57 protein-coding genes (1 of these 57 running past the window's edge) are annotated in these 57671 nt (G+C 48.3%); 40 read left to right on the plus strand and 17 right to left on the minus strand.

The genetic code is table 11. The annotated features are described in order from the left end of the window. Nucleotides 1-100: 100 nt before the first annotated feature. The 8 genes from dnaG (at nt 101) to NEV57_RS15105 (ending at nt 10935) form a co-directional block, all read left to right on the plus strand. Nucleotides 101-2041: a DNA primase gene (gene dnaG, locus NEV57_RS15070; protein WP_257659177.1), complete on the plus strand. Its 1941-nt coding sequence runs from the start codon at nt 101-103 to the stop codon at nt 2039-2041. Continuing rightward, the gene (locus NEV57_RS15075) at nt 2041-2406 is read left to right on the plus strand and encodes a YraN family protein (RefSeq protein WP_257659178.1); all 366 of its coding nucleotides are present in this window, start codon (nt 2041-2043) and stop codon (nt 2404-2406) included. The genes dnaG and NEV57_RS15075 overlap by 1 nt, the downstream gene beginning before the upstream one ends. A gap of 29 nt (nt 2407-2435) precedes the next feature. Next, entirely contained in the window at nt 2436-3476 is a 1041-nt protein-coding gene (locus tag NEV57_RS15080; RefSeq protein ID WP_257659179.1) for a glutaminyl-peptide cyclotransferase, read from the plus strand. Between the two features lie 64 nt (nt 3477-3540). Continuing rightward, complete coding sequence (locus tag NEV57_RS15085; protein WP_257659180.1) at nt 3541-5262, plus strand: TrkH family potassium uptake protein; 1722 nt, start codon at nt 3541-3543, stop codon at nt 5260-5262. A 12-nt stretch (nt 5263-5274) separates the two neighbouring features. Beyond that, a complete protein-coding gene (locus tag NEV57_RS15090; protein WP_257659181.1) occupies nt 5275-5961 on the plus strand; it encodes a potassium channel family protein in 687 nt (228 codons plus the stop codon). A gap of 65 nt (nt 5962-6026) precedes the next feature. Continuing rightward, nucleotides 6027-8480 carry a YfhO family protein gene (locus NEV57_RS15095; protein WP_257659182.1) on the plus strand — a complete coding sequence of 818 codons (2454 nt, stop codon included), beginning with the start codon at nt 6027-6029 and terminating at the stop codon, nt 8478-8480. A gap of 19 nt (nt 8481-8499) precedes the next feature. Next, nucleotides 8500-9675: a n-acyl-d-glucosamine 2-epimerase gene (locus tag NEV57_RS15100; protein ID WP_257659183.1), complete on the plus strand. Its 1176-nt coding sequence runs from the start codon at nt 8500-8502 to the stop codon at nt 9673-9675. Between the two features lie 12 nt (nt 9676-9687). Continuing rightward, nucleotides 9688-10935, plus strand: coding sequence for a sugar MFS transporter (locus NEV57_RS15105; protein ID WP_257659184.1), 1248 nt, complete (start codon nt 9688-9690; stop codon nt 10933-10935). On the opposite strand, the gene rnhB is transcribed toward NEV57_RS15105, so the two are convergent. After that, nucleotides 10927-11523, minus strand: coding sequence for a ribonuclease HII (gene rnhB / locus NEV57_RS15110; protein ID WP_257659185.1), 597 nt, complete (start codon nt 11521-11523; stop codon nt 10927-10929). The genes NEV57_RS15105 and rnhB overlap by 9 nt on opposite strands. A 160-nt stretch (nt 11524-11683) precedes the next feature. Between rnhB and NEV57_RS15115 the strand changes: the two genes are divergently transcribed. Genes NEV57_RS15115 through fabD form a run of 4 tightly spaced genes read left to right on the plus strand, consistent with a single transcriptional unit; the run spans nt 11684 to nt 17552 of the window. Continuing rightward, entirely contained in the window at nt 11684-12475 is a 792-nt protein-coding gene (locus tag NEV57_RS15115) for a sulfur globule family protein (RefSeq protein WP_257659186.1), read from the plus strand. Between the two features lie 16 nt (nt 12476-12491). Beyond that, nucleotides 12492-15368, plus strand: coding sequence for a TonB-dependent receptor (locus NEV57_RS15120; RefSeq protein ID WP_257659187.1), 2877 nt, complete (start codon nt 12492-12494; stop codon nt 15366-15368). A 26-nt stretch (nt 15369-15394) separates the two neighbouring features. Then, nucleotides 15395-16621, plus strand: a complete 1227-nt coding sequence (locus NEV57_RS15125; protein ID WP_257659188.1) for a M16 family metallopeptidase — start codon at nt 15395-15397, stop codon at nt 16619-16621. 46 nt (nt 16622-16667) lie between these two features. Further along, a complete protein-coding gene (gene fabD / locus NEV57_RS15130; protein ID WP_257659189.1) occupies nt 16668-17552 on the plus strand; it encodes an ACP S-malonyltransferase in 885 nt (294 codons plus the stop codon). On the opposite strand, the gene metK is transcribed toward fabD, so the two are convergent. Continuing rightward, complete coding sequence (metK, locus tag NEV57_RS15135; RefSeq protein WP_257659190.1) at nt 17547-18800, minus strand: methionine adenosyltransferase; 1254 nt, start codon at nt 18798-18800, stop codon at nt 17547-17549. The two genes, fabD and metK, sit on opposite strands and share 6 nt — an antisense overlap. A 294-nt stretch (nt 18801-19094) precedes the next feature. Here metK and NEV57_RS15140 point away from each other — a divergent pair, with 294 nt between their 5' ends. The 22 genes from NEV57_RS15140 to NEV57_RS15245 all read left to right on the plus strand — a co-directional run bounded on the left by NEV57_RS15140 (nt 19095) and on the right by NEV57_RS15245 (nt 40242). Continuing rightward, nucleotides 19095-19973 carry a diacylglycerol/lipid kinase family protein gene (locus NEV57_RS15140; protein ID WP_257659191.1) on the plus strand — a complete coding sequence of 293 codons (879 nt, stop codon included), beginning with the start codon at nt 19095-19097 and terminating at the stop codon, nt 19971-19973. Between the two features lie 58 nt (nt 19974-20031). Beyond that, a complete protein-coding gene (locus NEV57_RS15145) occupies nt 20032-20379 on the plus strand; it encodes a translation initiation factor (protein WP_257659192.1) in 348 nt (115 codons plus the stop codon). A 441-nt stretch (nt 20380-20820) separates the two neighbouring features. Continuing rightward, nucleotides 20821-21651, plus strand: a complete 831-nt coding sequence (locus NEV57_RS15150) for a MotA/TolQ/ExbB proton channel family protein (RefSeq protein ID WP_257659193.1) — start codon at nt 20821-20823, stop codon at nt 21649-21651. A gap of 84 nt (nt 21652-21735) precedes the next feature. Continuing rightward, the gene (locus NEV57_RS15155) at nt 21736-22362 is read left to right on the plus strand and encodes an ExbD/TolR family protein (protein WP_257659194.1); all 627 of its coding nucleotides are present in this window, start codon (nt 21736-21738) and stop codon (nt 22360-22362) included. 34 nt (nt 22363-22396) lie between these two features. After that, entirely contained in the window at nt 22397-22945 is a 549-nt protein-coding gene (locus NEV57_RS15160) for an ExbD/TolR family protein (protein WP_257659195.1), read from the plus strand. Nucleotides 22946-22973: 28 nt separating this feature from the next. Next, a complete protein-coding gene (locus tag NEV57_RS15165; protein ID WP_257659196.1) occupies nt 22974-23804 on the plus strand; it encodes an energy transducer TonB in 831 nt (276 codons plus the stop codon). A 285-nt stretch (nt 23805-24089) separates the two neighbouring features. Beyond that, nucleotides 24090-24998: a substrate-binding domain-containing protein gene (locus tag NEV57_RS15170; RefSeq protein ID WP_257659197.1), complete on the plus strand. Its 909-nt coding sequence runs from the start codon at nt 24090-24092 to the stop codon at nt 24996-24998. A gap of 44 nt (nt 24999-25042) precedes the next feature. Next, nucleotides 25043-26770 (plus strand): tetratricopeptide repeat protein, encoded by a 1728-nt coding sequence (locus NEV57_RS15175; protein ID WP_257659198.1) that lies wholly within the window; start codon nt 25043-25045, stop codon nt 26768-26770. Nucleotides 26771-26911: 141 nt separating this feature from the next. Further along, nucleotides 26912-27289, plus strand: coding sequence for an NADH-quinone oxidoreductase subunit A (locus NEV57_RS15180; RefSeq protein ID WP_257659199.1), 378 nt, complete (start codon nt 26912-26914; stop codon nt 27287-27289). Between the two features lie 127 nt (nt 27290-27416). Continuing rightward, complete coding sequence (locus NEV57_RS15185) at nt 27417-27968, plus strand: NADH-quinone oxidoreductase subunit B (protein ID WP_257659200.1); 552 nt, start codon at nt 27417-27419, stop codon at nt 27966-27968. Next, nucleotides 27961-28464 (plus strand): NADH-quinone oxidoreductase subunit C, encoded by a 504-nt coding sequence (locus NEV57_RS15190; RefSeq protein WP_257659201.1) that lies wholly within the window; start codon nt 27961-27963, stop codon nt 28462-28464. The genes NEV57_RS15185 and NEV57_RS15190 overlap by 8 nt, the downstream gene beginning before the upstream one ends. An 8-nt stretch (nt 28465-28472) precedes the next feature. Beyond that, nucleotides 28473-29708, plus strand: coding sequence for an NADH-quinone oxidoreductase subunit D (locus tag NEV57_RS15195; RefSeq protein WP_257659202.1), 1236 nt, complete (start codon nt 28473-28475; stop codon nt 29706-29708). Beyond that, a complete protein-coding gene (locus NEV57_RS15200) occupies nt 29701-30243 on the plus strand; it encodes an NADH-quinone oxidoreductase subunit NuoE family protein (protein WP_257659203.1) in 543 nt (180 codons plus the stop codon). The genes NEV57_RS15195 and NEV57_RS15200 overlap by 8 nt, the downstream gene beginning before the upstream one ends. A gap of 5 nt (nt 30244-30248) precedes the next feature. Then, nucleotides 30249-31601, plus strand: coding sequence for an NADH-quinone oxidoreductase subunit NuoF (nuoF, locus tag NEV57_RS15205; protein ID WP_257659204.1), 1353 nt, complete (start codon nt 30249-30251; stop codon nt 31599-31601). A gap of 71 nt (nt 31602-31672) precedes the next feature. Further along, nucleotides 31673-32689: an NADH-quinone oxidoreductase subunit G gene (locus NEV57_RS15210; RefSeq protein WP_257659205.1), complete on the plus strand. Its 1017-nt coding sequence runs from the start codon at nt 31673-31675 to the stop codon at nt 32687-32689. A 91-nt stretch (nt 32690-32780) separates the two neighbouring features. Next, on the plus strand, nt 32781-33818 hold the full coding sequence (nuoH, locus tag NEV57_RS15215; RefSeq protein WP_257659206.1) for an NADH-quinone oxidoreductase subunit NuoH: 1038 nt from the start codon (nt 32781-32783) through the stop codon (nt 33816-33818). Between the two features lie 66 nt (nt 33819-33884). Further along, nucleotides 33885-34406 (plus strand): NuoI/complex I 23 kDa subunit family protein, encoded by a 522-nt coding sequence (locus NEV57_RS15220; protein WP_257659207.1) that lies wholly within the window; start codon nt 33885-33887, stop codon nt 34404-34406. A 21-nt stretch (nt 34407-34427) separates the two neighbouring features. Next, on the plus strand, nt 34428-34925 hold the full coding sequence (locus NEV57_RS15225; protein ID WP_257659208.1) for an NADH-quinone oxidoreductase subunit J family protein: 498 nt from the start codon (nt 34428-34430) through the stop codon (nt 34923-34925). Next, nucleotides 34926-35255 (plus strand): NADH-quinone oxidoreductase subunit NuoK, encoded by a 330-nt coding sequence (gene nuoK / locus NEV57_RS15230; RefSeq protein WP_257659209.1) that lies wholly within the window; start codon nt 34926-34928, stop codon nt 35253-35255. Between the two features lie 94 nt (nt 35256-35349). Continuing rightward, entirely contained in the window at nt 35350-37269 is a 1920-nt protein-coding gene (gene nuoL, locus NEV57_RS15235; protein WP_257659210.1) for an NADH-quinone oxidoreductase subunit L, read from the plus strand. A gap of 24 nt (nt 37270-37293) precedes the next feature. Then, a complete protein-coding gene (locus NEV57_RS15240) occupies nt 37294-38751 on the plus strand; it encodes a complex I subunit 4 family protein (protein ID WP_257659211.1) in 1458 nt (485 codons plus the stop codon). 111 nt (nt 38752-38862) lie between these two features. Next, nucleotides 38863-40242 carry an NADH-quinone oxidoreductase subunit N gene (locus NEV57_RS15245; RefSeq protein WP_257659212.1) on the plus strand — a complete coding sequence of 460 codons (1380 nt, stop codon included), beginning with the start codon at nt 38863-38865 and terminating at the stop codon, nt 40240-40242. A 420-nt stretch (nt 40243-40662) separates the two neighbouring features. Here the strand turns inward: NEV57_RS15245 and coaBC are convergent, their stop codons facing one another. Genes coaBC through NEV57_RS15260 form a run of 3 tightly spaced genes read right to left on the minus strand, consistent with a single transcriptional unit; the run spans nt 40663 to nt 43165 of the window. Further along, nucleotides 40663-41865, minus strand: coding sequence for a bifunctional phosphopantothenoylcysteine decarboxylase/phosphopantothenate--cysteine ligase CoaBC (gene coaBC / locus NEV57_RS15250; protein WP_257659213.1), 1203 nt, complete (start codon nt 41863-41865; stop codon nt 40663-40665). Nucleotides 41866-41885: 20 nt separating this feature from the next. Continuing rightward, the gene (locus NEV57_RS15255; protein WP_257659214.1) at nt 41886-42224 is read right to left on the minus strand and encodes a DNA-directed RNA polymerase subunit omega; all 339 of its coding nucleotides are present in this window, start codon (nt 42222-42224) and stop codon (nt 41886-41888) included. Nucleotides 42225-42250: 26 nt separating this feature from the next. Further along, nucleotides 42251-43165: an outer membrane protein assembly factor BamD gene (locus tag NEV57_RS15260; RefSeq protein ID WP_257659215.1), complete on the minus strand. Its 915-nt coding sequence runs from the start codon at nt 43163-43165 to the stop codon at nt 42251-42253. Nucleotides 43166-43367: 202 nt separating this feature from the next. On the opposite strand from NEV57_RS15260, the gene NEV57_RS15265 reads away from it, so the two are divergent. Together NEV57_RS15265 and NEV57_RS15270 are read left to right on the plus strand one after the other, a co-directional pair. Beyond that, nucleotides 43368-43652, plus strand: coding sequence for a NifU family protein (locus NEV57_RS15265; RefSeq protein ID WP_257659216.1), 285 nt, complete (start codon nt 43368-43370; stop codon nt 43650-43652). Between the two features lie 38 nt (nt 43653-43690). Next, entirely contained in the window at nt 43691-44362 is a 672-nt protein-coding gene (locus NEV57_RS15270) for a carboxypeptidase-like regulatory domain-containing protein (RefSeq protein ID WP_257659217.1), read from the plus strand. Between the two features lie 4 nt (nt 44363-44366). Here NEV57_RS15270 and NEV57_RS15275 read toward each other — a convergent pair whose 3' ends face one another. The 6 genes from NEV57_RS15275 to NEV57_RS15300 form a co-directional block, all read right to left on the minus strand. Beyond that, on the minus strand, nt 44367-45587 hold the full coding sequence (locus tag NEV57_RS15275; protein ID WP_257659218.1) for an FtsX-like permease family protein: 1221 nt from the start codon (nt 45585-45587) through the stop codon (nt 44367-44369). A gap of 3 nt (nt 45588-45590) precedes the next feature. Then, nucleotides 45591-46232 carry an MBL fold metallo-hydrolase gene (locus NEV57_RS15280; protein ID WP_257659219.1) on the minus strand — a complete coding sequence of 214 codons (642 nt, stop codon included), beginning with the start codon at nt 46230-46232 and terminating at the stop codon, nt 45591-45593. A gap of 17 nt (nt 46233-46249) precedes the next feature. Next, complete coding sequence (gene gldD, locus NEV57_RS15285) at nt 46250-46837, minus strand: gliding motility lipoprotein GldD (protein ID WP_443686088.1); 588 nt, start codon at nt 46835-46837, stop codon at nt 46250-46252. A 25-nt stretch (nt 46838-46862) separates the two neighbouring features. Continuing rightward, nucleotides 46863-47606: a shikimate dehydrogenase family protein gene (locus tag NEV57_RS15290; protein ID WP_257659221.1), complete on the minus strand. Its 744-nt coding sequence runs from the start codon at nt 47604-47606 to the stop codon at nt 46863-46865. A gap of 28 nt (nt 47607-47634) precedes the next feature. Beyond that, nucleotides 47635-48390 carry a phosphosulfolactate synthase gene (locus NEV57_RS15295; protein WP_257659222.1) on the minus strand — a complete coding sequence of 252 codons (756 nt, stop codon included), beginning with the start codon at nt 48388-48390 and terminating at the stop codon, nt 47635-47637. A 72-nt stretch (nt 48391-48462) separates the two neighbouring features. Then, nucleotides 48463-49866 (minus strand): tetratricopeptide repeat protein, encoded by a 1404-nt coding sequence (locus NEV57_RS15300; RefSeq protein WP_257659223.1) that lies wholly within the window; start codon nt 49864-49866, stop codon nt 48463-48465. Nucleotides 49867-50256: 390 nt separating this feature from the next. Between NEV57_RS15300 and amaB the strand changes: the two genes are divergently transcribed. Then, complete coding sequence (gene amaB / locus NEV57_RS15305) at nt 50257-51801, plus strand: L-piperidine-6-carboxylate dehydrogenase (RefSeq protein ID WP_257659224.1); 1545 nt, start codon at nt 50257-50259, stop codon at nt 51799-51801. A gap of 14 nt (nt 51802-51815) precedes the next feature. Here amaB and nadD read toward each other — a convergent pair whose 3' ends face one another. The 6 genes from nadD to dnaN all read right to left on the minus strand — a co-directional run bounded on the left by nadD (nt 51816) and on the right by dnaN (nt 56404). After that, complete coding sequence (gene nadD / locus NEV57_RS15310) at nt 51816-52391, minus strand: nicotinate (nicotinamide) nucleotide adenylyltransferase (RefSeq protein WP_257659225.1); 576 nt, start codon at nt 52389-52391, stop codon at nt 51816-51818. A gap of 1 nt (nt 52392) precedes the next feature. After that, nucleotides 52393-52968 carry a guanylate kinase gene (gmk, locus tag NEV57_RS15315; RefSeq protein WP_257659226.1) on the minus strand — a complete coding sequence of 192 codons (576 nt, stop codon included), beginning with the start codon at nt 52966-52968 and terminating at the stop codon, nt 52393-52395. A 3-nt stretch (nt 52969-52971) separates the two neighbouring features. Further along, the gene (locus NEV57_RS15320) at nt 52972-53847 is read right to left on the minus strand and encodes a YicC/YloC family endoribonuclease (RefSeq protein ID WP_257659227.1); all 876 of its coding nucleotides are present in this window, start codon (nt 53845-53847) and stop codon (nt 52972-52974) included. A 103-nt stretch (nt 53848-53950) separates the two neighbouring features. Next, the gene (locus NEV57_RS15325; RefSeq protein WP_257659228.1) at nt 53951-54532 is read right to left on the minus strand and encodes a CAP domain-containing protein; all 582 of its coding nucleotides are present in this window, start codon (nt 54530-54532) and stop codon (nt 53951-53953) included. Between the two features lie 43 nt (nt 54533-54575). After that, a complete protein-coding gene (locus tag NEV57_RS15330) occupies nt 54576-55241 on the minus strand; it encodes a DedA family protein (protein WP_257659229.1) in 666 nt (221 codons plus the stop codon). Between the two features lie 38 nt (nt 55242-55279). Continuing rightward, a complete protein-coding gene (gene dnaN, locus NEV57_RS15335) occupies nt 55280-56404 on the minus strand; it encodes a DNA polymerase III subunit beta (RefSeq protein WP_257659230.1) in 1125 nt (374 codons plus the stop codon). Nucleotides 56405-56572: 168 nt separating this feature from the next. Here dnaN and NEV57_RS15340 point away from each other — a divergent pair, with 168 nt between their 5' ends. From NEV57_RS15340 to porV, 3 genes are all read left to right on the plus strand, one after another. Beyond that, nucleotides 56573-56770, plus strand: coding sequence for a hypothetical protein (locus tag NEV57_RS15340; RefSeq protein WP_257659231.1), 198 nt, complete (start codon nt 56573-56575; stop codon nt 56768-56770). 344 nt (nt 56771-57114) lie between these two features. Further along, nucleotides 57115-57609 carry a T9SS type A sorting domain-containing protein gene (locus NEV57_RS15345; protein ID WP_257659232.1) on the plus strand — a complete coding sequence of 165 codons (495 nt, stop codon included), beginning with the start codon at nt 57115-57117 and terminating at the stop codon, nt 57607-57609. A 17-nt stretch (nt 57610-57626) separates the two neighbouring features. Then, nucleotides 57627-57671: the beginning of a type IX secretion system outer membrane channel protein PorV gene (gene porV, locus NEV57_RS15350; RefSeq protein WP_257659233.1), read on the plus strand. The gene runs 1125 nt beyond the window's last position; 45 of the gene's 1170 nt are visible here — the first part of the coding sequence; it begins with the start codon at nt 57627-57629; its stop codon lies beyond the right edge, outside the window.

A 57671-nucleotide genomic window follows, 5' to 3' on the forward strand; every position in this document is an offset into this window, starting at 1 on the left:
CCCGACATAGCCCGCCCCGATGCAGCAGATGTTTGTGATGTTCATGCCAGCAAAAATAAAAAAATCCTTAATTTTACCTTGCCAAACAGGAAGAATAGCTTTGATCAAACAGGAAACAGTCGATAAAATACTGGACGCTGCCCGCATCGAGGAGGTGGTAGGTGATTTTGTAGACCTTAAAAAGAGGGGGACATCACTGATTGGCTTATGTCCGTTCCATAACGAGAAAACGCCATCCTTTAATGTGTCGGTAAGCAAGGGCATATACAAATGTTTCGGTTGCGGCGCCGGGGGGGATTCGGTGCGTTTCGTTATGGAGCACGAAAAGTATTCCTATCCGGAGGCCCTCCGTTACCTCGCGGGGAAGTACCACATTGCTGTCGAGGAAACGGAAAGAACACCCGAGCAGCTCGCTGCCCAGGACCGGCGGGAGAGCCTGTTTATTGTCACGGGCTGGGCAGGCCGGTTTTTTTCCGGATCGATGTGGGACACGGGGGAAGGCCAGACTGTTGGGCTCAATTATTTCCGGGAGCGCGGCTACCGGGATGACATCATCCGTAAGTTTGAACTGGGTTATTCGCCGGAAGCCTGGACGGCATTGTACGACCAGGCAAAGACGGCGGGTTATAAAGACGAATTTCTGGAGGCGACCGGCCTGGTGATCCGAAAGGATGACGGCGGTGTATATGACCGTTTTCGCGGGCGTGTTATCTTTCCGATCCATAACCTCACCGGCCGGGTCCTCGGTTTTGGCGGCCGTATACTGAAGACCGATAAAAAGGCGGCGAAATACGTCAATTCACCCGAAAGCGAAATCTACCATAAATCGGACGTGCTGTATGGGTTGTACTTTGCGAAAAAGGCCATTGTTGAAGCCGATCACTGCTATTTGGTGGAAGGGTATGCCGATGTTATTTCCATGCACCAGGCAGGTGTTGAAAACGTGGTCGCTTCGTCCGGCACGTCATTGACGACGGGCCAGATCCGGTTGATTTCCCGCTATACAAGCAATGTGACCATTCTTTATGACGGGGATGCGGCAGGAATTAAGGCCTCGCTGCGTGGTACCGACATGCTGCTGGAAGAGGGGATGAATGTCAAGGTGCTGCTGTTTCCGGACGGCAATGACCCGGACTCTTATGTGCAGCAATTCGGATCGGCAGCCTTTACCCAATACATCGCCACACACCGGCAGGACTTCATTGCATATAAAACCCAGGTGTTGCTACGGGATGCCGGGAACGACCCGGTGAGGCGCGCAGAAGTGATTCATGATGTGGTAGCCAGCATTGCACTGATTCCCGATGCCATTAAGGCCTCGGTGTTCATCCGGGAGTGCAGCACGCTGCTTGATATGGAGGAACGCATTCTCATTGCGGAACTCAATAAAATACGTATTGGACATGCGAAGAAACGGCCCCGTGAGCCGGCCGCGGAGGAACGCCCCCCTTCGGCTGTATATCCGGAAGCCTTTCCAGCCACGGAGCCGATACCGGATTCCGGAGTGAATTCCATCCTGCTGCAGGAACGTGAAATTATCCGGATCCTGTTGAATTACGGAAGCCAGCCAGCTGCCTGGGAGGCCGACGGTGACATCCCGGTTGCCCCGTTGCTGCTGAGCGGGCTGCATGACGTGGTATTTGAAGATCCGGCATGCATGACCATCATCGACACCTATAAAGCGCATATCACGCGGAATGAGCTTCCGGGCGAGCGGGTGTTTGTCGGCCACGCCGACCGTGCCGTTGCCGACCTGGCTGTCGAGCTGCTGTCCATGAAATACAGCCTCAGCCCCAACTGGAATGATGAGAAGCGCAAAATATACGTTTCGCACGAGTCAGAACGGCTGGAAGACCTGGTTTATCATGCCATATTCCGCATCAAAAAGAAAAAGGTCGAACAACAGCTCGGCCAACTCCGTGAAGCCATGAAAGAAGAAACCGACCCGACGCAGCTTGCGGCACTCATGGGCAACTATCAAAAAATAAAGGAAGTCTCCAAATTGATTGCTGAAAAACTGGGGACGATCGTGATAAAATAATGCATGGTAACCAGCAAAAGGGCCGTAACGGAGAGGCTATCGCCGTACAGCTGCTCAAGCAGCGGGGATACGAGGTAATCTGCCTGAACTGGCGGCATAAGCACCTGGAGATTGACATCATTGCCCGTGATGGCGACCACTTGGTATTTGTCGAAGTAAAAACGCGCCTGAGCAGCAACTTTGGGATGCCGTATGAGGCGGTGGACTGGGTAAAACAGGGCCGGTTAACGCGTGCAGCCGAACGGTACATCCAGGCACACCGCCACGAAGGAGAGATTCGTTTTGATGTGGTTTCTGTCCTGTATTCAGCGGACCGCAAATCGTATCGAACCGAGCTGATAAAAGATGCCTTTTGGCCCGACTAAGTGTAAAATATATAGCTAAGTTTGCGAACATGAATAAATTGATTTATCTCGGGGCGGTACTTGTTGCGCTGGTTGCTTCATGCAATACACAGAAGAAAACAGCGAAATTCCGCTTCTCGTCGCCCACTGCGGGTACCATGGTGAACGTCGGTGATGTCCTGTCACTTAAACTTGAATTTCCGGACAATCTTTCGGCCATCGATTCGGTGGTGTATGCGATAGACGACGAAGTGCTTGCCCGCAGGACGGATAGCAGTGTGGTTAGCCTGGAAACGCGGGAAGCCGCCTTCGGGAACCGGACGCTCAGTGCCCGGCTTTATCACGATGGCAAGGAACAGGTGGCCTACAGCAATATCGTGGTTGTGCCCCACCCGCCCAAGCGGTATGGCTTCAATGTAATCCATGAATACCCACATGATCCCGAGGCATTTACCCAGGGCCTTGAATACGAAAACGGCTATCTTTACGAAAGCACGGGGCTACGCGGAAAATCGTCGCTGCGTAAGGTGGCTTATCAGACGGGAGAAGTCGTGCAGCGGATTAACCTGGATGATCGGTTTTTCGGTGAGGGGATGACGATCATGGGCGACCGGATCGTCCAACTTACATACCTCGAAAAAGTGGGCTTTGTTTATAACAAGCAGACTTTTGCCAAGACCGGCGAATTTGCCTACGGCCAAAGCCCGGAAGGCTGGGGGCTTTGTTACGATGGCAGCCGGCTTATTAAGTCGGATGGCAGCAGCCGGCTGTACTTTCTGAATGCTGCATCTTTTGCCGAAGAGGGATTCATAGAAGTATATAACAGCAAAGGCCCTGTAAACAGTATCAATGAACTGGAGTGGATAGACGGAAAGATATACGCCAATATTTACCAGCAGGACATTATTGTAATCATTGACCCTGCAAGCGGAGCAGTAGAAGGAGAGATAAACCTGATCGGCATTTATCCGAACAAAGAGGAAATTGACAATGAATTGAATGGCATTGCCTATGACCGGAAGGGCGACCGTCTTTTTGTGACCGGCAAAAATTGGAATAAGCTTTACGAAATCGCACTGGTGGAGCGGTAGCAGATGCATGCTAAACACACTAAAATATATTTTTAAATATCGGGGGAAAATAATCGACCGGGCTATGTTGTACAGCAGCCTGGGGTGTGTGTTGGTGGTGTTGTTTCACCTGGGGTACAATACGGACCAGGTAACCGCCCAGCAGGTGACCACGGTCATCGTCTGGCTGTTTTACGGTCTTTTCGCCCTTGGGTTATTCCGGCTGGTGTTTTCCATGGTGGTGGCACGGAAAGTCGGCGTGGCCCATTACGGTGGGTTACTGCTGGCTGTTTATTTTCTCGTCGTTGCTTTGGGGCGATCAAATGAACACCCGCTGCTTTCGTTTCTGCAGCAGGACGAATGGATTTACCTGGGCATTTTTGCGGTATTCCTGACCGAACTGTCAAAAAGCAGCCTGTTTTTCGATAATTTTTACTTTAACCCCACGATCCTTTTTGTCATCAGTTTTCTGGTGCTCATTTTAGTGGGAACCTTGCTGCTCATGCTACCCAAAACCACCTGGCAGCAGCCATTGTCTTTTGTTGATGCCCTTTTCATGTCGACGAGTGCGGTATGCATCACCGGGTTGTCCACCGTTGACATCGCCACACGGTTTACGGGATTCGGGCATACGGTTATCCTGGTGCTGATGCAGCTTGGCGCGCTGGGTATCATGACCTTTACCGGTTTTTTCGGCTATTTTTTTGCGGGCGGGTTTTCGTATAAAAACCAGCTCATGTACAGCGAGTTCTTAGGGCACAATAAGGTAGGTTCGGTGATCAGTACCTTATTGAAGATCATATTTGTTACGCTTATTTTTGAGGCAATCGGCGCAGTTTTTATTTTCTTTTCCATTGATCCGGCCACGTTTTCGTCGACTGGAGAGCGCATTTTTTTCGCCGTATTCCATGCCGTTTCCGCATTCTGCAACGCCGGGTTTTCCCTCGCTTCAGGTGGACTTCATCATCCACTGTTCCGTTATAACTACGAGCTGCAGGTGGCCGTGGCCGCGTTGTTTATCGTGGGGGGACTGGGTTTTGGTATCGTATTCAACATCTATACCTTCGTCAAGCGCTGGATTGTTAATGTTTTTAAACGGGTCATTCACGGGCAGCCTTTTACCTATCGGGCATGGGTGATCAGTTTTAATACCCGGCTGGTGGTCTGGACCACCCTGGCGTTATTCATTTTCTCGACAATAATGACCTTTATATTGGAGTATGACCATGCACTGGCCGAGCATCCCTCCCTTTGGGGTAAATGGGTCGCGGCCTTTTTTACGGGTAACAGCGCCCGGACAGCGGGCTTCAATGTAACCGATACCGGCGGACTGTCTTTTCCGATGCTGCTGATCATGATGTTTCTGATGTGGATCGGGGCCTCACCCGGTTCCACGGGAGGTGGCATCAAGACCACGACATTTTCCGTAGCGGTGCTCAATGTGCTCAACTTGGCCAGGGGGAAGGATAACCTCGAAATATTCGGCCGCAAGGTGTCCGGTGATTCAGTAAACAAGGCCTTTGCCATTATTTTTCTTTCGTTTTTTGCTATTGGTCTCACGATTCTTGCCCTGTCGATCACCGACGGGAACCAGGGGCTATGGGCAATAGCCTTTGAAAGTTTTTCGGCCTACGCCACCTGCGGCCTGAGTGTGGGGATCACTCCACAGCTCAGCGATGCCGGTAAGGTAGTACTGACCTGCTGTATGTTTACGGGTAGGGTGGGCATGCTTACCCTACTGGTTGCCCTGATCAAAAATACCAAGAACAGAAGTTATGAATATCCGCAGGAGAAAGTCCTGTTTTAATCGGTCAATCGTATGAAATACATCGTATTGGGTTTAGGAAATTTCGGCAAGGCACTCGCCATACGTCTTACTGAACTGGGCCATGAAGTCATTGGCGCAGACAATAAAATGGCGAAGGTTGAACAGCTTAAGGAAAAAATTACCCACACAGTATGCATGGACAGTACCGATGTTGACGCTGTAAGTGCCTTGCCGCTTAAGGACGCCCACGCAGTGGTGGTGGCCATCGGCGAGGATGAAGGCGCTTCGTTGCTGACCACAGCACTGCTGAAACAACTGGGGGTCAAGCGGATTGTAGGGCGGGTTGTGTCCGATCTGCAAAAGACGGTGCTGGAGGCCATGGACATCGGTGAGTACCTTATGCCGGAGGAGGACGCTGCGGGGCGCTTGGCCATGCGGCTGGACAATATTGACATCGTCGACTCCTTTAAGGTCTCGGAAAAGTACAGTATTATTGAAACCAAGGTACCCGACAAGTACATCGGGATGAGCCTGCGCGAAGCCAACCTGACCAATAAATACCGGGTTATTGTGCTGACCACGCTTAAAATCACGGCAGAAGAGGGCGAAAGCAAGGTGAACGGAGCCAAGGAGGCGACCGGCATTGCCCAGTCCGACACCGTTTTGGCGGCGGGCGATATTCTGGTGCTTTTCGGCGAATTGAAGGACATCAATCGACTGATTCAAAAGGGGGAGTGATTGCGTGTATCTCAAATCAAATCGCTACTTTTGGCACTTCGTTAATCACAACCAATTGAGGATACATGAAAACCTGGTTTAACAACAATGCTACCCATCTGGCCGTTATCGGGCTGTTCATCGCGATGAGCTTTCTTTATTTTACGCCTGCCTGGCAGGGGAAAGTACTCTTCCAGCATGACGTATTGCAGGCCCAGGCAGGGCAACAGGAAATCCTCACGATCCAGGAGCGGGATGGCGACATGCCTTTATGGACGAACTCGATGTTCAGCGGCATGCCCTCTTATCAGGTGCTGATCGATCTGCCCAGCAACATCACCACGTATATATTGCGGGGCTTCAAGTGGGCGTTCCCTCATCCGATTGACGTATTACTATTGTATCTGCTGGGGTCATACCTGTTATTTGGCGTGCTGCGGGTAAAACCCTGGTTGGCGGCGCTTGGAGCTGTCGCTTTTGCGTTTTCGTCTTATAATTTCATTTATATTGAAGCAGGCCACGCCAATAAAACCTACGCTATCGCATTTATGGCCCCTATTCTCGCCGGCATCATCCTGGCCTTTCGCGGGCGATACCTGCTGGGCGCAGTAATCCTGGCTTTTGCCATGGCACTTGAGATCCGGGTCAATCACATACAGGTAACCTACTACCTGTTTCTGGCCGCACTTGTTCTGGTAGGGATGGAACTTTACCGCGCTGTCCGGGAAAAGCGGCTACTGGATTTTGGCCGTGCCCTTGGATACCAGGCAGCTGCCGTGGTGCTGGCGCTGGCCGTTAATGCATCGTTGTTATGGCCAACTTACGAGTATAGTAAAGAGTCGATACGCGGGCGGGCAAACCTGGCCACGCAAAGCATGGAGCGGTCGGATAATGGGGTCAGCCGCGATTATGCCTATCAGTGGAGCCAGGGCGTGGGAGAAAGCCTGACGTTTTTGGTGCCTAACGCTTATGGAGGCGGAATGACAACGCACCTGGATGCAGACTCCGAGGTCGGCCGCATACTGATGAACAACGGTATTTCACCGGACGCTGCGGCCAGCATTCCGGCTTATTGGGGAGAAAAACCCTTTACTTCCGGTCCTTGGTATTTCGGCGCGGGCATCGTCTTCCTTTTTGTACTCGGCGCTGTGATCGTGCGTGGCCGGTTGAAATGGTGGCTGCTGGGTACTACGCTGCTCGTATTGCTGCTTTCCTTCGGCCGGCATTTCTCCCTGGTTTCGGATATCTTTTTTAACTATTTCCCACTGTATAATAAATTCCGTGCGGTGGAATCCATTCTAGTGATCGCGGCACTGCTGGTGCCGGTATTGGCTGTCCTGGCCATCAATGAACTTATAACGAACGGAAACCAGCAAAAGAACCTGGAGAAGAAGCTACTGTATGTGTTGGGCGGTGTTGGGGGAGTTACGCTGCTGATTGCTGTACTGCCTGGCTTGTTTTTGAGCTTTAAGGCCACCAATCATCAGGAGGTTATCCAATCGTATGCACAACAACTACAGGACAATACACTTGCCAACGAGCTGGTGGCCGCGCTGGTAAAAGACCGCGCAGGCCTGGCACAGGCAGATGGGTTCCGCTCACTGCTTGTGATTCTGATCACCTTTGGGCTGGTGTGGCTGCTGGTTAAGCAAAAGCTGAAAAGTACGACAGCGGTGATTCTGCTTGGTGTGGTCACATTGATCGACTTATGGGGGGTAGACCGGCGGTACCTGAACGCGGCTAACTTTACTGATCGGCTGCAGCTAAACCGACAGTTCAACGTGGAGCGGGAAGTGGATAGGCTCATCCGGATGGATAAGGATCCGAACTACCGGGTACTCGACCTGACCACCAATCCATTCGCCGATGCACGGGCGTCTTATTTCCACAAATCCATCGGTGGGTATCACGCGGCCAAACTGATGCGTTATCAGGAACTGATTGAACGGCAATTTTCATCGGCAATCAATGAGGATGTGCTGGATATGCTCAACACACGCTACCTGATTACGAGGGACAACCAGGGCAACGAACGGATACAGCGGCGAAGCACGGCTGCGGGAAATGCCTGGTTTGTCGGGCAGGCTGCCTTTGTGAAAGACAATGAAGCGGAGATGCAGGCAATCAACGGGTTTAACCCGCTTAAGGAGGCATTTATCCATGCGGAATTTAAGCCGTTGCTCGATGAAAAGAAACTCACCGCTCCCGCGGAAGCGAACATCAGACTGACGGCTTACCGCCCGGACCACCTCGTTTATGAGTACACGGCGTCCGATGACGCACTTGCTGTGTTTTCGGAGGTATGGTATGATAAGGGCTGGAAAGCCTATGTAGACGGTAAGGAGCTGCCGATTGTCCGCGCGAATTACCTGTTACGGGCAGTACAATTACCCGGAGGCAACCATCAGGTTGAATTTAAATTTGAACCGCAGTCTTATTACGCCGGGGAAAGTATTTCACTAGCCGCATCGTTATTGCTGGTACTGGGTGCGGGAGGAGCGGTCTGGCTGGAAAGGCGGCGGCGGACAGAACAGGCTTAACCAACGGAACTAATAAGACATGAACAGTAGCGATTACAGCAAAATTTATAAAGCGAGCTTACTCACTGATGTAATGCCTTTCTGGCTGGCCCATTCCAGGGATGAAAAGGGCGGCTATTTTACCTGTTTGGACCGGCAGGGAAAGGTGTTTGATACGGATAAGTTTATCTGGTTGCAGGGAAGGCAGGTCTGGATGCTGTCTACCTTATACAATCAGGTGGAACGGCGCCCGGAATGGCTGGAATTTGCCCAGCATGGCGCGGATTTCCTGTTGAAGAACGGTAGAGATGAAACGGGAAATTTTTACTTCGCGCTGAACCGGGAAGGACGGCCGCTGGTGCAGCCCTATAATATTTTCTCTGATTGTTTTGCGGCAATGGGGCTTGGCGCTCTGTATTCCGCGACAAATGAGGACCAGTATGGGGAAATTGCACGGCAGACATTCTTGAATATCATCGCCCGCAGGGATAATACCAAGGGTAAATACAACAAACAATATCCAGGGACACGCGATCTGAAGGGCTTTTCGCTGCCGATGATATTGAGTAATCTGTCGGTGGAGCTGGAACATATTCTTGATCGCCAGCTGGTGGAAACCCTCATTGATGAGGTGATCCACGAGGTAATGAATGTGTTTTATCAGCCGGACAGCGGACTGATTCTTGAAAATGTATATGCCGACGGCAGTTTTAGTGATTCGTTCGATGGCCGCCTGGTGAATCCGGGCCATGTGCTGGAGGCCATGTGGTTTATGATGGATCTGGCTGTGCGAAGGAATGATCCGGAATTGATCGCCAAAGCAGTTGCCATTGCCCTGCGCGCACTGGACTTCGGATGGGATACGGAGCACGGCGGCATTTTATATTTTAAGGATATCAAGGGGCATCCGACACAGCAGCTCGAATGGGATCAGAAGCTGTGGTGGGTACATATCGAGGCCATGATCTGTATGGCTAAGGCTTGGTTGCTGACGGATAACACCCAGTGCCGCGACTGGTTTAACACACTGCATGAATATACCTACCGGCATTTTTCCGATCCGGAATACGGAGAGTGGTTTGGCTACCTGAACAGGCGCGGCGAGGTACTTTTACCCCTGAAAGGCGGTAAATGGAAAGGGTGTTTTCACGTGCCCCGCGGCCTGCTGCAGCTTGGGGATACCATGGATGCCATTTCAGCAAAGCGATCACGCTAATCCGACCCCAGCATGGCATTGCTCCCCCATCAAAACATACCGACAGGCCAGACCGTATCGGACAGGCATTATACCCCGGCGTTAATCGCCCTGGCGGTATTGTATTTCATGATGGGCTTTATTACCTGCCTGAACGACACGCTGGTGCCTTTTTTTAAAGCTGGTTTTACCTTAAGCTATGCCGAATCCGCATTGGTGCAGTTTTATTTTTTCCTGACCTACGCCCTCTTTTCCATACCTGCGGGAAGGATGGTGGAAAAAGTAGGCTATAAGCGGGGTATGGTGTTCGGTTTTGCTGTCGCGGGGGTTGGTGCATTTCTGTTTTATCCGGCTTCCATTTGGCACGAATACAGCCTTTTCCTCGCTGCACTTTTCGTACTCGCCATCGGTATTGTATTGTTGCAGGTCGCAGCGAATCCGTATATCACCGTACTTGGTCCGCCGGAAACGGCATCCTCCAGGTTGACGCTTATTCAGGGTGTGGGTTCGCTGGGCACCACGACGGCACCTTTGTTCGGTGCGCATTTTATTTTATCACGTCTGGGCGATTCCGGAGGGGCCAGCGATGCAGTGAGTACACCCTACCTGGGCATTGGGCTGACACTTCTTGTGATCGCACTGGTACTGGCTCGCCTGGCATTACCTAAGGTGACCGCGGCTGACGACGCACAACAGGACAGGGACCAGCCTTCCAGGCGTATTTTTTCCTTCCGTAACCTGAACCTGGGCACGATCGGCATTTTTGTCTATGTGGGTGCTGAGGTGGCTATTGGGACTTTTCTGACGAACTACATTGCAGATACGCTGCTGATTGACGAACATCAGGCAAATAATTATGTTGCGCTCTATTGGGGAGGCATGCTGGTCGGTCGGTTGATTGGTGCAGTATTACTGCGGTGGATTAAACCGCAGCGGGTATTGGCCGGAACGGCAACGATGGCACTGCTGCTGATTTTGACCGCTATCCAGTCGACCGGACAGGTGGCCGTATGGACAATGGTATCGGTGGGGCTCTTCAATTCAGTCATGTTTGCCATTATTTTTTCATTGGCAGTGAAAGGGCTTGGAAAATACACCACACAGGCTTCGGGATTGCTATCTTCGGCTATTGTTGGTGGGGCTGTAATCCCGTATTTGCAGGGGTTACTGAAAGATGAATTTACGTGGACAATTGCCTTTATGCTCCCGTTGTGCTGTTACGTATACCTTGTTTTTTACGGACTGCACGGATACCGGACAACAACATCACCGTTAAAATAGCTTCAGTTGGGGGTCACTTACGCGGAATGTCCGACGATGGTGAGGCGTATAACCGTGCTCCAGGATCGCACTCCGGTGCTGTACCGTAGGATATCCCTTGTTATGTATCCACCCGTATTGGGGAAACTCGCCAGCCAGCCCGTCCATATAATCGTCGCGGTAGGTCTTGGCGAGGATAGACGCAGCGGCAATGGAAAGGTATTTGCCATCACCCTTAACGATGCAGCAGTGCGGTGTTTGCCGATAAGGAATAAACCGATTGCCATCCACTAAAATATACTCCGCCTTGATCTTCAGCGCATCCAGTGCCTTGTGCATGGCCAGGTATGACGCATTGTGGATGTTAATCCGGTCTATTTCAGCCGCACTTACGCTGGCTACGGCACAGGCGAGCGCCTGCTCTTCGATGATGTTGCGCAAAGTGTACCGTTGGGAAGCGGCCAGCTGCTTGGAATCCGTCAGTATGTCGTGTTGAAAATCCTTGGCAAATACAACGGCCGCCGCGTAGACCGGTCCTGCCAGGCAGCCACGTCCCGCTTCATCGCAGCCCGCCTCTATTAATATGTCCTGGTGTGTGGAGCGTAGCATTTATCGGAGGTGTTTCGTTACTTGCGAGACAAAATTATATTTTTATTGTGAGCAATCAAGCAAAGAAGGTTCCGCATGACCGGAAGTCTTGCTGCACTGTGTAATAATTCTTATACAATTAAACTTAAGAAATGCCATGTCGTCAAAAACACACTTTACCATGAACAAGATGAACTTAACCGGCTGCCTTATATTGCTGTTGATGGTCAGTGGAATCACCGCTGGTCATGCACAACGGAATAAGGGCAATACCCAGCAGACCCTGGATTGGGCGACCGATCTGGTTATTGACGGGCGGCTGGACGACTGGGGGGATACCCTGCTTTATGAGCATGGCTCGCAGGGGCTGCAATACCAGCTTAAAAATGACCGCGACCGGCTTATCGTGGCCATGCGTGTGCCGGACAAAGAACAACAGGTACGGGCGCTGTCACAGGGGCTCAGCCTAATGGTTAACCCACAGGGAAAGAAGCGCGAAGGACCTACGGTGGTTTTTCCGGTTGCTGACAGGATTGCATTCCGTTCGATCATGTCGGCCGATAATAACGACCGGCCGGAAGATATGCGGCGCGGGGCACTTCAGGCTATCCGTGCAATTTATGTCCTGCGGTTCGAGGGCCTGCTTGACGGACAGATCTCACTGGACAACACGTATGGTATTGAGGCCCGGGCGGCCATAGATTCGGCAGATGCCCTCTGCGTGGAAATTGCGGTGCCTTTACACCAGCTGAGTGTTTCAGCGGAAACCAACAGCGAATTGGCGTTTAACGTGAAAATAAATGGACTGATTATGTCCAAAAATACGGGAATGAGCAACGGTATGCGCGGTCGTTATCCCGGATATGGATATCCCTACGGGTACGGATATCCTTATGGCTATGGGCAGCAAACACCATCCAAACCGCGTGAGGAACCCGGTGTATGGATTGTTTCGCCACTGGCTAAGGAATAGTTTATGCTGAATCTAAATGATAAAAAAAGATCAATCAACCGTAAAGCGCGCCTTAACAGCTGTCCTGCTGGCGGCTTCGCTTTTGCTGCTCGGTTTTCCGGGCTTTTCACAAACCTATAAACGGGTACAGGGAACATTAAGTGACCAGAACGGCGACGCAGTTGTCGGTGCTTCGGTGAGACTGGTATCGCCTATAGACTCGGTTCAGACGAGCACGGGGGCGGGTGGCCTGTTTTCGTTTAATAACATCAAAGGCACCCAGTTTACACTTACGGTGACGAGCCTGGGATATGATACGCTCCGACAGGTCCATGCCTTTAAGCCTGGCGACAATGAACTGGCGCTTCCATTGATGCTGAGTGAGTCGAGCCTGCTGCTCGCTGAAGTAGCTGTCACTGGAGTAGCCCCCATTACAGTGAAAGAAGATACGCTGGAATACGCGACGAAGGACCTTCGCCTGCGTGAAGGTGCGCTGGTGGAAGATGCCCTTAAAAAACTGGACGGGGTGGAAGTGGATAAGGACGGCAACGTTACCGCCCAGGGCGAAACAGTAACCCGGGCACGGATCAACGGAAAGGATTTTTTCGGGGGTGATATCAAAGCGGCCATTCAGAATCTGCCTGCCGAGATCGTGGAGAAAATCCAGATTGTGGATGATTACGGGGACATGGCAAATGTGACCGGGAACCGTACCGGCGATCCCGAGCGGGTACTGAACCTGGAGATAGCCCCCGAACGCAATACGGGCGACTTTGGCAATTTCCGGGTGGGGGGCGGCACCCAGGACCGGTATCAAATGACCGGCTCCTACGGAAAATTTAAGGATGGCATACAGCTTTCCGTACTTGCCAATCTGAATAATGTAAACGCCAACCTGTTTGACTTTAATACCCGCAGCGGGGGTGCGCGGCGCATGCGGGGCGGCGGAAGTTTCGGCCGTGGCTTTGGAGGAGGCGGCTGGAACCGCAACGGGCTGACCAATACCGGATCGATCGGTGTCAATTACCGGCAGGACTTCAGTGAAAAACTGACGATGTACGGTGAGTACAGTTTCGGGCATACCGACAATACAATGCAGCGTAACGAATTTGAGGAAACAACACTTGCTGAGGGAACCACTTACAAAACCAGCAATAGCAATAACGGCAGCATTGGAAACGATCACCGCCTCAGCTGGAATGTTGAATACAAACCGGATGACCGGAATTACATCAAACTCTCCCCGAACTTCTCTTTCAGACAGAATCAGGCCAACAACTTTTCGCTGAGCAGTAACAGCCGGGATGTGCAGCTTATTAACGACATGACCAATAGAGAAATCAGCCACTCCTATGCGCCGACCTACGGTGTTAGCGGGCTGTATAACCGGCGGTTGAACGACAATGGCCGGAACGTCTTTGTTAATTTTGCGCTGAACACTGCCAGTACTGAACAGGACCAGGAACGTATTATAAACAGCCTGCCGTACGTGTCCGACGCGGCGGCCCTGGACAGTGTATACCAGCAGCATTTGGTCGACCTGCAAAACAAAAACCTGAATGGAGGGGCCACCGTATCCTATATTGAACCAATGGGACAATATGGTCGGCTCGAAGTAAACTACGACTTTAATTTTGCGTCCTACGATAATGACCGCAATGCCCGTGCATATGACCGTGATGGAGCGGTCATCGATAACCCCGAGTATAACAATAACCGGGTGTATGATTATACTTTCTATACGCATAGGGGTACACTTACTTATCGGCATGAGAAAGATAAATGGAATTATTCCCTGGGTATCGCCGCACAGCCCAACCTCCTGCGTGGCAGCGGGGATATCGACGGAAATGCCGTTGCGATCAACCGAAGTGGGTTTAATTGGATGCCCGTGGCACGTCTGGAATACGAAGTGTCGCGGACGAAGCGGTTCAACGTCAACTATTCGGGTAGGGCATCGGAGCCTGGTTTTACCCAGCTGCAGCCATTTACCGACTATTCCAATGCGAACGCCCCGGTAACGGGGAACCCAAATCTGGCTGCCGAATTTACACATGAACTGCGGCTGAATTACCGGAACTTCAATATCGGGGAGGGCACCTCCTTTTTTGTCGGCCTGATGGGCTCGCTGGCTGAAGACAAAATTGTAACCAACCGTACTACATCAATTGATGATTCCATCGGGTTGGTGCAGGCGATTGAATACCTGAATACCAATGGGTTCTACAATACACGTGGGTTTTATAACTTTGCCAAGCCGTTTGCAGACCGCGCGTATACGCTGTCGTTTAACGGCATGATTGCGTATAACAATAACGTATCTTATACTACCGCCGGGATGCCCGGAGGCGAGGCAGGCACTTTTGCAACAGAAAGGAATATTGCGCGAAACTGGGTGCTTTCGCAGGGCGTTAGCTTCCGGTATAATCCAAAGGAAACCATTGAGATTTCTCCGGGTGTACGATATACATACAATACAACCCGCAACACGGTTTCATCAGGGAACAACCGCGACGTTTCGACCTGGGCCGTTACCCTGAATGGCTCGGTTAACTTTACTCCCACCTGGATACTGGGGGCGGATTTCGAAAAAACCAGCAACAATGGATATAGCAGCTCCGTAGGGGCAAATCCCATGATTATTAACACCTATGTCGAAAAGCAATTTCTGCGGGGGAGGAATGGTGCCATCCGGTTTCAGGCATTTGACCTGCTTAATGAACAGATCGACATATCCCGCAACGTAATAGACAACACCATTACCGATAGCCGGAGCAACCGGCTGGCGCGGTATTTTATGTTGACACTTTCTTACCGCTTCTCTAATTTTGCCGGTGGTCGTATGGGTACTGACGGATCTGGAAGGGGGGGTGGACCCTATGGTGGCGGCGACGGAATGCGCGTCCGGTTCTAATCGTTTTTTTGCTATCTTGCGCCGCTATGGACTACGCGCTTATTCACTTAGCTAACGGCATCCGGGTTGTGCTGCACCAGAATCAATCCCCTGTATCGCATGCCTGCCTGATTGTTAACGCTGGAGCCAGGGATGAGCCGGAAGGGAAATACGGACTGGCTCATTTTATTGAGCATTTGCTGTTTAAGCAGACAGAAAGGCGCAATACCAATCAGCTGTTAAACCGGCTGGAGGCCGTGGGGGGTGATCTGAATGCCTACACGACCAAGGAATACACCTGCATTCACGCTTCTTTTCTTTTTCCGCATCTGGCGCGGACCCTCGATCTGTTTGAGGACCTGCTGTTCCATTCGGTTTTTCCGGAGCAGGAGATGGAAAAGGAGAAAGGCGTGATTCTGGATGAAATAGCCTCTTACCAGGACAGCCCCGAAGAGTCAGTAATGGACGACTTTGAGGACCAGGTATTCCAGGGACATGCATTGGGACACAATATTCTTGGCACAGCGTCCGACCTGCGCACGTTCTCCAAAACAGACATCCTGCGTTTCGTCCAGCAGCACTACAGTACGCATGAACTGATTATTGGTATTAGTGGGAATTATCCGCTCAAGCGCGTGGAAAGGCTGGCCGAACGGATTTTCGGAAGTATACCGGAGCGTGAAAGCGTCAACCGGCGGATCGCGCCCCCTGCCATCCTACCCCAGCAGCTGACGCTGACTAAGCCCATTAACCAGGTACATCAGATGATTGGCGGGCGTGCATATGCTACACATAATGAAAATAAGACCGGGCTGTTGCTGCTCAATAACCTGCTTGGCGGGATGGGGATGAGTTCACGGCTAAACCTCATTATAAGGGAGAAATACGGCATTGCATACACCATCGAATCCAACTATACACCTTATTCAGATGCCGGCTTTTTTTACATTTATTTCGGCACGGATGAGGAGAAGGTGACTAAGGCGCGCAAATTGGTGGCAAACGAGCTGCGGAAACTGCGTGAGAAACCACTCGGTGTAATGCAGCTGCACCAGGCCAAGCACAAATTTAAAGGGCAGATTGCACTGGGAGAGGAAAACCGGTTGAATCTTATCATCGCCCTTGCAAAAAATGTGCTTGATGATAACCGGGTACAGACATTGGATGAGGTGTTTTCCAGAATAGATATGGTGACAGCACCACAGCTGATGCACATCGCGAACGAAATTTTTGACGATGCGAACCTTGCTTCGTTGAGTTTTGTGCCGGAATAAATGGTATCTTTGGCAAACTTGATCTACTGATTATATTACGCAAATAATGAAGCAGGCATACATATTCCCCGGGCAGGGCGCCCAATTTGTAGGTATGGGACAGGACTTATACCAGCACAGCGACGCGACAAAAGCGATGTTTGAACAGGCTAACGAGATTTTGGGTTTTCGCATTACCGACATTATGTTTTCCGGTACGGAAGAAGACCTGAAGCAGACCCGGGTAACACAGCCTGCCATTTTCCTGCATTCGGTTATTTTAGCAGCAGCCCTCGGTAAGGGCTTCCGTCCGCAAATGGTAGCCGGTCACTCACTTGGCGAGTTTTCCGCGCTGGTAGCCGCGGGATCGCTTTCATTTGCCGACGGACTGCAATTGGTGGCCAAGCGGGCAAATGCGATGCAGAAGGCCTGTGAGCTACAACCCTCTACGATGGCGGCGATTTTAGGGCTGGATGATTTTACGGTTGAGGACATCTGCCAGCGGGTTAGCGATGTGGTGGTGCCGGCTAACTATAACTGCCCCGGCCAGCTGGTTATTTCCGGTACCCTGGAAGGTGTAGACCGCGCCTGCACCCTGTTACTTGAAGCTGGTGCGAAACGGGCATTAAAACTCAATGTTGGAGGAGCGTTCCATTCCCCATTGATGGAGTCGGCCAAGATTGAACTGCAGGAAGCAATTGAGGCGGTGGTGATTAAACAACCTGTATGCCCGATTTATCAGAATATTGATGCAAAGGCTTACACCGATCCAGCGCATATTAAACATAACCTGATTGAACAGCTCACCGGTGCCGTTCGCTGGACGCAAACTGTTATCCATATGATTGAGGACGGTGCAACTTCATTTATTGAAGTCGGTCCGGGCAATGTGCTTCAGGGACTGGTTAAAAAGGTAAATCGCCAGGTCGAAACTTCAGCGGCTGTCTTATAGGGCAAAAGCGACCTTTACCTGGTCAACGTAATCCAGTTTCTCCCAAGTGAACAGCTCCACCTCGAGTGTGGTTGTTTCGCCATTGCTGTTTTCGAACGTCTTTGTAACGGTTTGCGGTTCGCGTCCCATATGCCCGTATGCAGCTGTTTCAGAATAAATGGGGTTGCGTAATTTCAACCGCGTTTCAATACCATACGGCGTCATATCAAACAGGCTGTGGATTTTTTCGGCAATTTTGCTGTCCGATAAACCGACTTTGGCCGTTCCATAGGTGTTCACATAGATACCGATCGGGTCTTTCACGCCAATGGCATAGGAGATCTGTACCAGTATTTCGTCGGCTACGCCTGCTGCCACGAGATTTTTGGCAATATGCCGGGTGGCATAGGCCGCTGATCGGTCCACTTTGGAAGGGTCTTTACCGGAGAATGCACCACCACCGTGACCTCCTTTTCCGCCATAGGTATCCACGATAATTTTCCGCCCGGTGAGGCCGGTATCCCCGTGGGGTCCGCCGATTACGAATTTACCGGTTGGATTGATGTGGTACTTGATGTCGGCAGTAAAAAGCTGTTGTAGCTCGGGTTTTAACTGTGCCTTTACACGGGGAACGAGTATATTAATAATGTCTGACTTAATGCGGTCAAGCATGCGTTCCTCCTTATCAAAATCATCGTGCTGCGTGGACACGACAATGGCGTCGATCCGGATCGGGTTGTGATTGTCGTCGTATTCCAGCGTTACCTGTGCTTTGGCATCCGGCCGGAGATAGGTAATTTCTTTGTGCTCCCGGCGTATTGCCGCCAGCTCATATAGTAAACGGTGCGCCAGGTCAAGCGCCAGAGGCATCAGGTTCTCGGTTTCATTGCTGGCATAACCGAACATGATACCCTGATCCCCAGCACCCTGCTCCTGTTTTTCCTTGCGGTCAACCCCCTGATTAATATCAGGAGACTGTTCATGGATCGCCGATAAGACGCCGCAGGAATTGGCCTCAAACATGTATTCGGATTTTGTGTATCCGATCCGTTCGATGACCGAGCGGGTGATCTTCTGTACATCCAGATAAACTTTGGATTTCACCTCACCTGCCAGCACCACCTGCCCGGTGGTAACTAATGTTTCGATGGCAACACGTGCATCAGCATCCCACGCAAGGAAGTTGTCAATAAGTGCGTCCGATATCTGGTCGGCAATTTTATCGGGATGTCCTTCCGAAACCGATTCTGAAGTGAATAAATAGGGCATAAGCAATACTTGTCTTTAACGAATACCAAAGCGCTGTGAAATTTGTAATCGGGAGGTAAAAGTAGTGTAAAACAAACGACCGGTGGGTTTTAGCACTTTTTTACCGTGGTTGCAATCCTATGCGGGTGACATGACCAGCATACGCAAATCGATCCACATTTCATGTGCGCAAACTTAGATAAAGTTACTTTTATATGCAAGTTAAAATGCATGGGGCGGCCCAGGTAGGTTATCTTTTGATGAAAAAATTTCATTCGGATGAGAAAATGATATTTTGGAGGTACATTTGCTTATATGGAAGACAAAAAGCGCATGCTGTTTGTGATCAATCCGATATCGGGGGGAAAGAAAAAAAAGGATGTTGAAAAGCGGATATTGGAAGAACTCGACCCAGAGCAATATGTGGTGGAATTTGCGGTCAGCGAACATCCGGGCCATGCTTATCAGCTCAGTGCCGCAGCTGTATCCGCAGGGATTGATGCGGTGGTGGCCGTTGGCGGAGATGGGACAATCAATGAAGTAGCGTCTGCCCTGAAAGGAACCGATGTGCGGCTGGGTATTGTGCCGGAAGGGTCGGGGAACGGGTTGGCGCTTTACCTCGGTATCCCGCTCAACGAACGGGCAGCCATTAAACGGCTGAGCCGCTACGAGAGTCTTACGATAGACTGCGGTTCAATTAATGGGCAGTTCTTCTTTAATATGGCAGGGATCGGGTTTGACGCATCGGTAAGTGACCGCTTTGCCAACGACAACATCCGGGGACCCATTGGTTATTTAAAAGCAGTAATCAGCGAGATCAGCACATACAAGCCTAAAAAGTATACACTGACCATTGATGGAGAAACGATTGAGCGGGAGGCCTTCATGATCAGCGTAGCCAATTCCCCACAGTATGGGAATAATGCATACGTGGCACCCCAGGCTTCGATAAATGACGGTGTTTTGGACGTCTGTATTATTCATAAATTTCCATTATACACATTTCCCATGATGCTGTTTCATCTTTTTAATAAGACCGCCGACCAATCCGAATACGTGGAGATTATTCCGGGCCGGCGGATCCGTATACTCCGGGAAACCAACGATGCGGTACATGTGGACGGTGAGCCCAAGGAAATGGATATGACACTGGATATTCAGGTGCATCCTGCATCGTTAAAAGTGCTCAGTTGAGGGGGGCGTATTGCAATATCTTAAAAAGAATAGCGTTTAAGCAAATACATGATCGAATATGAAGAAAAAGAGACAGCAGTATAGTGGTGTTGTGTATTCCACGGATGAAACCTTCGCATACCAACAGGAAGAGGAGGATAATCTCCGGGAGACGCTGCCAAAAAACCAGCAGCAGCTCCGGGTACTGCTTGATAAAAAGATGAGGGGGGGAAAGATCGTCACACTAGTGAGGGGTTTCATTGGTACAGCAGCCGACTTAAGTGCGCTAGGCAAACAGCTTAAACAGAAATGCGGTGTGGGTGGCAGTGTAAAGGATGACGAGATTATTATTCAGGGCGATTTCAGGCAGCGGGTGCTGGATATCCTTATCGCTGAGGGTTATCGGGCGAAACAGGCCGGGGGTTAATGCGGTGTTGTTCCGTTACGTAACAATTAAATGATAATCGGTTAAAGTGGATTTTTGGAGTATAATCAGTTGTCAGTAAATTATTTATAGTAGATGAATCGGTCTTATAAAGGTTAATAATCAAGAAAAAAACCGGTTTAAATGCGTTAAAAGCATATTAATTTGAATGTTTAATTTGCAATTACAAAAAAAAATAGTTTTCATTGTAAAAAAATTGCTTCTGCATTACAGAAGCAACGTTTGTTTAAGGAGTGTTGATGCTGCTGCTGCGCACCCCTTGTATATATAAGGCTGACTAACGCTAATTATTGACAAGAATTTTGTTTTTAGTTTAAAACATTATATTTGCTTTGGCTATATGTAGCTATTCAGGAATTTTTTTGCATAAATTCAAAAAACAATCATATTAAAAAAGAACATTAAAATCTAAATTTTAGAAAAATGGCAAACGCACCAAAAACAAGTACAGTTAAGAAAGAAAAAAGCAATTCAAGTTCGAATGTTTTTGCAAGTCTATCGATTATTATATGTTTTATAATCGGGGCTTTAGTTTGGAAATATATCATGGGTGATCCAAACAACTTTATCGATAACAACCCGGAGAATCAACCTAAACCAGGTAACTATTTTGGAATGGTTTACCATGCAGGTATCGTTGTACCTGTGTTATTGGGCTTGTTTCTGATGGTGTGGGTGTTCTCTATTGAGCGTTTCATCGTAATCAGCAGGGCTTCCGGAAATGGTAACGTAGGTAACTTCGTGCGCAAAATCCAGTCGCTTATCGGCGGTGGCAACATTGATTCGGCAATTGCAGAATGCGATAGACAAAAAGGTTCCGTTGCGAACGTAATCAAATCAGGATTGCTTAAGTACAAAGATGTGTCCGCTAACCCGGCCCTTGATACGGAACAGGCAACACTGGCAATCCAGAAGGAAATTGAGGAAGCTACTGCATTGGAAATGCCGATGCTGGAAAAAAACCTGACGATCATTGCTACTTTGGTATCCATTGGTACACTGTGCGGACTGTTAGGTACAGTAACCGGGATGATTCGCGCATTCGCGGCGTTAGCTACTGGCGGTGCTCCAGACTCTGCGGCACTTGCAAACGGTATCTCTGAGGCGTTGGTGAACACGGCAACTGGTATCGCTACCTCTACGATTGCAATCGTATTTTACAACATCTTTACTTCAAAAATTGATACACTTACCTACTCTATTGACGAAGCTGGTTTTTCTATCGTGCAGACTTACGCAGCCAGTCACAAATAGAGAAAATAAAAAACTTTAGTCGGGTATATGGAAAACCCGTTGAAGTTGCATCGTATCAGTATACAGTAAATTAAAATTACCAGGATGCCAAAGGTAAAAGTAAAAAGAGCCAGTACATCGATAGATATGACCGCCATGTGCGATGTGTCTTTCTTGTTGCTCACGTTTTTTATATTGACAGCCACAGCGCGTGCACCGGAGCCACTTCCGGTAGACACCCCGGCGTCGGTTACACAGGTAAAGGTTCCGGATACCGATTTGGGACTGATTACCGTGGGCGGCGACGGTAAAGTGTTCTTCGGAGTAAAAGATCGGCATGTACGGGCGAGGATGCTCGAATTGATGTCGGAGAAATACGCAATGCCCTTTACGGAGCAAGAGCGGGGTCGTTTCTCCTTAATGGAAACATTCGGCGTGCCTATGGGTAATCTGAAGCAGCTTATCGCTTTGGATGCCACTGCCCAGACGCAGCCGGGGTTACAACCCGGAATCCCGGTGGATTCGACAGACGCATTGAGTAATGAGCTGTTTCACTGGATATACTCAGCACGGGTAGCTACCAAGGAATTGCATGACGTAGAAATGCGGGTGTCAATCAAGGGAGATGCCGACGAGAAGTATCCTGAGATAAAGAAAGTAATGGATGTTCTTCAGAGCCAAAAGGTGAATAAGTTCAGCTTGATTACAAGCTTGAAAAACACCGTGGAATAAGCTGAAGAAATTAACAAATTAAGATTTTAACGCGATGGCAGAATTAAATCAGGATAGCGGCGGAGGCAAAAAAGGCGGCAAGATCAGAAGTAAAAAGGCCGGTGGCAGGGTAGACCTTACCGCCATGGTGGACTTGGCGTTTCTGCTGATTACCTTCTTCATGCTGACCACCTCTATCAATAAGCCGAATGCCATGGATGTGGCGTTACCGGATAAGAACGAGGAGAATCCGGAAGATCGGCTGGAAGTTGCCGATACCCGGACGATGACCCTGCTGCTGGGATCCAACAATAAGATTGAGTGGTACCTGGGAGAATACAGTAGCCCGATAGAAGGACCGGAAGTGGTGGATTATGGAAAAGATGGGATTCGTTCGGTACTCCTGCAAAAGTTGAAGGAGATACCCCAACGAGCAGGAGGTGACCTTATTGTGGTGATTCGCCCCAGTGATCGGTCTACGCACCGTAACCTGGTGGATATCCTTGACGAAATGAATATTGTACAAGCACCGATATACATGATCGGAACAATCAGTGAGGCGGAGATAGAGGTATTGGAACGTGACGGCTTATACAATGAGTAATTAACTATCACCACATAATATTACACATATGTTTGGTTCTAAATTAGATATTTTTAAAAGAGAGTGGCTCGATGTGGTGTTTGAGGGGCGGAATAAAGATTACGGAGCGTATGATCTCCGGAAAATAGCCCCCAAAGCGACAAACATTGGGTTGGTCGTTGCCTCGATCGGTTTTGTATTGCTGCTGATGGGGCCGGCGATTGCCAGATGGCTCGGTATTAATACCGACAGCGGGCCCGTTGAGAAGATAATAGAAACGGAAGTGGTACTTTCTGAACCACCCCCGGTAAATGAGGAGGAACCTCCTCCCCCCCCTCCTGTAGAACCTCCTCCCCCCCGGGTAGACCAGGTACGTATGCCTGAGCCGAAGGTGGTGCCGGCGGAGCAGGTACAGGATGAGGAGCCGCCTACGGTGGAACAGCTGAAGTTGGCTGATCCGGGATCGAAAACAATCGAAGGCGACCCGAATGCAGAAATACGTATTGATCTGCCGGTTGGTGAGGGTGAAATTGATGCAGAAGTTACGGAAACTTCAAGTGATCAGATTTTCCAATCGGTGGAGATCAATCCGGAGCCACCCGGCGGAATGGCTGCATTTATGCAGTGGGTAGGTAAAAATTACCAATATCCGCAGGCAGCAATGGATGCCGGAGTGAATGGGCAGGTACAGGTTTCCTTTGTTGTGGAGCGTGACGGCAGCCTGACGGACCTGAAGGTTGTAAAAGACCTTAAATTCGGCACCGGGGAAGCAGCTATAAAAATGTTGCAGAAGGCACCGAAATGGAGTCCGGGTATTCAGAATGGCCGGCCGGTACGGGTAGCTTATACCCTGCCTATCCGACTTAGCATTCAACAATAGTAATATTGGCACGGTATCACCATAATGATGGTCCGCAATATAGACAGAAATCGCCCACGAAGCGGTTTCTGTCTGTTTTAGGACTTTTTATGTTTGGTTTCTATTTTGTGTTGGGACTTGCCATCATTTTTTGGAAGGATTTTCCCCTGCAAATTGACCAAACATACCGGGTATTGTTTGGATTACTGCTCATCGTATATTCTTTTTTCAGGTTTGTGCGGCTTTGGCAGAACAGATAATAACAAATAACTTTTTTGTGAAAAAAAGGAGTTTTTTTTCATACTTATGAAAAAATCACTATTATTACTGCTCATTATTGGGTTTGGTGTGTTTCTGGAGTCGTGCAATGGCGGACCCTCTAAAGATGATCAGACCATATTGACCGGACGGCTACGCGTTTTAGTGGATGAAAGCCTGTTGCCTATTATGGAGGAGCAGGCGGCGGTATTCGAGCATATTTACGACTATGCTGAAGTGGAGTTAGTCGATGGACCGGAAAACCAGCTTGTCGGAAAATTGTTCAACAGGGAGGCGGAAGTCATCGTGTTGACCAGACAATTCACCGAGGAGGAGAAAAAGTTCTTTGAAGCAAGGGAGTTCCGACCTCGCATAGCGCAATTTGCAACAGATGCCATTGCGCTGATTGCAAATCGAAATGCCCCTGATTCTATCATGACGGTGGATGATGTTATTCAGATTATGCGCGGTAACCGGCCGGCCGGTTCGCAAACGCGACTGGTATTTGATAACCCGAACTCAAGTACGGTCCGGTTTTTGAAGGACCTGGCAGGTGTGGACTCATTGCCGAGTGAAGGGATCTACGCCATGAGGTCGAATAGCGACGTGTTAAAGCACGTATATGAAACACCGCAATCGATCGGTGTTTTGGGGATCAACTGGATTGTGCGTCCCGACAGCAGCTTGCAGCGTTATGTAGACGGGGTAAAGGTGCTGGCGATCAAGGGTCGGGCCGGGGGAGCGGGTGATAGCGGATATTACAAACCGACGCAATCAAATTTGGCAGAAGGGTTATATCCACTTTCACGACCGGTTTATTTGATAAATTGCGAGCCGCGCAGGGGATTGGGAATGGGTTTTTCCGCATTTCTTTCCGGCCTTTCCGGACAGCGGATTATCCTGAAGTCCGGCTTAATGCCGGATAGCCTGCCACCAAGGGAGATTATTATTCGGTAATACAAATAACAGAGTAACTATTTAATGTAATTAATAAGATGAAGATGATGAAAAGCGCAATGATGTGGGGCGTATCGCTTGCTTTTATGGCCACAACCGTGCAGGCACAGAGCCTGGACGAAGCTAAGAAAGCAATAGACGCGGAGCAGTATGCCAAAGCCAGAGGCGTATTGGAAACACTGGTCCAAAGTAAACCCAACGCTGGAGAGAATTATTTTTATTTAGGGCTTGTATATATTCACAACGCTCACTTGGATTCAGCGTTGGCAGTGTTCAATAAAGGGTTGGAGGCAGATCCAAAGACCAGTTTGAATGCTGTTGGACAGGGAATTGTGTCCCTTTATAAGGGGGACGCTAATGCTGCGAATACCAAGTTTGTTGAGGTGTCGCAGAGCCTGAAACGCCGCGATTACCTTGAGTTGTATCATATTGGCCGTGCTTATGTTGATGCACCAACCCCTGATTATCAGAAGGCAGTTGAATACCTCGAACAGGCAAAGGCTAAGGACAAGGACAGCGATCCCATGATCCCGTTGGCCATGGGCGATGCTTATTTTGGCCTCAAAAATAATAGTATGGCGTATAAGAGCTATCGTGATGCCACGATGCTTGACAATACATTGACCCGTGCTAAGGTACAGATGGCTGTTATTGTCCGGGGCTCACACGCTTGGCAGGAAGCGATAGACGGTTTGCAGAAAATTGCTTCCGAAGTTCCTGACTATGCACCTACCTACCGTGAATTAGCTGAAACCTATCATGCCTGGGCACAAACAGCAACGACGGTTGAGGATTACAATGCCCGTAACAAGCAGGCCGTGGAATTCTACAAGCAGTATATGGATAAAACTGACTATTCAGTTGATTCCCGTATACGCTATGCTGACTTCCTGGTATTCGCAGGTGATTACACCGAATTGCAGGTGCAGGCCCGTGAACTGGCTGAACTGGAGGATGTAAATCCGAAAGTACTCCGTTACCTGGGTTATTCGGCCTATGAGAATGGCGAGTTCCAGGAAAGTAAGAGTGCACTGGATAGACTGTTTAGCCGGATGGAGGCTGATCGGATTATTCCGCGTGACTACCTGCATTTAGGTATGGCCGATTTAAAATTGGCTGCAACTGATCAGGCTCTTTTTGATGAAGGAATCAGCCACTTGAAGAAAGCGGTTGCAGCAGATTCATCGATCGCGGATGACCTGCATGATGTAGGCATGGAATTGTTTACCAATAAGCAATACGCAAACGCAGCGAAGGTGTTTGAGATCGCGGCTTCGACACCGACTTCAAGAAATTACATTTATGACAACTTCTATCTTGGATTTGCTGGTTACTATGCCGTAGCAACGACACCGTTGGACCAACGTGGGGAAGCACATCAACAATTATTGCAAGAAGCGGATTCCGCACTAGGCGTGGTGATTGATAAGGCACCTACCACACAGGATGCCTATCTGTTCCGGGCCCGGGTAAATAACCTGTTGGATGATAACGAAAATCCGCAGGGTCTTGCCGTTCCCTACTTTGAAAAGTATATCGAGGTGGTGAAGGAAAAGGGCGATGCTGAAGTACAGAAAGCCAAGAATAATTTCATTGAAATTTACAATAACCTGGCTGCAATCAACGCGAAAAACGGGGAATACCAAAAAGCCCGGAATTACTTAACAGAAACCCTGAAGCTTGATCCTGAAAATGCGTACGCTAAGCAAACGATGGCTTATTTAGAGCAAGCATCTACTACTACGTCAGCTCAGGATACCTCAGCCCAGTAGTTGAATACAAATTGATAAGATAGAAAGCGCCGGAGTTATTCTCCGGCGCTTTTTTGGATTTCAGCGAGATCAATTTTAAGTGGCGCGGTTTCCGGACGTCGGAATTTTTATTATGTTTGCGGTGAATTTAATCAGACCACTATGGCAGCGGAAGCGTTAAGTACCCCTAATGATTATTTGCCCATATTAATTCAGCTGATTGTTGCAGCTGGTTTTGGTATAGGTACCATTTTAATTACTCACCTCATTGGTCCTAAGGTACGTACGGAGAATAAGCTTGGCGCTTTTGAATCAGGTATAGAAGTTGTTGGGAACGCACGTCAGCCGTTTTCAATCAAGTATTTCATGGTGGCCATCCTGTTCGTTATTTTCGACATCGAAGTCATTTTTATGTATCCCTGGGCGGTTAATTTCCGGGAGTTCGGACTTTCGGGATTAATTGAGATGTTCGTCTTTATGGCGCTGCTGCTTTTGGGCTTTATTTATGTGATCAAGCGGAAGGCGCTGGAGTGGGACTGATCCTTTATTAGATCGTTTCTAAATAAGATAATGCGCCGTGTAAGCGGGCAATATATTTTGTAAATTTGTACTCACCCGTGTTATTAATGGGTGGGTTTTTTTATTGAATGTAAAGTGCGGAGTTAGCATGAGTGACATTAAATTAGCAGAAGCCCCTCCGGGGGTGCAGGGATCCGGTTTTTTTGCAACAACCTTGGATAAGGCTATTGGTTTGGCCCGGGCAAATTCACTGTGGCCTTTGCCTTTTGCAACCTCCTGCTGTGGTATTGAATTTATGGCTACCATGGGTTCTACCTATGATCTCGCCCGTTTTGGTGCCGAGCGGCCAAGTTTTTCACCCCGTCAGGCTGATATGCTGTTGGTGATGGGGACTATTGCAAAGAAAATGGCTCCGGTATTGCGCCAGGTGTATATACAGATGGCCGAACCCCGCTGGGTAATTGCTGTAGGTGCATGTGCTTCGAGTGGGGGTATATTTGATACGTACTCGGTTTTACAGGGGATCGATGAAGTGATTCCCGTGGACGTATACGTGCCCGGATGTCCACCAAGGCCGGAGGCCATTCTCGATGGGGTGATTCGGCTGCAGGAGATCGTAAAGAATGAACCGTTAAATAGAAGAAATTCACCGGAGTACAAGGCTTTACTTGAAAAATACGGAATACAAACCAATGGCTAAGCTCGACAACCAAACTGTACTTCAGCATCTTCAAACCCGGTTTACTGATCATATTCAGCAAGTGAGTGAGCCTTACGGGCTGCTAACCATTGAAACGGATACGACACATATTCTGGAGGTTCTCGAGTTTTTGAAAACGGACAACAATCTGTTGTTTGGTTACCTCACCGATATTACTGCGGTGCATTATCCCGAGCTGGAAAAAGAGTTTGCCGTAGTGTATCATGTGCACAGCCTAGTCAATAATATCCGTATCCGGATTAAAGTTTTTCTTGATGGGAACTACCCGGCTATCCCAACCGCTACCGTACTTTGGAATGGCGCCAACTGGATGGAAAGAGAAACGTATGATTTTTATGGGATACAGTTTGTTGGTCATCCGGACCTTAGGCGGATATTGAATGTTGATGATATGGAGGTGTTCCCTATGCGTAAGGAATATCCATTGGAGGACCCTAATAAGGTAGATAAGAAAGATTATTTCTTTGGAAGATAAGGTGTATTATGAGCGATTCGATTTCGAAGATAACCCCAAATAAGTTGGTCTATACCGACAACGATCCGCAGGACGAACTGTTTACACTCAACCTCGGACCTACACACCCGGCAACGCACGGCGTATTCCAGAATGTGTTACAGGTAGACGGTGAACGTATCGTGAGCGGAGTGTCTACCATCGGTTACATTCACCGCGCTTTTGAGAAAATTGCTGAACACCGTCCTTATTATCAAATAACACCGCTGACAGATCGACTGAACTATTGCTCGTCGCCAATTAATAACATGGGGTGGCACATGACTGTCGAAAAGCTGCTTGACATCGAATTGCCCAAAAGGGTGCAATACATGCGTGTTATTGTCATGGAGTTATCGCGTATCGCTGACCACATTATTTGTAATGGCATTTTGGGGGTAGATACGGGTGCATTTTCCGGATTTCTCTATGTGATGCAGGAGCGGGAATTTATTTATGAGATTTTTGAGGAGATCTGTGGAGCACGATTGACTACCAATATCGGTCGAATCGGAGGATTCGAACGCGACTTCAATGAAACTGCATTTGCCAAGATCAGAGAATTCCTGAAACGATTCCCCCCCGTGCTGAAGGAATTTGAAGAGTTGTTTAACCGAAACCGCATATTCATTGAACGCACAGCAGACGTGGCTGCTGTAGATGCTGAAACGGCTCTGAACTACAGTTGGAGCGGTCCGATATTGCGTGCGACCGGGGTAGATTACGATGTACGGGTGAACGAACCATACTCTTCCTATGAAGAATTTGAGTTTGATATCCCGGTGGGAACCAAGGGGGATGTGTATGACCGATTTTTGGTGCGTAATAATGAGATGTGGGAAAGCCTGAAGATTATTGAGCAGGCCTTGGATAAAATTGAAAAGGAGCCTAAGGGTATTTTCCATGCCGACGTGCCTGCGTTTTACCTGCCACCAAAAGAGCAGGTGTATAACAACATGGAAGCATTGATCTACCATTTCAAAATTGTAATGGGTGAGATTGACACGCCAAAAACTGAGGTTTATCATTGTGTAGAAGGAGGCAACGGTGAGCTTGGTTTTTACCTGATCAGCGATGGAGGCAGGTCGCCATACCGGCTGCATTTCCGCCGGCCATCTTTTATCAATTACCAGATGTATGCGCCAATGAGCAGTGGCATGCTGCTTTCAGATGCCATCATTAATATGAGTAGTTTAAATGTTATAGCAGGAGAACTGGATGCTTAGTGTGAAACATAATGAATCCGTGACTTTTACGGAAGATATGCTTGGCAAATTTGCCGAGATCGTCAGGCGTTATCCGGAAGGGCGGCAAAAATCGGCCTTGCTACCCCTGTTACATGAAGTACAGGCTGAATTTGGCTGGCTCAGTGTATCAGCTATGGATAAGGTGGCCGAATACCTCCACCTGGATCCCATCGAAGTGTATGAGGTGGCCACATTCTATACCATGTTTTTCTTACAGCCGAAAGGCAGATTCAATTTAGAAGTATGCCGTACAGGTCCATGTTGCCTGGTAGGTGCCGAGCGAATCATGACACATCTTGAAGAAAAACTGGGTGTAAAAGAAGGTGAAGTGACAGCGGATGGACTATTTAGCTGGCGCGGTGTGGAATGCCTGGCTGCATGTGGATATGGTCCGGTATTGCAGATAGGGCCGGAGTATACATTCTACGAAAACCTCACAGCGGAAGGTGTGGATGAATTGATCAACGAACTTAGAAAAAAAGCAGAAGGCGCAAAGCTGGACGCGGATAGCTAATTATTATGGCTCGTAAGTTATTACTGACGCATATCGATATCCCGGGCATTAACACCTTTGAGGTGTACCGCCAAAAGGGAGGGTACCGTGCGGTTGAAAAAGCACTGAAAACGCTTACACCCGACGATGTGCTGGAGGAAGTGAAAAAATCGGGTTTGCGCGGACGGGGCGGAGCAGGATTCCCAACGGGAATGAAATGGAGTTTTTTGGCCAAACCGGAGGGGATACCCCGCTACCTGGTGTGCAATGGTGATGAATCTGAACCGGGTACATTTAAGGATCGCTACCTGATGACGCATATTCCGCATGCGTTGATTGAAGGGATGATTGTTTCCAGTTATGCGCTGGGGGCAAACACCTCTTACATTTATGTGCGTGGGGAGATGATGCCGCAGATCCGCATTCTCGAAAAAGCGATTGCGGAGGCGAAGCATGCGGGTTTTCTGGGTAAAAATATCCTGGGCTCGGGCTTCGATCTGGAACTTTTTGTACAACCCGGTGGCGGCGCTTATATCTGTGGTGAAGAAACTGCGCTGTTGGAATCACTGGAAGGCAAACGGGGCAACCCGCGGATAAAGCCACCCTTTCCGGCTGTATCGGGCCTTTATAATTGCCCAACTGTTGTAAACAATGTGGAATCAATTGCCGCTGTAGTACCCATTATTAATGATGGCGGTGAAGAATACGCCAAAATCGGGGTGGAGCGCAGTACCGGCACCAAACTCATTTCTGCAGGCGGAAACGTGAAAAACCCTGGGGTATATGAAATTGAGCTGGGGCTTTCGGTTGAGGAGTTTTTATATTCAGATGAATACTGTGGCGGTATCGCCAATGGCAAACGCCTTAAAGCCGTAGTAGCCGGTGGTTCTTCGGTTCCCATTTTGCCGGCTAACCTGATCTTGAAGACATTGAAAGGTGAATCGCGGCTGATGACGTATGAATCATTGGCTGATGGTGGTTTTCAAAGCGGTACTATGCTTGGTTCGGGTGGTTTTATCGCTTTTGACGAAGATCAGTGTATTGTGCGGAACACGTGGAACTTTACACGGTTTTATCATCACGAAAGCTGCGGACAATGTTCACCATGCCGTGAAGGGACAGGCTGGATGGAAAAGGTGCTGCATAAAATTGAACACGGCCATGGATCTTTTAGTGATATCGATTTACTGGTTAATGTGGCTAAAAATATTGAAGGTAATACAATATGCCCGCTTGGAGATGCCGCGGCATGGCCTGTAGCCAGTGCTATCCGGCATTTCAGGGATGAATTTGAATGGCATGTAACGAATGGTGCGGAGGCCCGGCAGCGCAATTATGGTTTGGCCAATTATGCCGATCCGCTTGAACCCGTGGTATAAGGATTAAACAGGACGAGAGAACAGTTGCCGAACTATATGGTTGACTAAGCAAATCGTTAAAAGCTAAGAACATGGCTGAGGATATAAAGTTTAAGGTAAGCATAGATGGTATTCCGGTAGAAGTACCCCCAGGTACAACAATTCTGAATGCTGCCCGCCAGATCGGCGGCGATATTGTGCCACCTGCTATGTGTTATTATTCCAAACTGGAGGGTAGTGGGGGCAAATGCCGCACATGCCTGGTAAAAGTAAGTAAAGGATCAGAAAAAGACCCCCGTCCCATGCCTAAGCTGGTAGCTTCGTGCAGGACTACGGTAATGGATGGCATGGAAGTGCAGAATATCACCTCTCCGGAGGTAATTGAAGCCCGCCGCGGGGTCGTGGAAATGCTGTTGATCAATCATCCGCTGGACTGCCCCGTTTGTGACCAAGCCGGAGAATGTCATCTGCAGGACCTGGGTTATGAACATGGATTGGAGGGAACCCGCTATGAATTTGAGCGGCGTACATTTGACAAAATAGATATCGGAGATAAAGTGCAGCTGCACATGACAAGATGCATTCTGTGTTATCGTTGTGTGTTTGTAGCCGATCAGCTCACGCCACAGCGGGTACATGGTATTCTGGGACGCGGTGATGCGGCTGAAATCTCGACCTATATTAAGAATGCCATTGATAATGATTTCTCTGGAAACGTTATTGATGTATGCCCTGTAGGTGCGTTAACAGACAAGACTTTCCGTTTCAAGAATCGCGTCTGGTTTACAAAACCGGTTGATGCACACCGCGATTGCCCCACCTGTAGTGGAAAAGTAACACTGTGGTATAAGGGTGAAGAGGTGTTGCGTGTAACTGCGCGGAAGGATGAATATGGAGAGGTAGAAGAATTTATATGCAATACCTGCCGTTTTGAGCAAAAGGCTACGTCCGACTGGGTGATTGAAGGACCGCGTAAGATAAAGCATACTTCCGTCATTTCGGCCAATCACTATGAACAGCTACGTCCACCGGCTGTGGTCAAAAAGAATCTGACATTACAGGAGGCAAATAAAGAACAGTTTGAACGGGCAGACCGGCTGCTACCTTAGGAAGATGACCCCAAGCGGCGGACCAATGAAAAGAAGAGCTGACTTGAAGATGCCAGCTGATGGCTACAGTTCATGTCAATATGAATAGTTTATGGAATTAGCATTTGTGATCGAAAAATTTGTGTTGGTGACCATTGTATTTGTCATCTCCCTTGTCGTTGCCATGTATTCTACATTGGCTGAACGTAAAGTGGCGGGTTTTATGCAAGATCGTTTCGGTCCGGATCGTGCGGGACCTTTTGGCATCCTACAACCCCTGTGTGACGGAGGTAAGTTTTTCTTCAAGGAGGAGATCATTCCCGCCGGAGCACATAAGCCGCTGTTCATTCTGGGACCTACAATTGCTATTATTACGGCTTGTATCGGAAGTGCTGTGATCCCCTGGGGTCAATCATTAACGATAGGTGACCGGATTATTGAGTTACAGGTGACCGACATTAACGTGGGCGTCTTATACATATTTGGTGTTGTTGCATTAGGTGTATATGGCATTATGCTGGGCGGATGGGCTTCCAACAATAAATTTTCACTCATGGGAGCCGTGCGTGCGGCCTCGCAGAGTATTAGTTACGAGCTGGCAATGGGCCTGTCGTTAATTGCCCTGCTTATGGTAACGCAGTCGCTTTCATTAAGAGAAATTGTAGCACAGCAGTCGGGCTTTGTCAATTGGAATATATGGGTGCAACCCCTCGGGTTCCTGATTTTCCTCGTCTGTGCTTTTGCAGAATGTAATCGGGTGCCCTTTGATTTACCGGAATGTGAAACCGAATTGATCGGTGGGTACAACGTGGAGTATTCCTCCATGAAACTGGGGTTGTATATGTTTTCCGAATACATCAATATGTTTGTGTCGTCGGCATTAATGTCGGCACTCTATTTCGGCGGCTACAACTTTCCCTTCATGTATGATCTGGGACTATCGCAGAATTGGATTACGATTATTGGCGTTATTGTATTCTTTGTCAAGATATTTGCGTTCATCTTTTTCTTCATGTGGATACGGTGGACGCTTCCGCGTTTCCGCTATGATCAGTTGATGAATCTCGGATGGAAAATGCTTATCCCGTTGGCTATTGCCAATATTGTATTGACAGGTGTCATTACTATTATAAAAGATACTTTTTTTTAAGAAATTTGGCGGCGTGAATTCTGCTTACTGAAAAGATAGCGGAACGCAGCAATAAAGAGAGATAAAATGCAATCGCTAAGCAATAGGAAGAAAGTACTGGAACAGAAACCCATGAATTTCTGGGAGCGAATTTACCTCCCGGCCATTTTCCAGGGACTCTCCATTACCATCAAGCACTTTTTTAAGCGGATACCTACAGTACGTTATCCAGAGGTGAAGCGCCCCTATTCCAAGAATTTCAGGGGGCAGCATTCATTAAAACGAGACGAACAGGGACGTGAGCGCTGTACAGCCTGTGGCTTATGCGCACTCTCCTGCCCGGCGGAAGCGATCAGCATGATCTCGGCCGAACGTCAGAAAGGGGAAGAACACCTTTATCGGGAAGAGAAATATGCCGCAGTTTATGAAATCAATATGCTGCGTTGTATATTCTGTGGGCTTTGTGAAGAGGCATGCCCTAAGGAAGCGATTTACCTGGATGGTGAACACGTAACCGCAGATTACCTGCGTAAGGATTTTATTTACGGTAAAGATAAACTGGTAGAACCCAGGTTTGATTTCGTAAAAGAAGGGGAAACGACAACCTGACTATTTTAGCCTGATAAAACCATGAGCGTTTTTTATTTTGTAGCTTTTTTATCCATATTTTTTGCCTTAATGACCATTTTTACTAAAAATCCGGTACATAGTGTGCTGTATTTGGTCATTACCTTCTTTACATTTACGGTGCACTATATTCTATTGAATGCACAGTTCCTGGCCGTCGTTAATTTCATCGTGTATATGGGCGCCATCATGGTGCTTTTCTTATTCGTGCTGATGTTGCTCAACTTAAACAAGGATACGGAACCGCTGAAATCCAATCTGGTAAAATTGATGGGTGTAATCGCCGGTGCGTGTTTGTTGCTTACAGTGGGCGGTTCACTTCGCGTACTGGAAATATCCCAGCCCATCGTCATGAAAAACCCGGATATTGGGCTCGTTGGAAACTTGGGCAAAGTGTTGTTCAGCGACTTTCTTTTGCCGTTTGAGATTTCATCGATTTTACTATTGACTGCCATGGTGGGCGCGGTGTTGCTGGCCAAAAACGAACCTAAAAAAGCATAAATGGAGACGATTGTAGAAAACATCCAGGGAGTTCCGCTTAACCATTACATTTTATTCTGCAGCATTATCTTCACCATCGGTGTTATCGGTGTGCTGATCCGCAGAAATGTCATCATTATTATGATGTCCATTGAGTTGATGCTGAATTCGGTAAACTTGCTGCTAACGGCTTTTTCTGCACATAGCGGGGATCCGGCAGGGCAGGTTTTTGTGTTTTTCATCATGGCGCTTGCCGCGGCAGAAGTAGCGGTAGGGTTGGCAATTATCGTAATGGTATACCGCAATACACGATCAGTGGATATTAATGCATTGAACCGCTTGCGGGGATGATGGGACTTTTGCCGCACTTGGGCAAGGTATATCGGCTGGGCGGATTGCCGGATACAGGATACTACGGAGATAAACGGAAAATATATTCATAAACATGATAGATTTAATTTGGTTAATTCCCTTGTTACCGCTGGTTGGTTTTCTGATCAATGGATTGGCAAGGAATGTATTGCCAAAATCATTGGTTGGTGCGATCGGGAGCGGAGTGGTACTGGCTGCGTTTTTACTAAGCTGCGGAGTGTTTTCGTCTGTTTACGCTGCACGTCAGGCAGGAGAAACGGCGACTTTTATTCAGCCCATCTTTCAATGGATTGGAGCGGGAGATCTTAGTGTATCAATGTCCTTTCTGGTGGACCCGCTGAGCGCAATCATGTTGCTCATTGTGACGGGAATAGGCTTCTTGATCCATGTATACTCGATTGGCTATATGAAACACGATGCGGGGTTTGCAAAATTCTTTGCTTTCCTCAACTTGTTTATCTTCTTTATGCTGCTCCTGGTACTGGGTTCCAATTACGTGGTCATGTTTATCGGATGGGAAGGCGTTGGGCTTTGTTCATACCTGCTTATTGGCTTTTGGTTTACCAACACCGCTTACGCAGGCGCAGCCAAGAAAGCCTTCGTTATGAACCGCATCGGCGATCTGGGTTTCCTTATCGCAGTATTTCTCATTTTCGCTACTTTCGGAACACTGGAGTTTTCCCAAATATTCCCCCAGGCCGCAGGTATGACGACCGGAGACATTACATTGTTGCTCATTACCTTGCTGCTGTTTATCGCTGCAACGGGTAAATCGGCTCAAATTCCATTATTTACCTGGTTACCTGATGCCATGGCCGGACCCACACCGGTTTCCGCGTTGATACATGCTGCTACCATGGTAACTGCAGGTATTTATATGATCGCCAGATCCAATATCTTGTTTACGCTTTCTCCGATAACCCTGCAAATTGTTGCAGCCATCGGCCTGTGTACAGCGTTGTTGGCAGCGGCGATCGCAATAACCCAGAATGACATCAAGAAAGTACTGGCTTATTCTACGGTTTCCCAATTGGGCTACATGTTCCTGGGGTTGGGTGTGGGTGCATTTACCGGTGCATTTTTCCACGTCATCACGCATGCCTTTTTTAAGGGGCTGTTGTTTCTTGGGGCTGGATCGGTGATTCATGCGATGAGCAATGAACAGGATATGCGGCATATGGGCGGACTCCGGAAGCAGTTGCCTATAACATACTTTACCATGTTGATGGGTACAATTGCCATCGCCGGTATCCCGCCGCTCTCGGGATTTTTCTCTAAGGATGAGATTCTGGCGCATGCATTTGCCACAAATAAATTGTTGTGGATATTAGGCTTTATCGGCGCTTTATTTACGGCGTTTTATATGTTTAGGATGTTATTTCTGACTTTTTTTGGAAAATTCAGAGGCTCAGCTGAACAGGCAAATCACGTGCACGAATCACCTGTGACCATGACGATACCATTGATCGTCCTGGCGGTACTTTCAGTAATCGGTGGAATGCTGAATGTTCCCGCTGCACTGGGAGGAAGCCATGCTCTTGCTGAATTCTTATCCCCCGTATTTGCGGACTCTGCGGCGCGGTCGGAAGCCTTCCATTTAGCCCATAGTACTGAATATTTGCTCATGGGTGTTTCGGCGATCGGCGCCATTGTGATGGCCATCGTGGCATATCGGAAATACATTAGCAATGCCGCAGTGCCGGCAGCTGATGGGGCGCCCCGTGGGGTACTTTCCCGGCTCTCTTATCATAAGTTTTATGTCGATGAACTGTACGACAGGCTTATCGTTCGCCCGTTGAATGGCTTATCTGTCTTCTTTTACCGTTTTACAGACAGGGGCGGAATTGATGGACTGGTAAACGGGCTTGGTAAGACAATTGGTGAAACGGGTAAAGGCCTACGGCTATTGCAAAGCGGCAATGTCGGATTTTATATCTTTATGATGGTCATTGCTGCAGCGGCACTATTGGCCTATGGTTTTTTTAACCTTTAATTACGGGGAAATTATATCGCGTACATGGACAATCTATTCATACTTTTATTACTTCCGGTACTAGGCGCCTTGGCCTTGGTCTTTGTGCAGCACGAAAAGGCAGCCAAGCAACTGGCTTTGATTGTTTCACTGGTGTCCTTGGTGTTCACTGTATCCCTTCTGACCAGTTTTGTGCCAGATGCCAGCATGCAGTTTGTACAACGCTTTGATTGGATTCCTTCATTAGGCATTCATTTTCATGTTGGTGTTGATGGTATTAGCCTACCCTTGGTGTTACTCACCAATATATTGGTGCCATTAATTATTTTATCAGCATTTAACCACTCATACAAGGGTAGTTTTTATGCCCTGGTACTTTTTATGCAAGCCGGGTTGCTGTTGGTATTCACTGCACTCGATGCTTTTGTCTTTTATGTGGGCTGGGAAATAGCATTGATTCCGATTTATTTCATTTGCGCACTATGGGGTGGGGAAGATCGGATACGGGTAAACCTGAAATTTTTCATTTATACATTTTTCGGAAGCCTGCTCATGCTTACGGCGATTATTTACCTGCACCTTCAGACGCCGGCAAATGATTATGAGTTAACTTCTTTTTATCAGCTGGGATTAGAATCCGGAGTACAGCGCTGGGTCTTCTGGGCTTTTTTTATTGCCTTCGCGATAAAGATGCCGATTTTTCCTTTTCATACCTGGCAACCGGATACCTATACGCAGGCACCCACAGCGGGTACGATGCTGCTGTCGGGTATCATGTTAAAAATGGGGGTATATGGACTGATACGTTGGTTAATCCCCATTGCTCCACTTGGCTTTGCTGCATATGGCCAGTTGGCACTCGTACTGTGTATTATTGGCGTGGTGTATGCATCCATCATCGCATTCAAGCAGCGCGACGCTAAACGCCTGATCGCTTACTCATCTATTGCACACGTTGGTTTAATCGGGGCAGGTGTTTTTGCCTGGAATATACAAGGTGTTCAGGGAGCGATTATTCAAATGGTTAATCACGGCATCAGTGTGGTCGGATTGTTTTTTGTGCTGGATATTGTTGAAAGGCGTATCGGAAGCCGTGATATTAAGTTAATGGGCGGCATCGCCAAACCAGCCCCTGCCTTGGCAATTGCCTTTCTGGTCATTGTTATGGGCGCTGTAGGGCTTCCGTTAACCAATGGCTTCGTAGGAGAGTTCCTACTATTAATGGGAATTTATGAATATGGATTATGGTATGCTGTGTTTGGTGGACTGACTTTGATTTTTGGGGCTGTATACTTATTGCGGTTGTATCAGAAAGTAATGCTAGGTGAGGTAAATGAGCAGACAGCCGGATTTACCGATATTACGCGTACAGAGTGGCTGGTCTTGGCTACAGTGGTCGTTCTTGTTGTTGGCATTGGTGTTTATCCAAAACCTTTGCTTAACCTCTCTGAGGCTGCTGTTGCCAACCTGATTAATGGGATAGGCCAAATCGCTAACCGATAATTGGGGCAGCGGACCGAGTATTGCGAAGAGAGAAATAAATTAAGTAGGGTTATATTGAAATAAGAAAACCCCTATAGGTTTTCATTACGGGGGAATAAGACAATAACAAATATGAGTGCGATTATTACGCTTTCGTTATTAGCCATCTTACTATTATACCTGGGGCTGTTTAAGGCTAAAACAGCGCTGCTCCCGGTATCATTGCTTGGGCTTGTTGCAGCGGCAGGGCTTAATATCGCCGGTTGGGACCAGGCAGCGAAACCGCTATATAGCGGAATGGTTTTATTCGATCCCTTTGCCATTGCTTTTTCAGTACTCTGTATTGTAATCACAGCATTGGTTCTTCTGCTTTCAAAGGATTACTTTGATCAGCGTAGTCCGCATGTGGCCGAGTACTATGCGCTTCTCCTGTTTTCATTAACAGGAGCAACGCTGGTGACGTCATTCCACAACCTGGCCATGTTGTTTATTGGTATTGAGATCATGTCTGTGGCACTGTATATTCTGGCCGGTATCCGCAAGAGAGACTTTGCATCCAATGAGGCTGCCCTGAAATACTTCCTTATGGGTGCTTTTTCCACGGGGTTCCTGTTGTTTGGCATTGCGTTGCTCTACGGAGCAAGCGGGTCATTTGACCTGGCACAGATTAAACAGTATGTGGTGAGTAACCCGCAAGCGATATCGCCGCTTTTCTACGCAGGTATTTTATTGGTGCTGATCGGACTCGTTTTCAAAGTGGGGGCAGCGCCATTCCATTTTTGGACACCCGACGTATACGATGGAGCTCCGATATTGATCACAACGTTTATGAGCACGGTAGTAAAAACAGCAGCATTTGCTGGGTTTCTGCGGCTCTTTTATTTCTGTTTCGCGCCTTTGCAGGATTTCTGGATGCCGGCACTGCTGGTCATTACGGTAATTACACTGTTTGTCGGAAACATTACCGCATTGGTGCAACAGAGTTTCAAACGGATGCTGGCGTATTCCAGCATTTCACATGCTGGGTATCTGCTCTTTGCCATTGTTGGAATGGGAGCAGCCTCGGCTGAATCGGTTCTGATTTATGCAACAGCATACTCATTCGCTACTGTCGTTGCCTTTGGCACGTTGATTTTGGTAAAGCGTGCGACCGGAAGTGATCATTTCGAGGCCTTTAATGGTTTAGCCAGGAAAAACCCGTATTTGGCACTTACACTTACCATTGCTATGCTTTCCCTGGCAGGTATCCCCCTTACCGCCGGGTTTGTGGGTAAATTCATGATGTTCTCCGGCGTATTGGCGGACTATCAGGTATTATTGGTTATCCTGGCGGTAATTAATGCTGCAATGGGTATCTTTTACTATTTCCGTGTTATTGTGGCCATGTATTTCCGACCACTTGACCGCGATCAGATTGCTGTGTCGGGTTATTATAGCGCAGTGCTGTGGATCGCTGTGCTGATCACAGTCATACTGGGCGTGTATCCGACCTGGCTGACAGGACTGATTTAATCAATCTTAAACGGAAAGAAAGATAGCATCCGGACTCATCCCGTCTGGCCTATGCCTATCCAACAGTGTTATTGGTGGGAGTATCTTCATGCAGTGGGATTTCTGTTCACCTCAAAAATAGTCGGAAGCATCGACGCAGATATTATTTGCTATATAGTAAGGAATAAAAAAAACCGCCCATCTGAGATGGGCGGCCGCCCCAATGGGGATCGGGGCTATCAACCTAAACCTACCTCTCCTTTAGCCAAAAGAATGCCAAAAAACTATTTTTTAAAATATCGCTGAAAAATTTTTAAAAAAGAGCGGGCAATCAGACAGGATGTTTTAATTAAAAAACTATATATCAGCTTTTTGTATCAAAAGAGTAGGGGTAGTAAATGAGACGGGCTATCTACACTGATGCAAAAATAGCATTGTGCACTAGGGTAATAAAGCGATAATCCGGGTACAGATATCGCGGGCTACTTCAGATTTTGGTTTGAGGTCAAGTGCTTCAATTGTTCCTGACCGGTGAATAATAGTGACCTTGTTGTTATCACCGGCAAATCCCGCACCTTTATCCTGCATGGAATTCAGTGCAATGAAATCGAGATTTTTCTTTTGCAGCTTAGCAATGGCATTCGCCTGCTCGTCATTGGTTTCGAGTGCAAAACCTACGAGTACCTGCGATATTTTTTTTTGTGAACCAAGTGTCGCCAGTATATCTACAGTCTTTTTGAGCTCAAGGGTTAGCCCAGCCGTTGCTTTCTTGATTTTTTGCGTAGCGGTAACCTTCGGTGTATAGTCAGCCACAGCAGCACTCATAACGGTAATGTCGGCATCATTGAAATTGGCCACACACTGTTCCAGCATTTCAGCAGCTGACGTAACCGGGAGAAAATTAGCTAGCCCGGTTGGTTTTGGCAGATCAGAAGGACCACTGACCAGGGTAACAGAAGCCCCAAGCCGCATAAGTTCAGTGGCCAGGGCATAACCCATTTTACCTGATGAATGATTTCCTATATAGCGCACGGGATCAATTGCTTCATGTGTTGGTCCGGCAGTAACCAATGCCTTCTTCCCTGTCAAGGGGCGGGACTCGTCAAAATGATTCGTTAGAAAGGCTAAAATATCTTCCGGCTCGGCAAGACGGCCCTCGCCGGACAGCCCGCTGGCCAACGGACCATTGCCTGGTGGAATGATGAGATTTCCGGCCTGTTGTAAACGGGAAATGTTGGCCTTGGTGGCAGGGTGTGCCCACATGTCCAGATCCATTGCCGGAGCCAGAAAAACTGAACTTTTTGCGGATAGGTATACCGCGCACAGTAGGTTGTCGCAGATACCGTTGGCAAACTTCGCCAGCGTATTGGCACTCACAGGGGCTACAACGATAGCATCTGCCTGAAGTGCAAGATGCACATGATTGTTCCATGTACCACGTTCCCGGTCAGCATAAGTGGTTAATACCGGATTTCCCGAAAGGGTGGATAAAGTTAATGGGGTAATAAAATCGGCGGCGTCCGGAGTCATAATTACCTGCACAGATGCTCCGTCTTTTTTCAATAGACGAATCAAATGTGCAGCCTTGTACGCGGCAATACTACCGCAGACTCCTAACAGGATATGCTTCCCTCGGATTGCCATGCCGATGAAACCGCAGGTTATTAATCCGCTGCTTGTTCTTTTGACGGGTTCCTGAAATAGACCTTGTCGTTCAGGAAATCATCAACGGCCACCAGCGTGGGTTTGGGCAGACGTTCGTAATGTTTTGAAATTTCTATTTGTTCGCGGTTTTCAAATACTTCTTCCAAATTGTCATTGGTCGTAGCAAATTCGGCCAGCTTGCCATTGAGCTCTTCTTTCAGGTCCACGGAAATCTGGTTGGCCCGCTTACCGATGACCACAATCGATTCGTATATATTACCTGTCTTTTCATCCAATTCCCTCAGATCCCGGGTTACCGTGCTGTTGGGGACAACGGACTTACTTACTTGCGTACTCATATCTTTACTCATTAATTTTTATTCAGTTAATTTGATGTAGAAACTTCCGGCGCAGCTGTTTCGGCCGGCAGTTGTGCCGTTTCCTGTCTTCGCTGTGCAGCCGAAAATTCAGCCATCAGCTTTTTAGCTTCTGCTATCCGTTGCTCCGCATCCGCCTTGTATTTGTCTGCATCTTTCCGGAAACGGCTTTCCGGATAGGATGCAACAAACTTACTATAGAGTTCAATAACTTCCTCGAACCGTTCCTCACGCCTTCTCAGCGAACTTTGGCCCGCATAAAGCGATTGTGCTTTGATACTCAGAAACTCCATTTCCTCGGCGTATTTCGTGTCCGGAAAATCACGCAGTACATTGTCAAATGCAATAACTGCTGCACGGTAGTCGTCCTGTAACCCCATATCCAGGTAAAGTTTGGCATTAGTGAACGCCTTGGCCTCCAGTTTGTCACGCAAGTCCTGGATCAGCGCCCCGGCTTCCTTAGCACGTTCACTGGATGGATATAAGTTGATAAACAGCTGTAACGCTTCAATCGCCCGGTATGTATATTCCTGATCAAGTGTCGCTTTGGGCGATTCCAGGTAATAACAATAAGCACCCATATACCGGCATTCTTCCGTTCGTGCGCTGTTGGGGTAAGTATCGGTGAATTGCTTGAAATGATACCTCGCGGCCGTATAGTCACGCAGGTAATAATTGGCGTAAGCCATATAATAGTACAGGTCTTCCGCCTCTGCTTGTCCGCGATACCTTTGCATCAGGTCCTCAAATAAGATCTGCGCTTTGCTGTACCGTTTATTGTTATAATATTTAATGGCTTCCTGGTACTTCTGCGCGATATTGTTGCTCGCCCGCAACTTCTCAAATCGGCTCTTACATCCGGAGATCATTACAATCAGCAGCATAGCCACCGCCCATGTCACAACTCGCCTGTTTATAAACATTTTGCAAAGATAAGTGAATTTAGTATACCTGTCAATTAATTTGGAGCAAGATAAGCCAAAGATGGTGAAATGGAAACGGTAAGAAAGGGCTTTTAACAAACTTTAACAAGACGGAATACCACCATCGCCCGGGAACCGGGAAACACACTATTTCATTTTAAGAAAAATCCGTATCTTTACAACAGTAAATAATAGTGAGGTTATGAATTTACAGGAAAGAGTAGAGCAGGCATTGGATTCAATCCGGCCGTACCTGGAGACTGACGGTGGCAACGTGCGGATTGACGAAATAACGGCGGATAATGTGGTGAAGTTGAAACTTTTGGGGTCCTGTGCTTCATGCGCCATGAGTATCATGACCTTCAAGGCGGGTTTAGAGCAGGCGATTAAGAAAGCCGTGCCTGAAATTACCGCCGTGGAAGCTGTTAATATCACGGATATGGACGACCCCAATGCTACCATGCCAACCCCCAAAATAAATTTTTAAGCGGGGTTAACATTATTTAACAAGCCAGGAAACACCGAATGCGTAGTTTTGTGGACATGAGGGTAAATCGTTATATCATTATTGTCGTGTTTATGCTGTGTGCGATCGTTGTATCAAACGCACAGGACCGTAAGCTGGTACAGTTTAGCGGTGTCATTCATAACGCGGACACGAATACGGTTGTGCCTTATGTTACCGTTAAAAACAACTCATACCACAATCAGACATTTACCGCCAATCATCAAGGTTATTTTTCATTTGTAGCCCATGAAGGGGATACCATCAGCTTCACGTCTGTCGGTTACCTGCCAATCCGGGTGGTCATCCCAACAGTTCCGGAAGACAAGTATACCGCTATGGTGCGCATGACCGCACAGATTAAAGAGCTACCTATGGTAACGCCTTATCCTTGGGCAAGCATTGATGAATTTAATGAAGCCTTTATGGCGCTTGAGATTGCTGATGATGATATTGTGGTGGCGCAAAAGAACCTCTCTCCTGAATCATTAGCTGCTCTCTCCCGCATTACACCCCGCAGCGCTGAAGAAATCCAGAGCTTTAGTGCGATGCAAAACCATATCGAGTTGAGTAATCAGGCAGTAAATCAGCGGATGGCCAATCCGCTTTTGAGCCCCTTTGCCTGGGGTAATTTCATCCGTCAGATAACCGAAGGGAATAAAAGCCGGAATCGATTGCAGCGAAACCGGTAGTCGCTTAGGAAAGCCTTACGGTTTGCCGCACACTTAACCGCGAAGAAATAAATGCAATCAATGCAGACACGACAAAGACCGTGGCAAATACCAGTAGGAAATCCAGTGCACGGATATCCACCGGGTAGGCATCCGTAATCAAATTTTCTCCGTTTCCAATACCAATCCACCCCCAGTAGTACTGCGACAGGCAAAACAACAATCCCAAAAAAAGACCCATAATACAGCCGATCAGGGCAATCAGCATGCCTTCGTAGAAGAATATCCGGCGAATGAGCGAGTTGCCGGCACCTAAACTCATTAATATAGATATGTCCTGTTTTTTGTCGATCACGAGCATGGTGAGCGAACCAACAATATTGAAGATAGCGATCATTCCTGTAAAGGCGATGATGAAGAATACGGCCCATTTTTCAGATCGCACGATTTTGTATAATGTGGGATTCTGTTGTTCCCGGTTTTTTACTAGAAAATCTACCCCCAGCATTGACGATAAATCCCGTTGAACAGCAGCCACGTCGGTCCCCGGAGCCAAATCGATTTCAATGGCCGAGATTTGGTCATATTCACTCAGCACCTCCCTGGCAAAAGCCATTGGTACAATCAACAGGTCGTCATATTCCTGCTGATAGGTGAGTACGCCGGATGGACGGATGGTCCGCATGGTAAACTCCTCTGCCGGATTAACGGCATTTATTTTTCCCTTCCTCGGAGAAAACACCTCAATTATGCGCGACGGATCCTCGAGCGATATGCCGAGCATTCCCTGTACCTTTGCGCCCATTACGGCATAATATACTCCATTGCGCTCCAGAACAAAACGCCCCTCCCGCAGGACGGAATCGGTCTGCTGATGCTGTATAAAGTCGGCTGATACCCCTTTGATGGTGGCGATGTATTGGCCGCTATCGTACCGGAGCAATACACGTTCCTGTAAAACCTCATCGTATGCCGCAACGCGGGGATCGGTCTTAACGGCATCAAATAGTTGTTTGTCAGCGGTAAATACCTTTCCCTCCTTGGGCTCAATACGGAGTTCCGGCGTAAATGCGCTGTACATGGAAAAAATCAGGTTTTCCAACCCGTTATAAAACGATAAAATCACAATGAGCGATGCACTGCTTACCAACACGCCGACAGCGCTGATGCCGGAGATGATATTGATGGCATTCACCGATTTTTTGGAGAAAAGGTAACGCCTGGCAAAATAGAGTGCAATATTCATTGGCTACCCCCTGATAAACGGATTGGTGTTTTTCTCATGCCCAATGGTGGTTTCGGGGCCGTGTCCCGGATATACCCGGGTGTCGCCGGGCAGTGTGTAAAGTTGCTGCGAGATGCTGTTAAGCAGCTGTTGATGATTGCCGCCAGGGAGGTCCGTTCGCCCGATACTATTCCGGAAAAGGACATCACCACCGATCAGAAAACCATTTTCAGGGGAATAGAAGCACAAATGTGCAGGTGAATGGCCCGGCGCAAAAATCAGGTGCAGCTTTTGCTGCCCGAAAGCCACTGAGCCGGTCTCGGGTAGAAATGTTTCTGAAATGGGCGACACCTCATACCGGATTCCCATCTGCGGGGCATAATTCTGCACCTCAATCAACAGGGGTAATTCCCCTTCATGGAATTGGGGCAGTAACCCGTAAGTGTCATAAATATACCGGTTACCAAGCACGTGGTCGATATGGCAATGTGTATTAAGAAGTAACTGCAGCTGCAGGCCTTCACCATCGATAAATTCCTTTACTGCATCTTCTTCCGCTTTCCCATACATCCCCGGGTCTATGATTGCGCCCGCACCCGTGTCATCGTAAAGCACAAAGGTATTTTCCTGATAAGGGTTGCAGACAAAGGATTTAATGTGGATCATACCGCAAAAATAAGCATTCATTTCCAACGGATGGAATGGATGATAGTATCAATATCGGCACGTATGAAATCGAGTACCGGCTGGATGGAATCCAGGCGCGGCTTTTCATTGAAATAAAGTGCCCCACGGAGGTAATGGTGCGTGCTGTCCGTAACAAAGAACTGAATGTTCGATGCGGTATTGCCGCTGATTTCATACAGCAGGCCAAATACATGGTCTGCCGGTCGGTTAATCCGCTGTTGATCTATTGCAGTCGCTTTAATGGTATGCTTGAATGCGAACGTCCGGGCATCTTCCACCAGCTCATTAAAATGTCCCTTGCCTTCGATGGGAATGTAACTCAGGTGTATCCGTGCGTTAAACTGCTTAAACCAGATATCCGTCCAGCAAGGCTGTGCATCCGCTGAACGGTCGGGCTCCATGGCAGCGTAAGCAGGTATCGCAAATACAAAAGGGCATGAGGAAGAAAACGACCGATAATCTTTTGCGGGAAACTCGATGCGGAAATACCCCCTGGGTTTAGGCGAATAATGTGGCATACAACTGTAAATACAGCTGACTGCCAAGCAGGCAAAGATGCATAAAGCCACGTTTCGGGACATCATTCCTCCGTTGTTCATCGCCAACGCATCAGCTGTTCCATAGCTGCCAGTTCCGTTCGGCCTGCAGCTCCAGCATTTCCAAGCCATTCTTTATTGCCGCACCCTGCCGGGCACCACGTTTTAAAAATGCGGTGGCAGCAGGATTATATACCAGATCGTACAGAAGGTGCTTCTCCCCGAGGTATTCGTACGGAATATCGGGGCAATTGTCGATATCCGGGTAGGTACCAAGAGGTGTGGTGTTAACCAGGAGCAGGTGCTCGCTTAATACATCCGCACTCAGCTGGCTGTACGTGTATTGTCCTCCTTCGGGTCTGCGTGACACCAGGTGGGGAGCAATTCCCAATTGCGTTAGCGCATAAATAACGGCTTTTGCAGCGCCCCCGTTTCCCAGCACAAGGGCTGAAGTATGCCATGGCTGGAGCAACGGTTTCAGCGATTCCATAAACCCGAATACATCGGTATTATACCCGGTTAATATCGGTTCTCCCGTTTGCCGGTCAATCCGGATGCAGTTTACTGCAGCGATCGCTTCAGCTTCTGGCGAGAGCTGGTGCAGGTAATCCATAACAGCAATCTTATATGGAATCGTCACATTTATCCCCGCCAATTGGGGATCATTCGAGATCAATTCGGGTAAAGCCGAGATTGATTCGATCGGATACAGCTGGTAATCAACCTCCTTTATCTGCTCCCGTTCAAATTTAGCGTCATAATACCGCTTGGAAAACGAGTGGGTCAGCGGATAGCCAATTAAGCCGAAATTTTTCATGGTACAGGCAGTAAATTCGTAGGAGCCGTTAAATGAAATTATGAAAGGTATCCCCGCGCAGACCCAGACGGGTACTTTCCAATGCGATAATTTCATGCGGGCTGATATTTCCCAGGTTCACATTGGCGCCTATAAGCTGGATAAACCAGACCTGCTGTGCTTTCAGCGGTGCCTCCCAGATGATTTTTTCATTAGGTATTTCGTTCAGGATCTCATCTACAAGTCCCTGCCTTACCTCGCCCGATTCCCGGTAAAGCCCGACGTTCCCACTTTCACGGGATTCCGCAATAAGCCGCCATGATCCGGCAGCTAACTCGGCTTTCATCAATGAAATCCATTTATAGGGAGCCATGATCTTCGTATTATCTTTAGACCCCACTTCAGAAATGACCGTAACATGCTGGGCAAGCTTCGCAATGTACTCGCACTTCTGGTCATGCGGCATCACGATGGAACCGTCGGAAATTTCAGCGTATTCCAGCTTGTATTTTTCGATAACCCGTAAAAAATCATCGAACTGGTCACGAACTACAAAAGCCTCAAATAGGGTTCCGCCCAAATAAGGGTGTACACCGGCACTTCGGTATACCGCCAGTTTCTCTTCCAGCTGCGGGGTAAGATAAGCGGTTGTCCAACCCAGCTTAACAAAATCGGTATATGATGCTCCAACGGCCATGAAATCTTCGGCCTGCCTTACGCTAAACCCTTTATCCATGACCATTGTTAATCCATTATTCCTTGGTTTATGCGTACGCATCGGGACATTCTTCAACTCAAAATTCATGAAAGTAACTGCATTAAATGCTAACAAAAGTTGCTGTGTAATGGCCGTATTACGGAACGGCCGTCCGGCAAATTACGACGTATATTTATTAATGACATCGATTATGGCTTTATTGCCACGCAATTGTGGAAGGTATTCAAATAATACGGCATGCTTATGCGGATCGGATGAAAGCCCTAATTCCAAATAGTTCAACGCTTCATTATACTTGCCGTTCGCAATAAGATAAGCGACCATGCGATAATATAATTCCGCAGTTTCCGGGTTATTCTTGATTGCCTCGGCGATCGTTTCAATTGCACGGCCCAGCTTCCCCCTTTCGTATAAAATGGAAGAGTAATCCAGCCATGCCTCTGCGTCAATGGGATTCAGTTCAACTACTTTTTCGTAAGCTTGCTCTGCTTCATCCAGTTGGTTCAGTTTGTAGCGGGCATCCGCTATGGCAAACCAGTAATCGGGGTTATTCTGTTCCAGGTCAAGCGCCTTTTTATAAAAATGCAGTGACTCGAAGTGGCGCTCTTCGTAGTCGAGCGTAACGCCGATACCGAACCAGGCATCAGCAAGGTCCGCATCAATTTTCACTGCTTTTTTATAGTACGATCGTGCCTCGTCCATCTGGTCAAGCTTTTCATAACACTCTCCAATGGCACAATATGTTTCGGCGCCCGGGGGCTCATATTCGAAAGTTTGCTTATATACCGCAATGGCTTCGCTGTATTTGTCCAAATTGACCAATGCATTGCCTTTATTGAAGTAAGCCGAAGCAAAGTTGTCTTTAATCAATATGGCATAATCGTAGGCATCGATAGCCTCTTCATATCGGTTCAGCTTATGATAAGCATTCCCGAGGTTATACCATGCTGCACAGGAATAAGGATCATTATCGATGTATTGCTTGTAGAAACCGATACTTTCTTCCTGCCTATCCAGTACATCGTAACAGAAGGCAAGTTCGTATAAGGCATCCTGATTTTCCATATTCTGCTTCAGGCTCGCCTTCAGAAAATGGATGGCCTTTTCGTAATCGCCTTTATTTTGATAAAGCAACGCCATCTGGAGGTAAATCTCATCGGGGTTTTCGCTCAGCTCCAATGCCTTTTCCAGGTTGCTGAATGCTTCATCATAACGGTCCAGGTTACCCAGTATTCCACCCTTAATCAGGTAAATGTCGCTTTCCGAGGGTTCCAGGGTTTCAGCCTTTTCCAACGATTCCAACGCTTCGGAGAACTGATGCGTAACGGCAAAAAGCTGAGCCTGTTTCAAATAAAAAACAGCCACAAAGGGGTGCTGGTTTACCGCATACTCCACCACCTGAAGGGCCTTGATTGGGTCATTTTTATCCATGTAATAATCTATGATCCCTTCAAAAGCCTGTGTGTCAAAGAAATACTGGTCCTTATTGCGGATCATTTCTTCATATCGTGCTACCGAAAATTTCGGGTCTTCGGCGGGCCCATATTCGAAATCGTCTTCCATCTATATCCTAATTTAGAACTAACATTGAGGCTCCCATTCCGCTTTTCAGCCGCTGGCTTGATGACAACAACAAAATAGGGTTTTGTCGAATAATACTGTTAACACAAGTTTTCAACAATTGGGCCAGGTGTTTTTAAAGCTATTGAAAATCAATTTTTTATAAAAAAACCAATGTCGATAATCAATAAAGGTGTGGGTGCCTCCCTTCTGGATGTACGTGTGCACACTGTCGCCATGATCGTCTCAAATCGATATACAAAGGTACGTATTTATGCTTAAAAAAATATATCTTTGGATTACGCATGTTCCAAAGATCCATTACTGCGTAAATTAACCGCGGGGGCAGGCCCCACCATTTTATCCGGATGCACCCGCTTCAAAAAATACCACATGATCAACAGACTGACGATTGAAGACATGCTGCAACGGCTCTCCATCAAGCCGGTAAATCCAGCATGGAGCACTGGTAAGGAAACAGGGGATGATACTTCAACACCGTTCGATAGCTTTTCTCCTGTGGATGGCCAGCTGATCGCCTCCGTCGGGTCGGCGTCTGCCGATGCATATGACCGGGTAATCGAACAGGCCACTGCCGCTTTTGGCCAATGGCGGATGATCCCGGCTCCACGCCGGGGCGACATCGTCCGGCAATTTGGAGAAGCGCTCCGCAGTCACAAGCAGGATCTGGGCATGCTGGTTTCCTATGAGATGGGCAAAAGTCTACAGGAGGGCCTGGGGGAAGTACAGGAGATGATTGATATCTGCGATTTTGCTACCGGACTCAGCCGGCAGCTGTATGGGCTCACCATGCAATCGGAACGCCCGCAGCACCGCATGTACGAACAATGGCATCCACTGGGCATCGTGGGTATTATTTCCGCTTTTAACTTTCCGGTAGCCGTCTGGAGCTGGAACGCGGCCATTGCATGGATATGTGGTAACGTGTGTGTTTGGAAACCTTCTGAAAAGACCCCCGTTACTGCCGTGGCCTGCCAGCAATTGATGGCGCGTGTATTGGCGGAAAATGGCATACCCGAAGGTGTGTCCTGCCTGGTACAAGGCGGCCGATCACTGGGTGAAGAGCTGGCCGGTGACCACCGTATTGCGCTGGTGTCGGCTACCGGTTCCACCCGGATGGGCAAGTCGGTCGCCGCGGCGACGGCCGCAAGACTGGGCCGGAGTATCCTGGAACTGGGCGGCAATAACGCCCTGATCATTTCGCAGCACGCCGACCTGGATGTCGCCTTGCCCGCTGCGGTATTTGGCGCGGTAGGCACCGCCGGACAGCGGTGCACCACCACGCGCCGGCTGATCATCCACGAAGCGGTGTACGATACATTCCGCCAGCGGCTGGTAAACGCATATGGACAGCTGCGTATCGGTAATCCGCTCGACGAACAGAATCACGTCGGACCGCTGATCGATGTGGATGCCGTCCGGCAATACGAAGCGGCAATTGCTTCCTGCCTGCGTGAAGGCGGGCATTTCGCCGTTGCTGGCACAGTGCTGGAAGGAGCAGAATATGTTTCAGGTTGCTACGTGCGTCCCTGCATTGCCGAAGTCGAGCCTTATTTCGAAATAGTGAAGCAGGAGACCTTTGCTCCCATACTGTACCTGATGAAATACCGCACACTGGAAGAGGCCATCCGGATCCAAAATGAGGTTCCCCAAGGATTATCATCGGCGATTATGACGCAGAACCTGCGTGAGGCTGAACAGTTTCTGTCTGTCGCCGGGTCTGATTGTGGTATCGCTAATGTGAATATTGGCACTTCAGGAGCAGAAATCGGAGGCGCATTCGGCGGAGAAAAAGATACCGGGGGTGGCCGCGAATCCGGTTCTGATGCCTGGAAAGCATATATGCGGCGGCAAACAAATACCATCAATTATTCCGATAAGTTGCCGCTGGCCCAGGGAATTAAATTTGACGTGTAAGCTTTAAGGGCGCATTATAGATAAAGTCCCTTATTCTCAATGAATCGCAACACACCGTCGGGCACAAAATAACGCACGGATTTACCTGCTTTTACCGCATTGCGGATAAATGTCGATGAAAATTCCATGAGCGGCGTATCCGTAATCCGGATGGCAGGATGGCCTTCCCATTCAGCTATTGAAAAGCCGGGCCGGGGGTATACATAAATGCGGTAATCCCGCAGCAAAACCTCATAGTTCTTCCATTTTTTGATCGACGCCAGGTTGTCTGATCCCATAATCAATACGAATGTCTTCTCTGGATGTTTCTCGTTAAGATGGGTTAGCGTATCGATGGTATAAGAAGGTTGCGGCAGGGAGAATTCGACCGTACTGCTCTTGATTTTTTCGGCCTGCTCAAGTGCCAGGTTGACCATTTCCAGCCGGTCGTACATGTTAATCAGCGTATCTTTCCGCTTCAGCGGGTTGTGGGGCGATACAACCAGCCATACCTCATCGAGATCGGTATAGTGGGCCATGTAGGTGGCAATGATCAGGTGACCGGTATGTATGGGGTTGAAAGATCCGAAGAATAATCCAACGGTAGCCATGTCAGTCCTTTTTTTCTATAAAATCCAGCATCAGCCGTTCCGCTTCCCGGCAGGCAACATCCAGGTCGTCATTGTGCAGGATGACATCAAACTGGCCGGCATAGCCGAGCTCCTTTTCTGCCTTGGCAACCCGTTCGGTTAATTTCTCATCGCTATCCGTTCCTCTTCCATACAGCCGCTGTTTCAGTACTTCCAGTGAAGGCGGCTGTACGAAAACCGCCAGTGCACGGTCGCCGAATTTGCGCTTAAGGTGCAATCCGCCTTCCACATCGATGTCAAAGATGACATGTTTGCCCGACGCCCATATGCGGTCAACTTCCGTGCGGAGCGTGCCGTAAAACGTACCGGCGTATACTTCTTCAAATTCAATGAATTCCTTCTTAGCGATGCGGTGTAAGAACTCCGCCTGGGAAATGAAGTAATAGTCGCGGCCGTTTACCTCTCCGTCTCGCGGCGCGCGGGTGCTGGCCGAAATGGAAAAGGCAATTTTATCACCATATTTGGTCAAAAGATGCCTTACGATGGTCGTTTTGCCCGCACCGGAAGGGGCAGAGAATATGATCAGCTTTCCGTCCATTGGTTACAGTACGTTTAGTAACTGCTCTTTGATTTTTTCCAGTTCCTCTTTCATCCGCACCACCACTTGCTGGATACCCGCATGATTGGCTTTGGATCCCAAGGTATTGATCTCCCGGCCCATTTCCTGCGAAATAAAGCCCAATTTTTTCCCATTGGCATCGGTCGCCTCCAGCGCTTGCAAAAAATAATTACAGTGGCTGCGAAGCCGGACTTTCTCTTCGGTAATATCCAGTTTGTCAATGTAAAATATCAATTCCTGTTCAAAACGGTTCCGGTCTACGTTTTCTTTGCCCACCGTTTCATCCAGGTATTGATGGATCCGTTCACGGATTAATGGAATTCGGCTGGTCTCCATCGCTTCCACCTCATCGAGTAGCTGGAGGATGGTCGATGTCCGTGAAAAAAGGTCTCCGCGCAGCACTTCACCCTCGTCCTTCCGGAACTGATCCAGTTGCCCTATGGCGTCCCGGAATGCAGCAAGCAGCAGCACGGCTTCCTCTTCGTCGGCACGGTCCTCATCCTGGCTGACCACTTCGGGCATATTGAGTGCTAACTCAAAAAGATTGGCCGGTTCGTGACCCAGGTTTTCGGCAATGGTTTTTAGCTGTCGGTAATAGTTCCGGAGTAACTCATCGTTGATGGTTGCCGCCGATGCCGACTGATCGGTGTATTCGGCATTCACCGTCACGCTTACTTTACCCCGCTCCACCAGCTTTGTGCATTCACCGCGTAGAAAAAGCTCTTTATCCGAAAAAGCCTTCGGTAACCGGATGCTGAGCTCCAGGAATTTGGAATTTAACGACTTAATTTCTACGGTATATTTTACCTGCTGGTTTTCCCTGGCCCCTAAGCCATAACCTGTCATGGACTTGATCATGCGCAAACTTAGATAAATTTGCCCGAATTTATCGATTTCTCCACCGCCATAAGAAGTTTTTAGTAAAATTCACCGTCAGCTTTTTGCAATCGGTTATCATTCCCTACCAATCGTGTTTGGCAATAATGACACACAGGTACGATTTGTAGGTGCTGCCGGAAGCCGCGCGCACATAACCAATGCCAATGTCCTGTAAGGAAGCGTTCCATTCGCCTATGCCCAGTAAATGTTTGCGGTGGGCGTAACCTGGAGAGTTTCTGCCAATAATCATGGCATTAATGCCATCCACAGCCGATGGGTGATTGGCGCCGATGGATTCAAAACTGTTTGCATTCTTACGCTTAAGCCAGCTGGCATTCAGTGAATAGCCTGCACGGTCAATATGGTAATTAGGGCCAAAACCATCGGGGTCAGTGTGATCGAAATAATCGCGTTTGGCCATGTCCAGCGCCCTCATCTCCGCAACTTTTGCAAGCGTGCTGTTCCATTTCAGCGGGGTATGGTTTACCGTTATGCCGCGACTGAGGTGAAGTTTGCGTTGATAAGCCCCGGGGTTTTGCCGGATGTCATTGAGCAGTGCGAAAGCCTCGCGGGCTTCCCTGCGATCGACGGTCGGCCGGCTTGTTCCGGAAGGAGAAAAGGACGAAAGCAGCCAAAAGGCCGCAGAAAAAATAAGATATCTCACGGTAATACTTTGATCAAGCAAATGGCAAGGACTATGCCGGTTTTTATGCGTTGGGATTCCGCGGTTTTTTTAATTTTTCTTTTGCCAGCTCAAAAATAATTGGCAGCAGGGAAAGGAAGATAATCAGCAACACTACTTTGGAAAAATTATCCCTGACAACGGGAATATTGCCCAGGAAATAACCCGCTAACGTAATGCCTACAACCCATAAGACAGCCCCAATAACATTATAGGTCAGGAAAGTGCCATAATGCATCCGGCCAATCCCGCCAACGAAGGGGGCGAGTGTTCTGACAATCGGTACGAAGCGGGCAATCACAATGGTTTTACTGCCATATTTTTCGTAGAACGCATGCGTCTTCTGGATTTGTTCATCCTTCACGACCTGCTTGCCGAATAGCCTGAAGCGGGTAACCTGCATTCCAAATCGTTTTCCGATGCCATAGTTGAGGGAATCACCTGAAATTGCCGCAACCAGCAGAATGAGGATCATCAGCCAAACACTGAGATCGTTGGGTTGCGCGGCAAGCATACCTGCAGCAAATAGCAACGAATCGCCCGGAAGGAAGGGCATTACCACTACACCCGTTTCAATAAAAATAATCATGAAAAGAATGAGGTATGTCCACGTCTGGTACTCATTAACGATTTCGACCAGGTGCCGGTCGATGTGGAGAATAAAATCAAAAAGCGAATAAATGAGTTCCAATGCGTTTACGTATGCTATTTCCCGGTATCACCAGCGGTTTAACCCATGCTGTTCAGCATCACGGGCATTACCAGCATCAGGATGTCTTCGTGTTCTTCCGATAAGGCAGGTAATAACAATCCAGCGCGGTTGGGAGTGCTCATTTCCAGCACAACTTCGTCACTGTCCAGATTGGTCAACATCTCAACCAGGAATTTGGCGTTGAATCCGATTTCCATATCATCACCTTCAAACTGGCAGCTCAGCCGTTCGTGCGCTTCATTGGAGAAATCGAGGTCTTCTGCGGAAATGTTCAGTTCGCTCCCGGAAATCTTAAGCCGCACCTGATGGGTGGTCTTATTCGCGAAAATAACGACCCGGCGCAACGAATTGAGAAAAGTATGCCGGTCGAGCGTTAGCTTATTCGGATTTACCTGCGGAATTACCGCTTCGTAGTCGGGATACCGTTCATCAACCAACCGGCAAATCAGGTGAATGTTGTTGAATTTAAAAAAGGCGTTCGTACTGTTGTATTCCACCGCTACGGCGATATCTTCCGAGGGTAGCGTCGATTTCAACAGCGACAGCGCTTTTTTGGGCAGTATGAGCGACGTGGGCCGGTCAGCGCTGATGTCTGTTCGACGGTAACGTACCAGTTTATGCGCATCGGTGGCCACAAATGTGGTCGATTGTTCGCCAAGTTGCACCAGCACCCCGGACATGGCGGGCCGCAGTTCGTCGTTGCTCACCGCAAAGATGGTCTTATTAATGGCCTCGGCAAGCACCGATGCCGGTATGCTTACCGACGATGCATTGTCCACAACCGGTATCTTCGGGAAATCATCGGCATTTTCACCGCTTAATTTATATTTACCGTCGCCGGCGCTAATCTCAATGGCTAGCGTCTGCGTATCCACTGAAAATGCTACCGGCTGATCCGGGAGCGTTTTCAGCGTTTCGATCAATATTTTGGAGGGCATGGCTACCCGTCCCTCTTCCTTTGCTTCTATGGCAAGGGAAGTAACCATGCTGGTCTGCAGGTCCGTGGCCGAAATGGTCAGCACGTTGTCCTTGATTTCAAAAAGGAAATTTTCCAGAATCGGCAGCACGGTGCTGCTGCTTGAGGCACCACTGATGGCCTGTAGTTGCTTTAATAATATTGAAGTAGAAACAATGAATCTCATGCCCGAATAATATTATGTGCAATGATAAGCAAAAGATTTGGTTTTCGGCAAATGAGATTTGGATTGTTTCCTTTGGATTTTGCCAAAGGAAGGGCGTTTCCCTTACGGGTCGCGGGAAACAATGTGCACCGCCATTTGTTGATTCATTGGAACCAACGTATTTGTGCCATGGAAAACAGTCATAAAACAGATGCAGCAGGCAATGTGCAACCAGAGGACAACTATGCTGCCCACCAGGACAATCCGGCGCCGTCTCCCGAAGCGGTGAAGGAACGCAATGACCGGCCGGCGAGCATAACGCTCTGGATTGCCATTATATTAGCCATTATTATCGCGGCCGCTTTTTATTTAATTTATGTCTTGTGAGGTAACGCCAGAGAGCGGATACAGCACATTGCTTAAACTTAAGGACGTAACTCAATCCCGTTAGTGTTTTGTGGGGATAATTGCCATCCATGTCCACAAAGGCTATGTGCAACTTCACGCAATTGGCTTATTCAGGGCCAGGTTGGTGTCGTTGCATTAGTTTCCTGCTTTACACTTCCGTTTTCTCTTCGATATGCGAGTAAGTTCCTCAGTCGCTGAGTAGTTCCGTTTTATTTTACAGGAAGGTATATCATTTGTTGATGTGCAAGCGAAAATAAAATTTTCCGCGGAATATTTATTTTTTTTACCTTCGTAATAATATACATCTACCACTACCAAAATTTATGAAATCAGCCTTGCTAATCTGCGCGATTTATTCGTTTTCGATTACCGTTGCGCTATCCCAGGAACTTATTCGCCAAGTTGTAGCCAATGCGGGCCATGAGGGCACGGTTGGTTATGCAATTTTCCAATACACGATCGGTGAGCCTGTGGTGGCGACACTGGATGCGGGCAATTTGCGACTCACACAGGGTTTTCAACAACCCGAAGTGGCTGGGCCAACCAAGGCACCGCAGGCACCGTTTGTTTCGGATTTAATTGTTTACCCCAATCCCGCGGCAGAATTTACGAACCTGGAATTCGACCTACTTCAGGATGGCCGGGTGGTATTCATGCTGATCAATAATGCCGGTCAGGTGGTGTTTACGGAAACTAACCAGCTGCTGGCGGGCCGGCTAAAATACACCATGGCACTTAATAACTATGCCGCCGGCCTATATTACCTGGTGATCCGCACCGGTTATGGGACCTATACGGAGAAATTAGTCATCCAATAACCTCAAGCAAGACATTCATGAATACCCGCATCTCAACACCAGCATATACGCTGATACTTGCT

It is taken from the genome of Parapedobacter lycopersici (assembly GCF_024643285.1).
Taxonomy (GTDB): Bacteria; Bacteroidota; Bacteroidia; order Sphingobacteriales; family Sphingobacteriaceae; genus Parapedobacter; species Parapedobacter lycopersici.

Bases quoted from the DNA above. Each gene is read 5' to 3' on its own strand.
- NEV57_RS15095 (WP_257659182.1), top strand. From the start codon at position 6,027: ATGAAAACCTGGTTTAACAACAATGCTACCCATCTGGCCGTTATCGGG.
- NEV57_RS15185 (WP_257659200.1), top strand. From the start codon at position 27,417: ATGAGTGACATTAAATTAGCAGAAGCCCCTCCGGGGGTGCAGGGATCC.
- NEV57_RS15200 (WP_257659203.1), top strand. From the start codon at position 29,701: ATGCTTAGTGTGAAACATAATGAATCCGTGACTTTTACGGAAGATATG.
- NEV57_RS15195 (WP_257659202.1), top strand. From the start codon at position 28,473: ATGAGCGATTCGATTTCGAAGATAACCCCAAATAAGTTGGTCTATACC.
- NEV57_RS15115 (WP_257659186.1), top strand. From the start codon at position 11,684: ATGAACAAGATGAACTTAACCGGCTGCCTTATATTGCTGTTGATGGTC.
- NEV57_RS15105 (WP_257659184.1), top strand. From the start codon at position 9,688: ATGGCATTGCTCCCCCATCAAAACATACCGACAGGCCAGACCGTATCG.
- NEV57_RS15145 (WP_257659192.1), top strand. From the start codon at position 20,032: ATGAAGAAAAAGAGACAGCAGTATAGTGGTGTTGTGTATTCCACGGAT.
- NEV57_RS15290 (WP_257659221.1), bottom strand. From the start codon at position 47,606: ATGAAAAATTTCGGCTTAATTGGCTATCCGCTGACCCACTCGTTTTCC.
- NEV57_RS15150 (WP_257659193.1), top strand. From the start codon at position 20,821: ATGGCAAACGCACCAAAAACAAGTACAGTTAAGAAAGAAAAAAGCAAT.
- NEV57_RS15240 (WP_257659211.1), top strand. From the start codon at position 37,294: ATGGACAATCTATTCATACTTTTATTACTTCCGGTACTAGGCGCCTTG.
- NEV57_RS15320 (WP_257659227.1), bottom strand. From the start codon at position 53,847: ATGATCAAGTCCATGACAGGTTATGGCTTAGGGGCCAGGGAAAACCAG.
- NEV57_RS15170 (WP_257659197.1), top strand. From the start codon at position 24,090: ATGAAAAAATCACTATTATTACTGCTCATTATTGGGTTTGGTGTGTTT.
- nuoH (WP_257659206.1), top strand. From the start codon at position 32,781: ATGGAATTAGCATTTGTGATCGAAAAATTTGTGTTGGTGACCATTGTA.
- NEV57_RS15340 (WP_257659231.1), top strand. From the start codon at position 56,573: ATGGAAAACAGTCATAAAACAGATGCAGCAGGCAATGTGCAACCAGAG.
- NEV57_RS15165 (WP_257659196.1), top strand. From the start codon at position 22,974: ATGTTTGGTTCTAAATTAGATATTTTTAAAAGAGAGTGGCTCGATGTG.
- nuoK (WP_257659209.1), top strand. From the start codon at position 34,926: ATGGAGACGATTGTAGAAAACATCCAGGGAGTTCCGCTTAACCATTAC.
- metK (WP_257659190.1), bottom strand. From the start codon at position 18,800: ATGCCCTATTTATTCACTTCAGAATCGGTTTCGGAAGGACATCCCGAT.
- NEV57_RS15080 (WP_257659179.1), top strand. From the start codon at position 2,436: ATGAATAAATTGATTTATCTCGGGGCGGTACTTGTTGCGCTGGTTGCT.
- nadD (WP_257659225.1), bottom strand. From the start codon at position 52,391: ATGGCTACCGTTGGATTATTCTTCGGATCTTTCAACCCCATACATACC.
- NEV57_RS15155 (WP_257659194.1), top strand. From the start codon at position 21,736: ATGCCAAAGGTAAAAGTAAAAAGAGCCAGTACATCGATAGATATGACC.
- NEV57_RS15255 (WP_257659214.1), bottom strand. From the start codon at position 42,224: ATGAGTACGCAAGTAAGTAAGTCCGTTGTCCCCAACAGCACGGTAACC.
- NEV57_RS15085 (WP_257659180.1), top strand. From the start codon at position 3,541: ATGTTGTACAGCAGCCTGGGGTGTGTGTTGGTGGTGTTGTTTCACCTG.
- NEV57_RS15265 (WP_257659216.1), top strand. From the start codon at position 43,368: ATGAATTTACAGGAAAGAGTAGAGCAGGCATTGGATTCAATCCGGCCG.
- fabD (WP_257659189.1), top strand. From the start codon at position 16,668: ATGAAGCAGGCATACATATTCCCCGGGCAGGGCGCCCAATTTGTAGGT.
- NEV57_RS15075 (WP_257659178.1), top strand. From the start codon at position 2,041: ATGCATGGTAACCAGCAAAAGGGCCGTAACGGAGAGGCTATCGCCGTA.
- NEV57_RS15345 (WP_257659232.1), top strand. From the start codon at position 57,115: ATGAAATCAGCCTTGCTAATCTGCGCGATTTATTCGTTTTCGATTACC.
- gmk (WP_257659226.1), bottom strand. From the start codon at position 52,968: ATGGACGGAAAGCTGATCATATTCTCTGCCCCTTCCGGTGCGGGCAAA.
- NEV57_RS15125 (WP_257659188.1), top strand. From the start codon at position 15,395: ATGGACTACGCGCTTATTCACTTAGCTAACGGCATCCGGGTTGTGCTG.
- amaB (WP_257659224.1), top strand. From the start codon at position 50,257: ATGATCAACAGACTGACGATTGAAGACATGCTGCAACGGCTCTCCATC.
- NEV57_RS15245 (WP_257659212.1), top strand. From the start codon at position 38,863: ATGAGTGCGATTATTACGCTTTCGTTATTAGCCATCTTACTATTATAC.
- NEV57_RS15275 (WP_257659218.1), bottom strand. From the start codon at position 45,587: ATGAATATTGCACTCTATTTTGCCAGGCGTTACCTTTTCTCCAAAAAA.
- NEV57_RS15140 (WP_257659191.1), top strand. From the start codon at position 19,095: ATGGAAGACAAAAAGCGCATGCTGTTTGTGATCAATCCGATATCGGGG.
- NEV57_RS15225 (WP_257659208.1), top strand. From the start codon at position 34,428: ATGAGCGTTTTTTATTTTGTAGCTTTTTTATCCATATTTTTTGCCTTA.
- NEV57_RS15300 (WP_257659223.1), bottom strand. From the start codon at position 49,866: ATGGAAGACGATTTCGAATATGGGCCCGCCGAAGACCCGAAATTTTCG.
- NEV57_RS15090 (WP_257659181.1), top strand. From the start codon at position 5,275: ATGAAATACATCGTATTGGGTTTAGGAAATTTCGGCAAGGCACTCGCC.
- NEV57_RS15180 (WP_257659199.1), top strand. From the start codon at position 26,912: ATGGCAGCGGAAGCGTTAAGTACCCCTAATGATTATTTGCCCATATTA.
- NEV57_RS15270 (WP_257659217.1), top strand. From the start codon at position 43,691: ATGCGTAGTTTTGTGGACATGAGGGTAAATCGTTATATCATTATTGTC.
- nuoL (WP_257659210.1), top strand. From the start codon at position 35,350: ATGATAGATTTAATTTGGTTAATTCCCTTGTTACCGCTGGTTGGTTTT.
- rnhB (WP_257659185.1), bottom strand. From the start codon at position 11,523: ATGCTACGCTCCACACACCAGGACATATTAATAGAGGCGGGCTGCGAT.
- nuoF (WP_257659204.1), top strand. From the start codon at position 30,249: ATGGCTCGTAAGTTATTACTGACGCATATCGATATCCCGGGCATTAAC.
- NEV57_RS15220 (WP_257659207.1), top strand. From the start codon at position 33,885: ATGCAATCGCTAAGCAATAGGAAGAAAGTACTGGAACAGAAACCCATG.
- NEV57_RS15100 (WP_257659183.1), top strand. From the start codon at position 8,500: ATGAACAGTAGCGATTACAGCAAAATTTATAAAGCGAGCTTACTCACT.
- NEV57_RS15295 (WP_257659222.1), bottom strand. From the start codon at position 48,390: ATGAATTTTGAGTTGAAGAATGTCCCGATGCGTACGCATAAACCAAGG.
- NEV57_RS15260 (WP_257659215.1), bottom strand. From the start codon at position 43,165: ATGTTTATAAACAGGCGAGTTGTGACATGGGCGGTGGCTATGCTGCTG.
- coaBC (WP_257659213.1), bottom strand. From the start codon at position 41,865: ATGGCAATCCGAGGGAAGCATATCCTGTTAGGAGTCTGCGGTAGTATT.
- gldD (WP_443686088.1), bottom strand. From the start codon at position 46,837: ATGATGTCCCGAAACGTGGCTTTATGCATCTTTGCCTGCTTGGCAGTC.
- dnaN (WP_257659230.1), bottom strand. From the start codon at position 56,404: ATGAGATTCATTGTTTCTACTTCAATATTATTAAAGCAACTACAGGCC.
- NEV57_RS15120 (WP_257659187.1), top strand. From the start codon at position 12,492: ATGATAAAAAAAGATCAATCAACCGTAAAGCGCGCCTTAACAGCTGTC.
- NEV57_RS15210 (WP_257659205.1), top strand. From the start codon at position 31,673: ATGGCTGAGGATATAAAGTTTAAGGTAAGCATAGATGGTATTCCGGTA.
- NEV57_RS15280 (WP_257659219.1), bottom strand. From the start codon at position 46,232: ATGATCCACATTAAATCCTTTGTCTGCAACCCTTATCAGGAAAATACC.
- NEV57_RS15190 (WP_257659201.1), top strand. From the start codon at position 27,961: ATGGCTAAGCTCGACAACCAAACTGTACTTCAGCATCTTCAAACCCGG.
- NEV57_RS15160 (WP_257659195.1), top strand. From the start codon at position 22,397: ATGGCAGAATTAAATCAGGATAGCGGCGGAGGCAAAAAAGGCGGCAAG.
- NEV57_RS15175 (WP_257659198.1), top strand. From the start codon at position 25,043: ATGATGAAAAGCGCAATGATGTGGGGCGTATCGCTTGCTTTTATGGCC.